53 protein-coding genes and 1 pseudogene are annotated in these 51986 nt (G+C 33.0%); 28 read left to right on the forward strand and 26 right to left on the reverse strand.

Annotated elements, in window-relative coordinates:
• Positions 1-551: 551 nt before the first annotated feature.
• The 6 genes from KO464_02805 to KO464_02830 form a co-directional block, all read right to left on the reverse strand.
• Positions 552-749 carry a hypothetical protein gene (locus KO464_02805; protein ID MCC7572299.1) on the reverse strand — a complete coding sequence of 66 codons (198 nt, stop codon included), beginning with the start codon at positions 747-749 and terminating at the stop codon, positions 552-554.
• A gap of 270 nt (positions 750-1019) precedes the next feature.
• On the reverse strand, positions 1020-1271 hold the full coding sequence (locus KO464_02810) for a hypothetical protein (protein MCC7572300.1): 252 nt from the start codon (positions 1269-1271) through the stop codon (positions 1020-1022).
• A 513-nt stretch (positions 1272-1784) separates the two neighbouring features.
• A complete protein-coding gene (locus tag KO464_02815) occupies positions 1785-2204 on the reverse strand; it encodes a cupredoxin domain-containing protein (GenBank protein MCC7572301.1) in 420 nt (139 codons plus the stop codon).
• A 163-nt stretch (positions 2205-2367) separates the two neighbouring features.
• Positions 2368-3801, reverse strand: a complete 1434-nt coding sequence (locus KO464_02820; GenBank protein ID MCC7572302.1) for a radical SAM protein — start codon at positions 3799-3801, stop codon at positions 2368-2370.
• A gap of 57 nt (positions 3802-3858) precedes the next feature.
• Complete coding sequence (locus KO464_02825; protein MCC7572303.1) at positions 3859-5121, reverse strand: hypothetical protein; 1263 nt, start codon at positions 5119-5121, stop codon at positions 3859-3861.
• Between the two features lie 69 nt (positions 5122-5190).
• On the reverse strand, positions 5191-6177 hold the full coding sequence (locus KO464_02830; protein ID MCC7572304.1) for a hypothetical protein: 987 nt from the start codon (positions 6175-6177) through the stop codon (positions 5191-5193).
• Positions 6178-6513: 336 nt separating this feature from the next.
• On the opposite strand from KO464_02830, the gene KO464_02835 reads away from it, so the two are divergent.
• Both KO464_02835 and KO464_02840 read left to right on the forward strand, forming a co-directional pair.
• Entirely contained in the window at positions 6514-7422 is a 909-nt protein-coding gene (locus KO464_02835; GenBank protein ID MCC7572305.1) for an ATP-binding cassette domain-containing protein, read from the forward strand.
• Positions 7423-7426: 4 nt separating this feature from the next.
• Positions 7427-8191 carry an ABC transporter permease gene (locus KO464_02840; GenBank protein MCC7572306.1) on the forward strand — a complete coding sequence of 255 codons (765 nt, stop codon included), beginning with the start codon at positions 7427-7429 and terminating at the stop codon, positions 8189-8191.
• On the opposite strand, the gene KO464_02845 is transcribed toward KO464_02840, so the two are convergent.
• Positions 8180-10378: a bifunctional alpha,alpha-trehalose-phosphate synthase (UDP-forming)/trehalose-phosphatase gene (locus tag KO464_02845; GenBank protein MCC7572307.1), complete on the reverse strand. Its 2199-nt coding sequence runs from the start codon at positions 10376-10378 to the stop codon at positions 8180-8182. The genes KO464_02840 and KO464_02845 overlap by 12 nt on opposite strands.
• 132 nt (positions 10379-10510) lie before the next feature.
• Here KO464_02845 and KO464_02850 point away from each other — a divergent pair, with 132 nt between their 5' ends.
• The 4 genes from KO464_02850 to KO464_02865 all read left to right on the forward strand — a co-directional run bounded on the left by KO464_02850 (position 10511) and on the right by KO464_02865 (position 14943).
• Entirely contained in the window at positions 10511-11587 is a 1077-nt protein-coding gene (locus KO464_02850; protein MCC7572308.1) for a glucokinase, read from the forward strand.
• A 155-nt stretch (positions 11588-11742) separates the two neighbouring features.
• The gene (locus tag KO464_02855) at positions 11743-12633 is read left to right on the forward strand and encodes a fructose-bisphosphate aldolase (protein ID MCC7572309.1); all 891 of its coding nucleotides are present in this window, start codon (positions 11743-11745) and stop codon (positions 12631-12633) included.
• Positions 12634-12637: 4 nt separating this feature from the next.
• Complete coding sequence (locus tag KO464_02860; protein MCC7572310.1) at positions 12638-13606, forward strand: carbohydrate kinase family protein; 969 nt, start codon at positions 12638-12640, stop codon at positions 13604-13606.
• Positions 13607-13614: 8 nt separating this feature from the next.
• Entirely contained in the window at positions 13615-14943 is a 1329-nt protein-coding gene (locus KO464_02865; protein MCC7572311.1) for a hypothetical protein, read from the forward strand.
• A 424-nt stretch (positions 14944-15367) separates the two neighbouring features.
• On the opposite strand, the gene KO464_02870 is transcribed toward KO464_02865, so the two are convergent.
• Positions 15368-16360 carry an NDP-sugar synthase gene (locus KO464_02870; GenBank protein MCC7572312.1) on the reverse strand — a complete coding sequence of 331 codons (993 nt, stop codon included), beginning with the start codon at positions 16358-16360 and terminating at the stop codon, positions 15368-15370.
• Between the two features lie 145 nt (positions 16361-16505).
• On the opposite strand from KO464_02870, the gene KO464_02875 reads away from it, so the two are divergent.
• Together KO464_02875 and KO464_02880 are read left to right on the forward strand one after the other, a co-directional pair.
• Positions 16506-16769: a hypothetical protein gene (locus KO464_02875; GenBank protein ID MCC7572313.1), complete on the forward strand. Its 264-nt coding sequence runs from the start codon at positions 16506-16508 to the stop codon at positions 16767-16769.
• Complete coding sequence (locus tag KO464_02880; GenBank protein ID MCC7572314.1) at positions 16766-17800, forward strand: mechanosensitive ion channel family protein; 1035 nt, start codon at positions 16766-16768, stop codon at positions 17798-17800. The genes KO464_02875 and KO464_02880 overlap by 4 nt, the downstream gene beginning before the upstream one ends.
• A 30-nt stretch (positions 17801-17830) precedes the next feature.
• On the opposite strand, the gene KO464_02885 is transcribed toward KO464_02880, so the two are convergent.
• The 4 genes from KO464_02885 to KO464_02900 all read right to left on the reverse strand — a co-directional run bounded on the left by KO464_02885 (position 17831) and on the right by KO464_02900 (position 22694).
• Complete coding sequence (locus KO464_02885; protein ID MCC7572315.1) at positions 17831-19153, reverse strand: glycosyltransferase; 1323 nt, start codon at positions 19151-19153, stop codon at positions 17831-17833.
• A gap of 15 nt (positions 19154-19168) precedes the next feature.
• A complete protein-coding gene (locus KO464_02890; protein ID MCC7572316.1) occupies positions 19169-20458 on the reverse strand; it encodes a phosphomannomutase/phosphoglucomutase in 1290 nt (429 codons plus the stop codon).
• Between the two features lie 31 nt (positions 20459-20489).
• Positions 20490-22013, reverse strand: coding sequence for an MFS transporter (locus tag KO464_02895; protein ID MCC7572317.1), 1524 nt, complete (start codon positions 22011-22013; stop codon positions 20490-20492).
• 135 nt (positions 22014-22148) lie between these two features.
• Entirely contained in the window at positions 22149-22694 is a 546-nt protein-coding gene (locus KO464_02900) for a hypothetical protein (GenBank protein MCC7572318.1), read from the reverse strand.
• 106 nt (positions 22695-22800) lie between these two features.
• Here KO464_02900 and KO464_02905 point away from each other — a divergent pair, with 106 nt between their 5' ends.
• Positions 22801-23226, forward strand: coding sequence for a flavodoxin domain-containing protein (locus KO464_02905; GenBank protein MCC7572319.1), 426 nt, complete (start codon positions 22801-22803; stop codon positions 23224-23226).
• 5 nt (positions 23227-23231) lie between these two features.
• On the forward strand, positions 23232-23990 hold the full coding sequence (locus KO464_02910) for a rhodanese-like domain-containing protein (protein MCC7572320.1): 759 nt from the start codon (positions 23232-23234) through the stop codon (positions 23988-23990).
• Between the two features lie 22 nt (positions 23991-24012).
• On the opposite strand, the gene KO464_02915 is transcribed toward KO464_02910, so the two are convergent.
• The gene (locus KO464_02915) at positions 24013-24414 is read right to left on the reverse strand and encodes an SRPBCC domain-containing protein (protein ID MCC7572321.1); all 402 of its coding nucleotides are present in this window, start codon (positions 24412-24414) and stop codon (positions 24013-24015) included.
• Positions 24415-24424: 10 nt separating this feature from the next.
• Entirely contained in the window at positions 24425-24817 is a 393-nt protein-coding gene (gene msrB / locus KO464_02920) for a peptide-methionine (R)-S-oxide reductase MsrB (protein MCC7572322.1), read from the reverse strand.
• A 103-nt stretch (positions 24818-24920) separates the two neighbouring features.
• Between msrB and KO464_02925 the strand changes: the two are divergent.
• Positions 24921-25260 (forward strand): annotated as a pseudogene (locus KO464_02925) (hypothetical protein).
• A gap of 1 nt (position 25261) precedes the next feature.
• Here KO464_02925 and KO464_02930 read toward each other — a convergent pair.
• The 3 genes from KO464_02930 to KO464_02940 all read right to left on the reverse strand — a co-directional run bounded on the left by KO464_02930 (position 25262) and on the right by KO464_02940 (position 30635).
• Positions 25262-27055 (reverse strand): AMP-binding protein, encoded by a 1794-nt coding sequence (locus KO464_02930; protein MCC7572323.1) that lies wholly within the window; start codon positions 27053-27055, stop codon positions 25262-25264.
• Entirely contained in the window at positions 27052-27936 is an 885-nt protein-coding gene (locus KO464_02935; protein ID MCC7572324.1) for a 2-oxo acid dehydrogenase subunit E2, read from the reverse strand. Before KO464_02935 ends, KO464_02930 begins: the two co-directional genes overlap by 4 nt.
• A 149-nt stretch (positions 27937-28085) precedes the next feature.
• Entirely contained in the window at positions 28086-30635 is a 2550-nt protein-coding gene (locus tag KO464_02940) for a cation-translocating P-type ATPase (protein ID MCC7572325.1), read from the reverse strand.
• 83 nt (positions 30636-30718) lie between these two features.
• Between KO464_02940 and KO464_02945 the strand changes: the two genes are divergently transcribed.
• From KO464_02945 to KO464_02955, 3 genes are all read left to right on the forward strand, one after another.
• Positions 30719-31069, forward strand: a complete 351-nt coding sequence (locus tag KO464_02945) for a hypothetical protein (GenBank protein ID MCC7572326.1) — start codon at positions 30719-30721, stop codon at positions 31067-31069.
• 134 nt (positions 31070-31203) lie between these two features.
• Positions 31204-31464 carry a hypothetical protein gene (locus KO464_02950; protein ID MCC7572327.1) on the forward strand — a complete coding sequence of 87 codons (261 nt, stop codon included), beginning with the start codon at positions 31204-31206 and terminating at the stop codon, positions 31462-31464.
• 56 nt (positions 31465-31520) lie between these two features.
• A complete protein-coding gene (locus KO464_02955; GenBank protein MCC7572328.1) occupies positions 31521-32423 on the forward strand; it encodes a UbiA family prenyltransferase in 903 nt (300 codons plus the stop codon).
• On the opposite strand, the gene KO464_02960 is transcribed toward KO464_02955, so the two are convergent.
• Positions 32408-33061 (reverse strand): PHP domain-containing protein, encoded by a 654-nt coding sequence (locus KO464_02960; GenBank protein ID MCC7572329.1) that lies wholly within the window; start codon positions 33059-33061, stop codon positions 32408-32410. The genes KO464_02955 and KO464_02960 overlap by 16 nt on opposite strands.
• Before the next feature lie 96 nt (positions 33062-33157).
• Here KO464_02960 and KO464_02965 point away from each other — a divergent pair, with 96 nt between their 5' ends.
• From KO464_02965 to KO464_02990, 6 genes are all read left to right on the forward strand, one after another.
• Positions 33158-33532, forward strand: a complete 375-nt coding sequence (locus KO464_02965) for a response regulator (protein ID MCC7572330.1) — start codon at positions 33158-33160, stop codon at positions 33530-33532.
• Positions 33533-33575: 43 nt separating this feature from the next.
• Positions 33576-34136 carry an acetate uptake transporter gene (locus tag KO464_02970; protein ID MCC7572331.1) on the forward strand — a complete coding sequence of 187 codons (561 nt, stop codon included), beginning with the start codon at positions 33576-33578 and terminating at the stop codon, positions 34134-34136.
• Positions 34137-34177: 41 nt separating this feature from the next.
• Positions 34178-34420, forward strand: coding sequence for a hypothetical protein (locus KO464_02975; protein ID MCC7572332.1), 243 nt, complete (start codon positions 34178-34180; stop codon positions 34418-34420).
• Between the two features lie 111 nt (positions 34421-34531).
• Positions 34532-35728: a hypothetical protein gene (locus KO464_02980; protein ID MCC7572333.1), complete on the forward strand. Its 1197-nt coding sequence runs from the start codon at positions 34532-34534 to the stop codon at positions 35726-35728.
• A gap of 24 nt (positions 35729-35752) precedes the next feature.
• Positions 35753-36118 (forward strand): hypothetical protein, encoded by a 366-nt coding sequence (locus KO464_02985; protein MCC7572334.1) that lies wholly within the window; start codon positions 35753-35755, stop codon positions 36116-36118.
• Positions 36119-37168: an mRNA surveillance protein pelota gene (locus tag KO464_02990; GenBank protein MCC7572335.1), complete on the forward strand. Its 1050-nt coding sequence runs from the start codon at positions 36119-36121 to the stop codon at positions 37166-37168.
• On the opposite strand, the gene pssA is transcribed toward KO464_02990, so the two are convergent.
• From pssA to tfe, 5 genes are all read right to left on the reverse strand, one after another.
• A complete protein-coding gene (pssA, locus tag KO464_02995) occupies positions 37155-37805 on the reverse strand; it encodes a CDP-diacylglycerol--serine O-phosphatidyltransferase (GenBank protein ID MCC7572336.1) in 651 nt (216 codons plus the stop codon). The two genes, KO464_02990 and pssA, sit on opposite strands and share 14 nt — an antisense overlap.
• A gap of 10 nt (positions 37806-37815) precedes the next feature.
• Positions 37816-38259: an Lrp/AsnC family transcriptional regulator gene (locus KO464_03000; protein ID MCC7572337.1), complete on the reverse strand. Its 444-nt coding sequence runs from the start codon at positions 38257-38259 to the stop codon at positions 37816-37818.
• Between the two features lie 99 nt (positions 38260-38358).
• The gene (locus tag KO464_03005) at positions 38359-39066 is read right to left on the reverse strand and encodes an SIMPL domain-containing protein (GenBank protein MCC7572338.1); all 708 of its coding nucleotides are present in this window, start codon (positions 39064-39066) and stop codon (positions 38359-38361) included.
• Between the two features lie 89 nt (positions 39067-39155).
• A complete protein-coding gene (locus KO464_03010) occupies positions 39156-39665 on the reverse strand; it encodes an HD domain-containing protein (protein ID MCC7572339.1) in 510 nt (169 codons plus the stop codon).
• A gap of 8 nt (positions 39666-39673) precedes the next feature.
• Positions 39674-40174 carry a transcription factor E gene (tfe, locus tag KO464_03015; protein MCC7572340.1) on the reverse strand — a complete coding sequence of 167 codons (501 nt, stop codon included), beginning with the start codon at positions 40172-40174 and terminating at the stop codon, positions 39674-39676.
• A gap of 248 nt (positions 40175-40422) precedes the next feature.
• Between tfe and KO464_03020 the strand changes: the two genes are divergently transcribed.
• From KO464_03020 to KO464_03040, 5 genes are all read left to right on the forward strand, one after another.
• Positions 40423-41100, forward strand: coding sequence for a DUF554 domain-containing protein (locus tag KO464_03020; protein ID MCC7572341.1), 678 nt, complete (start codon positions 40423-40425; stop codon positions 41098-41100).
• Between the two features lie 54 nt (positions 41101-41154).
• Positions 41155-41829: a triose-phosphate isomerase gene (gene tpiA, locus KO464_03025; protein MCC7572342.1), complete on the forward strand. Its 675-nt coding sequence runs from the start codon at positions 41155-41157 to the stop codon at positions 41827-41829.
• Positions 41830-41916: 87 nt separating this feature from the next.
• Positions 41917-42297, forward strand: coding sequence for a MarR family transcriptional regulator (locus tag KO464_03030; protein MCC7572343.1), 381 nt, complete (start codon positions 41917-41919; stop codon positions 42295-42297).
• A 91-nt stretch (positions 42298-42388) separates the two neighbouring features.
• The gene (locus tag KO464_03035) at positions 42389-43357 is read left to right on the forward strand and encodes an ATP-binding cassette domain-containing protein (GenBank protein ID MCC7572344.1); all 969 of its coding nucleotides are present in this window, start codon (positions 42389-42391) and stop codon (positions 43355-43357) included.
• Position 43358: 1 nt separating this feature from the next.
• Positions 43359-44102, forward strand: coding sequence for an ABC transporter permease (locus KO464_03040; protein ID MCC7572345.1), 744 nt, complete (start codon positions 43359-43361; stop codon positions 44100-44102).
• A 4-nt stretch (positions 44103-44106) separates the two neighbouring features.
• On the opposite strand, the gene KO464_03045 is transcribed toward KO464_03040, so the two are convergent.
• A complete protein-coding gene (locus tag KO464_03045; GenBank protein MCC7572346.1) occupies positions 44107-45144 on the reverse strand; it encodes a M42 family metallopeptidase in 1038 nt (345 codons plus the stop codon).
• 112 nt (positions 45145-45256) lie between these two features.
• Between KO464_03045 and KO464_03050 the strand changes: the two genes are divergently transcribed.
• Positions 45257-46330: a polyprenyl synthetase family protein gene (locus KO464_03050; GenBank protein ID MCC7572347.1), complete on the forward strand. Its 1074-nt coding sequence runs from the start codon at positions 45257-45259 to the stop codon at positions 46328-46330.
• Here the strand turns inward: KO464_03050 and KO464_03055 are convergent, their stop codons facing one another.
• Positions 46331-48574, reverse strand: a complete 2244-nt coding sequence (locus KO464_03055) for a CDC48 family AAA ATPase (GenBank protein ID MCC7572348.1) — start codon at positions 48572-48574, stop codon at positions 46331-46333. It lies immediately after the preceding gene.
• 149 nt (positions 48575-48723) lie between these two features.
• On the opposite strand from KO464_03055, the gene KO464_03060 reads away from it, so the two are divergent.
• Together KO464_03060 and KO464_03065 are read left to right on the forward strand one after the other, a co-directional pair.
• Positions 48724-49884: a methionine adenosyltransferase gene (locus tag KO464_03060; GenBank protein ID MCC7572349.1), complete on the forward strand. Its 1161-nt coding sequence runs from the start codon at positions 48724-48726 to the stop codon at positions 49882-49884.
• Positions 49885-49960: 76 nt separating this feature from the next.
• Positions 49961-51160 (forward strand): VCBS repeat-containing protein, encoded by a 1200-nt coding sequence (locus tag KO464_03065; GenBank protein ID MCC7572350.1) that lies wholly within the window; start codon positions 49961-49963, stop codon positions 51158-51160.
• A 27-nt stretch (positions 51161-51187) separates the two neighbouring features.
• On the opposite strand, the gene KO464_03070 is transcribed toward KO464_03065, so the two are convergent.
• Positions 51188-51742 (reverse strand): hypothetical protein, encoded by a 555-nt coding sequence (locus KO464_03070; GenBank protein MCC7572351.1) that lies wholly within the window; start codon positions 51740-51742, stop codon positions 51188-51190.
• Between the last annotated feature and the right edge of the window lie 244 nt (positions 51743-51986).

Genomic DNA, 51986 nt, shown 5'->3' on the forward strand with positions numbered 1-51986 from the left:
AGACAAAATAATGCTTCTAAGCGCTTTTACAATCTCTTTTTTATCCTCTGGTAAGCTGTTAATATATTCACTTATTTCATTAGAAGCTTCCACCATAGTATCATTATGTTAATTCTTTTAAGACTTTAAAAATATCCCTCTAGAACGCATTTTATACTTTGAGTAAGCTACCCCTATGCCATAAAAAAACCGTTTTTGCAAAATACTAAGATTTTTAAGTTTCTGAGGTATTGTGAAATAGGGGTAAAATAGGGCCTAAATAGTCTATTTATCCTGCTTTTTCCTAGTATTTATACCCTAATTTATTGCGTATAATATACATTATACGTAGCATAGACGATTTTCGCGTAAATTTCGCTAAAAAGGGACAATTTTAGGCCCTTTGGGGGAAAATTAGGATTAAAATAAATGAGATTAGGATAAGACAGATCATACAGTATTTTTACGGCACCATCATTCAGAAAATATCAGATCTCTTACTTTTAACAACTTCTAGAATCCCCTTTTTAGGTTAATTAGTATGGGCTAATCAGATAAAAAGTGATAAGAAATTATTTAAAAAATTTGTAAATTGGCAGTATAGAAACTAGTACAAAAAGCACTATGAAAAGTATAAGGTACTGTCTTACGAAAAGCGGAATGTAAGCTCCAATAATAAGGCCAAATAGCATTGCACTAATTTTAACTAATCCTATATCCCACACGCTTAATTTTTTTGTATTATTATCCATCCATTTTGTAAATCCCATAATCTCACTATACTACCTAGGGTAAATAAGTATTTATAGTTAACTTATCTAAAAGTTGGTAAATGAATTTCGATTCCATTTTCATCTTTTAATAAACGCCTTTACTAGGAAAAAATATGGGATTGGCATTCCATAACTAACTAGATAAATGAATAATATATTGCAATTATTTTATATTATTATATTGTTTAAAATATAGTTTTATATAATTATTGCAATTATCCTTAATTAATCTGTATGCATAGGGCCTAAATACATGATTCTTAGTAATTATTTTAAAAATCTGTAAAGTGGCTTAATTGACAATAGAACAAAAATTATTATTAATGCCCTCAAATGCTTTATTACAAAAGAAGATATGTAACCACCAATTATAATTCCCAAAGTCATTGCAGCATATTGGGCTAAACCTATGTCCGATATGTTCCATCTCTTTATCTGCTCATCGTACCTGATACCTGTAATCTTTTCTGTATAATCTCCTATCAATGCATCCATTTTTAAAATTGCTTCATCTGACAAATGAATAGACCTCCTATAAATCCTTATTAAATAAGTGATTATTATATTTAACTTTAACTAATGGTAAGTTCTGATTAATAAATACCGATCCCATTACCTATATTTCACATAATTTCACTAGGTTATGGTATTCTATTATTAGGTACTAATACCAAAAACGTGAATATCAAATGCAATAATTATTTGATTATATACTATATATAATATATATTTTGAAATAGTGAGTTTTTGATATTTTTAGTTAGCCAATAAAAAATAAATTATATAAATTTTTATAATTCTGAATATTAGTATCTCCTAATATTAGTAAAATTAATTGCAATAATTATTACAACATATATTCTAAATATTATATAAGTTGACATTTTGAGTTTTTTAGTGATTTTAAAAATTGAGTAATGGAGGTTTCTAGAATAGAGTATTTTAGTTGAATATCCCGCCCTAATTGGATAAATAATTTAATAATTAAAGCTATTCAATAAAATAAGGCCATTAAGGCCTCAGAATTTTTTATTAGTAACCTGAACCAGATCCACTAGTTGAACCTGTTGCCCCAGTTTGCACTACAAATTGGCCATTCATTAAAGGGTGCACATCGCATCTAAAGAAATATGTTCCAACTTTTGTTGGGGCATTAAATTCATAAGTGGTAGTTGCCACGCCTATTATAATTGCTCCAACAAATATGGAATCCTTAGCTTCTGATGTTTCATATATTGCAACGTTGTGAGATTCTCCTGCGTCCAGATTGCTAAATATTAACTTTACATGGGCGCCAGGTGGCACAGTTATAGTGCTCTTGTCAAATGCCATATCTTTGGCTGTAAGATTGATGGTGATCTCCTGTGTTGTTGGTTTAGGGCTTGAGCAGCCTGCTAGGACTACTGAAAATACTAATACCCCTATTAACAAGACATAAATATCTTTTTTCATTTTTCCTCCTTTATTATAATAATTTTATTCCTTTATTAAAAGGACATAATTAATATGTTTATATATATTTAAATTTATCCCATATAATAAATAATATTTTTTCAAAGCTTATTAAAAGCGAACGTTATCATAGATTAACCTAGTTTTGAAAAACGACAAAAGACTATTGAAACATATAAGAACATGATGGGTCTTCAGCTAACATACTATTTGATTTAATGTATGCTCTTGCTCGGCATCCGCCACATATTATTTTGTATTTGCAAGCTCCGCACTTGCCTTCCCAGTTATCCCTGTCTCGCATTTGAGTTAATGCAATGTTATCTTTCCATATTAAATCAAGATTTCCATCTAGGACATTGCCCAAATCCATTCTAAGAAAAGGGCAGGGCATGATAGTTCCTTCACTAGATATTGCCAAAAGGAATCTTCCTGCAGAGCAGCCTCCGACATATTCTATGTATTTACCCCACCCAGGTTTATCAAATTTAGTAAATCCAATCTGCATCAGTTCTTTATTATTTTGTTTTTCAAAATGGAGCTGAGAGATTTCTGGCGCTTGAAGTACTACAATTTTCCTAAAATATTGATCATACTCTTTACGCTTATTTAGGATTTCAGTTAGCATCTTTTCTTTGTTTCCGTTGTCTATGGCCAGAGGATCATTTCCACTTCCGGAGGGGACATAATTTAAAAATATGCATGTGTCCGCCCCAGCATTTTTTGCAAGTTCTAAAAAGCTTTGCACCTCGTCTTTCACTAAGCGAGTAAGCGTCAGAGATAAACCTACAGTAAGGTTTTGTTCTTTACAGAATTTAATGGCGTTGATAGATTTCTTAAAAGAATCCTTTTTCCTGTGGGCATCGTTTATTTCTTCTATAGAACTAAATACACTTATTTCTACATAGCTTATTCCGGATTCTTTGATATTCTTAGCAATCTCCCTATCTAATTGCGTTCCATTTGTTGCAAGAGATGTTGCAAATCCCAGTTTATTGGCATACTCTGCAATTGTAAAAAAGTCATCTCTGAGCAACGGCTCACCTCCTGAAAAGACAAGGGATAAAACGCCTGCCTCTTTGAGATTATCGAGTATTTTGACCCATTTTTCTGTAGGCAGATCGGATTGATTTTCTTTTTTATTTGAATTAATATTAAATGTGTTAACATAACAATAGCTACAGTTTAGATTACAGTATCTTGTAAGTTCTAGAATAACAGAAACTGGTGAATTAAAGGTAAGGGGCTTCCTTAAGCCAAATGAGTTTATCCCTTCCAAAACAGAATGCACACCTTTAGTGTAAGAGGAAAGGGAATATCCTTCAGAAAATGTGGGAACTGTCTTTAGAGAGTTTCTGCTAACTGCAAATCCAAAAAGCCTTAAGAGGGGGATCCAGGGCTTATAAAAGTAGAATAAGATAGTGCACCTTTTACACATTATAGGTTCTTCTTCAGTTTCTATACTGTTTATTATTTGTTCCAGAACAGTCTTATTACATTTAATACAATTAGTTGTTATTTCCGTGATGGAATATTTAATTAGGGGATTTATAGTTAGAGAGTACAATCCTATATCCATTAGTTTATTTCTTATCATCTCAATCTATCTAAGAATTTTTAGTATATATGCTTAATTAAAAATTAAAAAATAAATTTATGGAACTACTAGGTCCATAATTATTGTATCAAATATTCCATTTGGAGAATAAGCGATCAGAGATATCTTGTATGTGCCTGAAGGTACATTTGGCCCAACTGTAAAAGTAGTTTCATATGTGCCAATATTGTGTGCTTTAATCTTTTGTAATTCTGGTGTTGTAATGGCTTCCATCCCTTCTGGCAATCCGACAAATTTAATGTAAACGTTGTTCTGGGTAAAGAATCCTCTGTTCTCAACACCTATAGTTGTATTTTGAACTCCCGGAGCAATAGTAAATGAAGATATTATCTTTCCATCTTGTATAATTGCATCTCCGTTATTTAATGTAAAGCTTTCTATGTCAACTTTTGGATAGAGGATAGTTGCAGGAAGTGAAGGTTTTGGATTGCAGTTCCAGCAGCACTCTCTATAAAGAAATACATTTGTAGTGGGTTGACCTTCCCAATCATCATAGGTAATATTGATACTTGAAGGGATTTTGTTATATGCATAGACTCCAGATATATTGAATGGCCCCGAGGTATTATTTGCAAGAAAATCATCAATTAGAGCTTTGTCCCAACCTGAATAGAAATATAACATGTATGTGTAGTAATTACTACTTTCCTCTTCCAGTGGATTTATTTCATTTCCGTTAAATATTAGGCTGGGAGATTCTGAAGTAATGACTAAAACATATCCTTCTTTTAGTTGGCATTTGCTATTGGGTGGAAGGTATTGATCTTTAAAGGAAGTTGGAATACATCCGTCCTCCAAGGGCTCTTCGTCATCCAGCCCCATATTTATATATTCAAAGAGATACAGTATGAACGATGAAAACGGAAAAGAGAATATATTGGTACTAGAATCATTGCTATTAATAGTTTGTAATTCAGGACATTTTCGGGTATCTATACTTAAATCAGTATTATTAAGACGATAATACTGGGAAGGTGAGCATCTATTAATGTTATAAGAAAACGGTAGGGTTACTCTCTCACCTAAAAGCCCCGGTACCCATGCGCCTGCCAATCCCCTAAAAGTTTCTATCTTTGCATCTGCTTCACATTTGCAGGTAGGGCACTCTTGCTGGCATTCAGCGAGGTATCCTTCATATATCTGATTTAGTCCACTTTGCACATCTTCATCCATTAGTACGGGCTCCTGAATACAGCCGTAGAATTCATTATTATTGACAAAAACTTCAGAAGTCGTGCATCCGGATATAAAAGAAACTACAATTAACAAAGAAATTAATATAGCAATTTTTCCTTTCATAATTGACACCATTATTACAAATTAATGATAGTTACCGATATTTAAATCTATCGGATTCTTTCAAATCGACTAGAATCTCTTGAATACCCTGCAAATTGCCAAAGTAATCCACAAATCATTTTCATCCTCTTTTGGAAGCCCATAGTATACTTTCCATGTTCCATCAGACCTTTGGTTTTCAATTAAATAATCTAACCCCCTCTTGGTGTCATAGTCTTCTTTAGTAAATTTTAACTTGGAAAGAGAGTCAAGAGAAGAAACAATATCCGTCCACCAGAAAGGATAAGCTAGCTTTCCCCAGTATTCGGGTGAGCCGTGATCAGTATAGTTGTCTTTCTTAAAAAATTGGGATTTGAGAAAAGCGCCGGCTTTTCTTATTTCATTTGTTTTTCTGTAGTGCCCATGCGCTGCAAAAGCCCTTAACACTATGCCCGTCACTAGATGAGATGATGGCTTAGTTGGATCATTTTTGATTGGCTCAGTTTGCTCATTTTTATAGAACACTTCAGATATCTTGCATTTTGTAGTTCTAAATGGTATGGCCCAGCCTCCATCATTTTGCCTCATTGATAAAAGCCAATTGATACCAAGATCAATTCTATCATCTTTTCCATAACCTGCTTTGATTAACATCTCCATTATGCCCGCAGAATAATTTGGAGTGTATTCATTACCATATATGCCTCTGAAATCTCCTTCTTCAGTTTGAAATGAAAATAGAAATTCACAAGCCTTTGAAATTGCATTATTTGTGTTGTTTAGGCCGTACTTTTCAATTAAAACTCTCATTGTTCGATAGGTCTCAAGTTGATTGTAATTCATCTGAGAGCGAATCTCTTCTTTACCCCCAGAATATTTCCACGACCCATCTTCTTGTTGTCTATTCAATAAAGATACGGCCCCTGGCAGTTCCCATAACGCTTCAATATTTCCAGGATCTTCATCCAATAACTCTAGCCTTGTGAAATAGTTTATCGCTTTATTATTTGAAAGAATTAAAGGAGTAACTGGGTTTAACCGTAGGAGTATTTTCCAATTATTCGAATCTTTTAACATAACATCAATTAGAGTAATTTTACTATACAATCAACAAAGTCTGATGTGAGTTTTTTGAAAGGAAAGATATAGAGTACCACCCATAACACTTCAGTAATTCCAAGTGCATAAAGATATTTGACTTTATGTTTATTTTTTACAAGGGAAGAGTATAAAATCAAGAGCAAGACGAAATTGGCTATTGCGAGATATAAATACAATATAGATGCCATTATTCTCCCAATTACATTTTACTCTTTGTACTATTTAAATTAATCGTTTAAAATCCAAATTTAATAGTATAAAATCAAGTAAAGACTTTTATAATACGAAATAATTTTCTAGAAAGGTGTTTCATTGTCCATTGTCCTTGAAGCTAAAAATCTAGAAAAGAAATTTAGTGATGTTATAGCCGTCAATAAGATTAATTTCAAGGTAAAGGAAGGAGAAGTTTTTGGATTTTTGGGACCTAACGGCGCAGGTAAAACTACAACTATGAAGATGATTCAATGCGTATCGCCAAAAACTTCGGGAGAGCTAAAAGTATTTAATCTTGATGTTGATAAAAATCCCAGGAAAATCAAGAAACTCATGGGCGTTGTTCCTCAGATTGATAATCTTGATCCGGATTTCACTGTTATTGGGAATCTTTTGCAGTATTCGAGATATTTTGATATTCCTAAACAAGAGGCAATAAAGAGGGCAAAGGAGCTAATTGAATATATACAGATCACAGAAAAAAAGGACAGTTCAATTGAAAAGCTGTCCGGGGGGATGAAAAGAAGATTGGTCTTGGCAAGGGCTATGATTAATAATCCTAAACTTTTGATATTAGACGAACCTACTACAGGGCTTGACCCTCAAGCAAGGCATCTAATCTGGGAGAAACTTAAAGACCTATCCTCAAAAGGAATTACTGTGATCATCACGACTCATTATATGGAAGAAGCTGCAAGGCTTTGCGATAGATTGGTAATAATGGACAATGGGCAAATACTTGTTGAAGGGGCCCCAAACGAACTCATTAAGAGATATGTTGGAGATCATATTGTAGAAGCTGAGAATACTGCAGAGATAAAATCCTGTTTAGATAAAAACGATATAAAATATGATATTGGAAACGATAATGTTGAGATCTATACAGAAAATATCCAGAAAGTAACTAATCTCCTGTTAAATCAATGCACCCATAGTGGGGTCACAGCAAGACCTGCCACGCTTGAAGATGTGTTTTTGAAGCTTACTGGGAGAAAACTAAGGGATTGATATTATGGATCTAAGTTATCGGATAACTAAGGGTTGGCGAAGGAATTTTGTTACGTTTTTTAAAACATGGCGACTAAATGTAATACCTCCATTTCTGGAGCCTTTGTTATACCTTCTAGCGTTGGGATTTGGTCTAGGGAGCTTTATAGATAATATTGAGGGTATATCTTATGTTAAATTTATCGCTCCTGCTTTAGTTTCAATATCTGTAATGAATGCTTCTTTCTTTGAATGCACATACACGTCTTTTGTTAGAATGTACTATCTCAAAACATTTGATGCGATGATAGCAACACCTGTATCTATAGAAGAAGTAATAGCTGGAGAACTATTATGGGGTGCTACAAGAAGTACAGTATATGCTACTTTTATGTTACCTGTTCTTTTGCTTTTTGGGGTGGTTGAGTTACCTTCGTCATTATTAATTATTCCATTCGCATTTTTGAGTGGGTTATTATTTGCATCTATCGCTATGTGTTTTACTGCTATCACCCCTAACATAGATACTCTTAACTATCCAATGTTTCTATTTATCACGCCAATGTTCCTGTTCAGTGGCACCTTCTTTCCCTTAACTTTATTGCCCGCCACAGTGCAATATGTGGCATTAGGAATCTTACCATTGGCACATGTGGTAATAGTAAATCGTGCAATAACATTGTCTGCAATTAATGTGGCGACTTTCCTTAGTATAATATGGATTTTAGTTGCAACTTCGGTATTTTTCTTTGTTTCAATAAAACTGATGAAAAGAAGATTAATCGTTTGAAATTGGGGAATTTAGTTCCTTTAGTAGAATTCTAACTTCTTTAGGAGATTTAACATTGTACTTAGCTTGAGAAGGCTCTATACCTACCTTTATAGAATATGCATTTTCTGGTACTACTTTAAAAATATCTTCATCTGTGAAATCATCACCAATAGCAAATATAAAATCCCATTTTTTCTTATTAAGCCAGTTGGAAGTTGCTTGCCCTTTATCTATGTTAATATTCTTAATTTCAATAATTTTATTACCTTCAAAAACTCCCACATTTAGATTAGATGTTAGGTGCATTAAAGCTGCTTTTAGTTCTCTGGATCTTATAGCTGCTAACTCGGGATCTACTTTTCTATAGTGCCAAACAAGGGAAAGTTCCTTATTTTCGATTAATGATCCGGGAGTTCTATCGACATACAATTCCAATAGGGGTAAGATTTTTTCTTTCCAATCCTCTCCTTCTGGTTCAGTCAAAATCCAATTACTTCCTTTTTCTTTAATTTGTCCGCCGTGTTCGGCTATCAGACTTAGATTAATATCTTTAAACCAACTCTCAAGAGTATTTTTATCGCGCCCACTTATTATGACAACATTGTTTTTAGAATCATTTGAAAGATTTTTTAGAATAGAAATTAATTCATTATCGGGCGATGCCTTATGAGGTGCGTTTGAAAAAGGGACTAAAGTTCCATCATAATCGAGCAAGAACAAACGATTTTCACTGTTTTTGTATCTATCTATCATGCTCTGTTTAGTTGAAGTTAGAATAAGTTTTACTTCAAGCGTTCTCTGTTCATTTTTTACTTCTTCAAGTTTTATCATAAAATCTTCTGCCCATCTTGTTACATTATATTTTTTTAATCTTTTTTGCATGATTCTATTTCTTTCAATCTGTTCATCAAGTGGCATTTCCAATGCTTTTCTAATCGCATCTGCAATTTCTTCTATATTATTTGGATTAACTATCAATGCTTCTCCAAGTTCAACTGAAGCACCGGCCATTTCGCTAAGAATAAGTACACCTTTTCCATCACTTTTCGAAGCGATGAACTCCTTAGCAATTAAATTCATTCCATCTCTTATGGGGGTTACTAATCCCACATCAGAAAGATTGTACAATGAAAGAAGAGAATAATACGAGATATACCGATATAGATATATAATTGGTGTCCAGTTTACTCTACCATATTTTCCGTTTATTTTTCCAACTCTTTCATCAATCTTGTTTTTAAGTTTTTCATAATGTTCAACTTTAGTCCTTGATGGAACTGTTACAAGTATTAATTCAACCTTCCCCCTATACATAGGATATTTATCAAGAAAATAGTCATACGCCTCTAGTCTTTGAAGAATTCCTTTTGTATAATCAAGTCTATCAATTGAGAAAATAATTTTATATTCTCCAATTTTTTCACGTATTTCATTTATTTTTTTCTGAACATTTGCATCTTTTACCATATTTGAGAATTTATCATACTCTATTCCCATAGGAAATGCATCTGCTTCAAAAAAACTTTTTCCTGTGAAGACCTTACCTGCAACATTTTCAAACCCTAATACCCTTAATACTCCAGATAAGAAATGTCTTGAATAATCAGATATATGAAACCCAATCAAATCAGCTTCAAGAAGTCCCTCAAGAATCTCTCTTCTCCAAGGTAACAGCCTATATATCTCAAAAGATGGGAATGGAATATGTAAGAAGAATCCTATTGAAGTTTGAGGCAATTTTTCTCTAATTAGTTTTGGAAGTAACATTAGGTGGTAGTCATGAAACCAAATTGTATCTTCAGTCTTTGCAATTTCACATACGGCTTCACAGAATTTCTCGTTTACGCTTTTATAAGCCTCCCAATTCTTTTTTACATATTCTGTATACTGTGTGAATCCATGAAAAAGTGGCCATAAAGTACTATTACAAAATCCGTTATAATATTGTTCAATGTCTTTCTTTGATAAGAAAACAGGGTAATTTTGATATTCTTCTAATAATTTTGACTTAATATATTTCTTTTCATCGATGTTTATTTTATCTGAAGAAAGGCCACACCAACCTATCCAAGCGCTATCATAGTTTGTATAGAAAGATGCAAGTCCTGTAGCAAGACCACCCACGCTGTGCTTAAAATTTAGATCTCCATTATTTTTTTCTATAGTTATAGGCAGTCTGTTTGAAACTATTAATAATCTTTTCATTTTACCAAATCTATATAATATAGTTTTTCTAGTTTAAATTATTAATTGAGATAAATTATATAAACATCAAAAATCAATATATTCTGATTGGAATTTTTAGGGATTATTGGGACGACATCTTGAGGTGAAATCTTGAAAAATAAATTTGGAATAGAGTATCTTGTCAATAATAATAAAGCCTATTCACGTTATGTTCTTGCTGCAGATGTTGGGGGGACTAATACTACAATAGGAGTTTGTGGGATATGTGGACAAATTCCTTCTTTAGTGTTTTATAAACGTTATAAGAGTCAAAATATAAACTCCATAGTACCACCTCTTAGGGAGATCTTAGAATATACTAAAAATAACCACAATATAGATTTACAAGTTGCATGTTTTGGTTGTGCCGGAGTGCAACTTAAGAAAGACATTGTAAAGCTTACTAATTTGAAATGGGGTATTGACCTAAATGAAGTTATTCAGAAAACAGAAATTTCTAAAGCATTTATAATTAATGATTTTCAAGCAATTGGTTATGGGATTAATTTTCTCAAAGATGAGGATTCTAAGGATATTTTTATTGTAAGATCTACTAAGCATGACCAAAACAAAGCTAAAACTAAGGTCATTATTGGTGCAGGAACAGGCCTCGGAAAGGCAATTTTAGCTCATGACAATTATAATGAAGTATACACACCTTTGCCTAGTGAAGGGGGCCATACAGATTTTCCCATACATAATGAATTTGAGTTTAGATTAGTTAGGTATATCAAAGAAAAAAAGAATCTTAAAAGTTCAGTAAGATACGAGGATATATTATCCGGTACTGGTATAGAGTTGATTTATTTATTCTTGAAAGCATCTGGAGAATATTCAAAAACACATTATGACAAAATAATAGAAAAATCCAAAGATAAAGCTTCGTTGATATCTAAATACAAGGATATTGATGAAAAATCTAAAGAAGCGTTTAGATTATTTACTAGATTTTATGGAAGATGTGCAAAAAACTTTGCCTTAGACACTCTCTCATTGGGAGGATTATATATTGCCGGAGGAATTGCGAGTAAAAATAAAGAGATTTTTAAAACTGAAGATTTTTTAAAAGAATTTGAAAAATGTTCCACGCAAAAAAAAGTTCTTGAGTCAATTCCAATATATGTAATACTTAACTATGATGTAAGTTTATACGGGGCAGCGTACTATGCAATGATAAATTCCATATGAATTTAATAAAAACATTTAAAAAATAAATCGAAAGCTTTATAAAAAATAAAATGGAAATAGCTAATTGAAAATAATTTTTAGCATTAATATTTTCTATTATACTAATACTCTCACGAAGTCATTTTTGTTGTAATTTTAAAAATGGAGGGTAGAATATGGATATTTTAAATAATTTGGACTTGGCACTTGGTAAAAGGATTAGGTTGTATAGATTGATGTACACATATGGATTGAGAAATGGAAAATTAAATCTATTGCCCATTGATCATGGTTTAGAGCATGGTCCACGTGACTTCTTTTCAAATCCAGATAGCTTAGATCCAGAATACATTCTAAATTTAGCAATAAGTCTTGGAGTATCTGGCATTGTCATGCATATAGGGCTTGCAGAAAAATATATGAAAAAATACGCGGGGAATATCCCTCTTGTCCTAAAATTAAATGGGAAAACTTCAATACCTGAAGATGATGCCCCAATCTCACCATTGACGGCAAGTGTAGAGGATGCAGTTAGGCTAGGTGCAGATGCTGTTGGATATACTTTATATGTTGGAACTCCCAATCAAAAAGAAGATATTGATCAATTTAGAATAGTAAAAAAAGAAGCAGATAGATATGGAATGCCAATAATAGTCTGGTCCTATCCTAGAGGAAAGGCTATAGAAGAAAAAGGTGGAAAAGAATCTTTATTTGCTGTTGATTATGCTGCAAGAGTCGGATGTGAATTGGGTGCCGATATAATAAAAATTAACTTTCCAGTTATTGATGAATCAAAGATGGATTTGTATCCAGAGCCATATAATAAATTGTATTTGTCGCAAGGAGAGTGTATAAAAAAAGTAGTTAAATCCGCCGGGAATACAATGGTTCTTGTATCGGGGGGGTCGAAGATTGGCGATCAAGATATTTTAAACAAAGTCAAATATTCAATGGAAGCTGGCGCTACAGGTATAATATTTGGAAGAAATCTTTGGCAAAGAAGTAGAGAGGATTCTTGGAAAATAAATGAAAAAATTAAGAATATAATGAAGGAGTACCCGGGGTGATATTATGTATGATGTCATTACTATGGGTAGTTGTACTATAGATCTATTTGTAGACACAGGAACTGATCTATTTAGACTAACAAAAGATGGACAATTATATGTGCCATATGGGAGCAAGATTCTTGTTAAATCAATGAATTTTGAAATTGGAGGAGGCGGTACAAATACTGCTGGAGCATTTGCAACATTTGGATTGAAAGTTGCATTATTGGGGAAAATAGGGGATGATCATAATGCCGATAAAATATTGAAATATCTAAATTCCATTCAATGCGATACGTCTTTATTGATAAAAGAAGAAGGTTCTTCAGATTATTCTGTAATTCTGGATGCAAAAGGTAGGGATCGAACTATTCTTACTCTAAAAGATAAAAATGATAAGCTTAGATTTAATGAAATCAACTTATCAAGACTAAAAACCAAATGGTTTTATCTTTGTACAATGCTTGAAGAATCCCTAGACACCCAAATAAAAATATCGAAATATGCAAATGAAAATAATATTGGAATAATGTATAATCCAAGTTCTTATTTAATTAGGAAAGGAATACAAAAGTTTGAAGAAATACTTAATAATTCTACCATAATTTGTGTAAATTTTGAAGAAGCTAAGATGATTACTGGCCATACTGATCCAAGACTTATGTCAGATAATTTACTTAGTTATGGGCCCGAAATAGTAATAATAACTGATGGCAATCATGGAGCTTATGCTTTCACAAAAAAAGAAGGATATATGATCATACCAAACGAGGTAAATGTAAAAGAAACTACTGGGGCGGGAGATAGTTTTGGCGCAGGATTTCTTACAGGTTTTATGAAAACTAAAAATATCAAAATTGCCTTAGAATATGGGGCCACTGAATCTGAATCAGTGATTCAATATTTGGGTGCAAAAAATAAATTTTTGAATATTGAAGAGATTGACTCCAAAATTAGTGAATACCCTCATAAAATTATTAAAATAAAATAAGTGTTAAAATGAATGAATTGAAATTTGATTTTAAAGATAGTTTGGTATTACCAATAGATATAAATCTGGTAGAAAAAAATCTGACAAATGAGATAGATATTTTAAACAATGTAGTTAAAAACAAAAATTATGAAGATTATAGATCTTTCATAAATCTTCCTTATGACGAAGAATCCCTTAAGATTATAAAAAAAATGGTATATGAGAAAAAAAAATTAAATCCCAAATATTTAGTTGTTATAGGAATTGGAGGAAGTAATCTTGGAACAATCGCCATTCAAGAAGCTATACTTGGAAAACTATACAATGAATTAAATCCAGATGTTAAGATATTATATGCAGATACAGTTGATTCAGATATTTTGAGTAGTATTATACAAGTTATAGAGACAGTATTACAAAATGGAGAAAACATAATTATTAATGTAATCAGTAAATCCGGTAGTACTACAGAAACTATTGCAAATTCTGAGATAATTATAAATATTCTTAAAAAATATAAAAAAAATTACTATGACTATGTAGTTGTTACTTCTGACAAAGATTCTAAGTTATGGGAATTAGCTTTAGAAGAAAATTTTACCTTATTAGAAATACCAAGAAAAGTTGTAGGTAGATATTCAGTTTTTTCTGCTGTAGGATTATTTCCTCTTGGATTAATAGGGGTTAATATAGATCTATTGCTTAACGGGGCAAAGGATATAATTCAAAAAAGTATAAACAAGAATTTAGAATTAAATCCTGTGGCAAAAAGCGCTTCTTTGATTTATATCCACTATAAAAGAGGAAGAAACATACATAACCTGTTTTTATTTAGTCCGGGAATGGAATCAATAGGTATGTGGTACAAACAATTAATGGCAGAAAGCCTTGGGAAGGAATATAATCTCAAAAGAGAGCATGTTTTTACAGGTATAACCCCAATAGTATCTATAGGATCAACAGACCTACATTCAATGACACAATTGTATTTAGGGGGGCCAGATGATAAATTTACTACTTTTGTTAAAATAAAGCATAATAGAACTATTTTGAGAATCCCAAAAGAAAGAATTTATTCTAAATTAGTTAAAGGAATACAAGAAAAAAAGTTACAGACTTTGATGAATGCGGTATATAAAGGTGTTATCAAAACATTCAGAAATCGCAAAAGACCATTCATGGAAGTTCGAATAAATAACAAATCTGAATATGCAATTGGACAATTTCTCCAATATAAGATGATTGAAATGGTATATTTAGGATATTTAATGAATGTTAATCCATTCAATCAGCCAAACGTTGAGGAATACAAAGCTGAAACTAGAAAGATTTTGGAAAGAAAAAAGGAGGATTGATAGATTCAAACAGTTACAAATCAAAGATATCGAGAAATCAAAAACCTGAAATGTATTGGGTGTAGTCTTTGCATGTTTGCATGTGCTAGAACGAATTTGAGATAGACTCGTCAGCTATTTTTAACTATAAGCTTAAGCGCATTCGAGAGGGGCGCCACGATTATTTTTTTGTAGAGCGTGTAAAAATCTGCCTTGCACTGAGGTATGCCCCACAGCATTTATAAATATAGCATCTTTAAGAAACCCATACTAAAATGCAGATTATTTCTTTAAATTTGAGGATATCCCACGATTATGAATTGATATACCCTCCAGGTTCTATTTTAGGAATCTCTCAGCTGAAGGAATTTTAAACCTGATTCACAAAATTGAATCTTATGCCATAGATCATTATTCAAAAATAACAAATTTTTAATATTTTATTTTACGATATAATCTTTGAGTACGCCCCAACTGCTGAATTATTTATTTTTACATTAGACAATTTACACTTTGAATCAACAATACTTTTGTTAATAACTGATTTTTCTATACTAGTATTATCAAATATAACTGAATTCGTAATAGAAGATTCATCTATTTCGCATCCATTTCCGATATATGTAAAAGGCCCTATCACTGATTTGCTTTTAATTATAGATTTATCCCCTATTACTACTGGCTCAATAATCTTGCAACTATGTGATATTTCACAATCTCCTATATATGTTTTCATGTATGTTTTAATTGAATCTAAGTAAGAATCCGGAGACCCGATATCGTGCCACGAACCCGCTGAGAAAGAATATCCGAAAACATTAGTTTTCCCCGACAAAAAACTTACAAAATCGCCTAAATTATCCACTTTTTTATTTTCTTTTACATAGTTTAATAGAATTCTGACTGAATCCTTAGGCAAGATGTACATCGCTATCCCCGCCATTGTAGTGGGTGGATTTGGAGGTTTTTCATGAAATCTTATTATTCTATCGCCTTCTAACTCCGCGATGCCATATCTTCTTGCAAGGTCCATACTTTTAATATCATATAGGGCGGTAATAGGTGCATTGATATTATTATAATACTTTAAGAAATCTGTTAGTTCAAAAGTGAACAAATTATCTCCGGCAATGATAAAAAGTTCATCGTCTATCTCTTCAGCTAACTGTGCTAAGGCCTTAACAGCCCCTAATTTTTCCTCTTCTTTAGTTGTCTTTTCTATTGCTAATTCAACGTCCTTATCTTTTATCCATTCTTTGAAATCTTCTTCAAAAAATTCGTTTGTTGAAATGATAATAGGAATGTTCAACTTTTTCACTTTTTCGTAGACAAAATCTAATATGTTTTGTTTTCCTATTGGAAGAAATACTTTTGACCTTTTCCTCGTAATTGGCCAAAGCCTTGTTGCATACCCTCCTGCTAATATTACAATTTTCATGAATAATATAGAATTTTAGAATAAATAAAATTAATGTTTTAAATTCTATAATACGAATAATTTTTACTCATTTTGTCAATTATAACTCATTTTAGTTTCAAATTCGGCAAAAAAGCTTTTATATATCCTTTACAAATATTATTAGATGGAAAATCTTAGAGAGGTAGTTCCCACATTTCCCAACTTAGCATTTAGGCACCTAGTCTTATTTCATATTTTGTTAGTTTTAGGATATTTATTATTTAAGAATATTAACAATATCCGTATTTTTGAATCTATATCAACGCCTCTAAATCTTGTAGCCGAAATATTATTAATTATTTGGTTTACTTTAGTTATAATAACAGTTATTAGATTAATTGTATTTTTATGGGGAAAATTAATTCCAAATATTAATCAATCAAAATGATCTTGGATAATCATTGGATATTAGAAATATTTATATTAGCAATAAGCATTATTTTTAGTATCTTAATAATTAATATTTTCTTTTATATTTTAAAAAAAGTTGATAGAGATGAAAAATTCTTTAATTTCTTTAAATTAAAAAATCCTTTAATATTTATTTCTTTTTTAGCCTTGTTTATAACAATAACTAATATTTTTGAGAGTGAAATTATTAGAATTAATACTGTAACTTCAATTATTAAAATCATTGTTATTTTTAATTTTACTTGGCTTTCTATCTCTTTTGTAAACGTCTTAAATGATTATCTTTACCAAATATTTAATTTATCAAAGAAGGACAATATAAAGGAAAGAAAAATCGTCACACAAATTCAATATATAAAATCTGTATTAATATTCTTAATTATAATAATTAGTTGCTCATTGATATTAATAAGTTTTGATAGTCTTAAAAATATAGGTGTAGGATTAATTACCTCAGTTGGAGTCTTAGGAATAGTCATTGGGTTTGCAGCTCAAAAATCTTTTTCTAACCTATTGGCTGGATTTCAAATTGCATTTACACAGCCAATTAGAATAGATGATGTAGTTGTAGTCGAAAAGGAGTGGGGTAGGGTAGAAGAAATAACATTGACATATGTGGTAGTATGCATATGGGACCAAAGAAGATTAATCTTACCCATATCATATTTCATAGATACCCCATTTCAGAACTGGACAAGATCTTCGGCAGATATTTTGGGGACTGTATTTTTTTATGTTGATTATAAAATACCCATCTTAGAAATAAAACAAGAATTTCGAAAAATACTTGAATCTTCAGAACTATGGGATGAAAAGGTTGGTATTTTACAAGTTACAGATACAACAGAAAAGACGATGGAACTTAGAGGAATAGTTAGTGCTAAAGATTCGCCCCAGTTATGGGATTTAAGGTGTTATGTTAGGGAAAAAATGATTGAATATATCCAAAAACGGTACCCAGATAACCTCCCAAAGACACGATTAGAATTTTCAAATAAATTAAACTAATATATTTTTGAAAATGTGCAAATCCTTACATTAGAGTTCATACCAAGGATGAAAACTGACAATACTCTCATTCGGAATATGTGGCATGGTCTTAATTGTAAGAATTGAATCATACACCCTGCCAGGCATCATAAATCTTTTCATTACAAATTCTTTTGCATTTTTTCCGATAATCTCCGCCTTGTCAGGATTTCGTAATAGCCAAACTATCTTATCTGCACGTTTTTTGGCACCGTGAATTAGAAATCCGTTTTTATCAGGGATTATTTGAAGTGTCAATCCTCCAACTGGCCTAGCGACCACAGGTTTACCTTTCCATAATGCTTCAGTTACAGTGAGCCCAAATCCTTCTTTTATTGAATTTTGCACAACTACTGTTGCTGCTCTTTGCATTGCGTTTACTTCAACATCTGAGAGATTTAATAATATATATACGTCCTTAATGCTTTTTATTTCTTCCTTAACATCTTCTAGAATAGTAACTCCTTCTGGGTCATCACTTGCCATGCTCCCCACTAAGACTAACTGACAGTCTTCTTTCTGCTTTACTGATTTATAAATTGATATAAGGCCCACAGGATCTTTCCACTTGTCAAATCTACTTACCTGTAATATTATTGGCTTGTTTTTATCAATATGATATTTATCAAGGATTTCTGAGATTAACTCTTCTTTCAATTCTTTATTTTTATCAGATAGGGGATCAATATAAGGGGGTATTATAAACTTTGGTAGATCCCAAGAATATACAATATACTGAACCTTAGAAAAAATAGCCGCATCATAATAGCTTGCTAGATCAGTGATTAATTTTCGTAAATTTTTATTGTCCGCAAAAACATCTACATCCAAATCAATATGACATCTCCACAACCATTTCTGATTATCCTTTTTCAGGTACTTTGCCAAGCCAAGAGGTTGAGGATCGTGGATAGTAATTATATCATATTCTTCGTCGATTATATTACCATCTACATTTTCTTCAGTGCAAGAAGTATAGATATCTTCCATATTTTTCGTGAAATCATGTTTTTTTCCTTGAAGTAAATTATGGATTGACTTAGTAACGTTAAAAAAATCATCGTTTCCTTTCATAACCTTCCAGTCATCCTCTATTCCAAATTGATTTAAGAAAGGAACAGAAGATTTCAACATCTCGGCTACTCCGCCCCCATATGAAGTAGAATTTAGTTCTAGTAACTTAACTCCCTCAAATGATTCTGCCAATTCCTTTAATTTTTCAATAGGTTCCTTCCCAACTACTTTTTCATATTCTTTAAGTTTAGGAACTTTTAATGAGTTAATTTTTTTTCTTTCACTGTAAATATTTCCATTATTTAGATTTTCAGACATTTTTATGCACCTGTGTCAACTATCCATAATTTTTTTAATATAGTTTATTTTTTCCATTAGAGTGACTTCATTATTTGATTCTATATTGACTCTTAGAACTGGTTCAGTATTCGAAGGTCTTACATTAATCCACCAGTCCATATAATAAATAGAAATACCGTCAATTTCTTCTACCTGGCCTTCATCAAATAGATCTAAAATTGATTGCATTTTGTCTTCTTTGTTCTCAACTTTAAAATTTAATTCACCACTTTGGTAATATTTGGCATATTTTTTTGCAATTTCACTCAAAGTATTATTCTCAATACTTTTTAGAATGTATAGAAGGGCCAAAAGAGGTGCTTCAAATCCTCCTGCTTCTTTGAAATAAAAATGATTAGACAGTTCTCCTGCAAATATCACATCTTTTTCCTTCATTAATTTTTTAATAAAGTAATGTCCCACTCTAGATTTAATAGGTAATCCACCATTAGCTATAATTGTTTCAGGAACAATTTTGCTACAACGCAAATCATAAATTATATTTCCCTTTAATTCCGAGAGTAATTGCTCCGAAATTATAGCTGTTAAGATATCTCCTTTTATTGGTTGACCCTTTTCATCAATTATTCCTATCCTATCCCCATCTCCATCAAAGATTATTCCAATATCTGCTTTTTCTTCTAATACTCTATGGATTATATTCTCCAGACAATCAAGAGTCATTGTATTGGGCATATGATCTGGAAAATTACCATCAGGGGTATAAGAAAGATAAGTTTTATTTTTAAAAATGGCATCAAGTATTTTTCTTTCAACAACCGTTGCACCATTTGAAAAATCCACGACAATTTTTGGAGTTTTGATATTTTCAAACTTATTTAAATAATAATCTATATAGTTGTTTTCAAGATTTATTTTATAATCTTCTGCTTTTTCTAATATTTTGGGGAGTTCATATTCTTTAAACATAGGTTTAATCTGATTAATTGGTGAAAGCGGTAATCCTTCGATATCACATGCTTTAAAACCGCCATATTCTTTTGGATTGTGTGAGGCCGTTGCAAGGACGCCAACATCAAAATTATTCTTAGTGATAAAATACATAAAAGGTGTTGATATCATTCCAGCATAACTAATCTTTGTACCTTCATCGACAACTCCCGTTATAAAAGGGTCTTTAAATTTTTCAGAGCTTATTCTAGAATCGATTCCAAAGAGAATTTTTTTGTAGGATTTCCCAAAGGTTCTACCAAGACTATATGCAAATTTCTCATCGATTTCTTTTGGATAAATCCCTCTTATATCATATAATTTGAAAATCATTATATCTTATTATATTGGAATTATGAATTTATTAGTTTTTTGATTGTTTTTTATATCTATAAATATTCTTCGACCTAATTCTTCTCATGAGTCGTCTTCTCAAAAAATCAGGTTTTTTAACTAATAATAATGTTGAAAAAGGAAATTGGATCATATATCTCAAGCCCCCACCAATGTTGGAAAATCCCCTAACGCCATGTCTGGCCTCAAGAAATAATTCATTGAAAATAATCTTTCTTTGTATTTCTTCACCTTCGTGTATATTCGCCAATCTGTGAAGTGAATATAATCCTATTAAAAAGGCAAGGAAAAAAAAGAAATCCCAAGACTTTAAGTTAAATGTTTCAAATAAGAGTTTGTTTTCAGGAGATATCCATTCTAGAGTCAAGGCCAACTCTCTTTTTTCAAAGAAGTCGGCGAATATCCCTCCAATTATAGGGGCTATGCCAGCAGTTATAGAATTAATGATACTAGAAAATGCGAGATATGCTGTAGAATTACCTTCGGGTGCCAGTTTCAATGTTATGTTTCCAGAGGCTAAAGATACTCCGGCTGCAGATATGCCCATTGTTGCGTGAATTATTATGAGCAAGGGTATGGTGAGAATATATTTTTCTGGCAAAGTAGTAAAAGTCCATCCAAGTATACTTAAAATAAAAAGAGGGCCGCAAATCTGTAATACAGATTTATTGCTGAATTTATCAGATATTCTACCCCAAAAATGTAAAAAGATAAAGGTCATCAATTGCCCTAGGATCATAAGAAGAACAATACTCGACATGCTTAGATCTAATCTCTTTAACATATATACGGTAAAAAAGGGTGCAGCCAAGTTGACTGCAAAATTCCAAGACCCTAAAAACTTAAGTAAATTTCTGTAATTTATATCCTTCATAGGCTGAGAAAAAAGTCTTAGAATATTACTTTCTGCCTTTAATAACATTCCAGGTTCAGGTATTTTCGAAATATAATAGACGCCAATTAACCCAGAAAGGTATCCGAAAAAAAATATAATTGAATAACTAAATACCATTAAGTTTGGATACGAGCTACTCCAATAATCAATAAAATATCCTGCTAGAAGCGCCATCGGAATACTTGATAATGTTGCAAATCTCATCCTTCTCGAAAAGAATGATCCTAACATATGTATTGGAATCAAGTCTCTCATCCAAGAGTTCCAGCTACACCCACTTATAGCAGAGAATGCCGATTGTAATATTAAAAACAATATAAAAAATATTATGCCAAGTTTGTAATTAACTAAACAAGGCAATAAAGCTATTAAAAGAATAAAAGATCTACTAATAGCAGATGAAAACATAGAAATCTTTCTTCTATCCCTATACCTCTCAACGATATAAACTGCAGGTATTTGTATAAGATTGGCTATTGCCGGAATTGAAGCCATGATACCTATCAATAAATTAGAAGCTCCGAGACTCAATGCAAATGCCGTTAGAAATGTTCCACTAGTCAAAGTTATCATTATCTGGCTTGCTACCCCGTCACGAAGTATATATTTAAGGCCAATATTTTGATCGTGAGAGTTCATTATGCATCCCGTCTAATTAGATAATTTAAGACTATAAGAATGAAATTCCAATTATGCTATTTATCTAATTAATTAAATTTGAAACTAACTTTAAATAACTACCTATATTCAGAAAAATAACATTTTAATGTTAGACTAATCTTCAGGAACGTATTTCAAAATAATTTTCATTCTTGGATCATCCTCAAATTGATCGGGAAAACAGAAGTTCGGGGTAACTTCATATCCATATCCTTGATTTAATAATCCATACGCAATAAGCTCACAACAAACAACATTTTTGTCGATGTCAATCCTAAGGTATTTCCTTAAATCCTTCTTAATCAGTCTTTTTATTAAAAATAGATTTCCTGTCCTGAGAAACTGAATGTAACTATAGTCCAATCCAAGATACATCATGCAGTCCTTAACAAGTTTATCTTTGTCAATGTAATCTGGTGGTCTCACGATCATTAAGTCATCTGTATCAAGATAATCCTTTACTTCTTTTACCTGGACCCCACCAACAGTCGATTCAACACTCTTTTCATAGCCTATATACAATCTACAGTGTGGCCATCTGGCATCTGGAACAGCCTTGCATATGATAGATTCAATTGGACTTTTTTCATTTCTGCTTAGTATTATGTCTCCCTTTTCGAGTGATGAAATGAATTTTTCTTTAGAAGAAGTGATTTCCATTATATCCTTTGAAAATTAATAGTAATAATATATAAATTTTTTTGATTTATCAAATATATCTAATTTTTACCAAAGTTTTTTATAGATTGAAGTTAATATTAATGGCATGAGGTCTATAATGAAAGTATGTATTCTTTATGATTCAAAATATGGAAATGGAAAAACTTGCATGGAATATCTAGGTTCAATTATAAAAGATCGGAAGCATGAAGTTGATATTTATTCGGTTAAAAAAATTAAGCCTACTTCGATTCCAGAATCTGAGCTTTATATTTTTAGCGCGCCTACCCACTTTGGAGATGTAAGCGAAAAAATGAAAAGATTTATTAAAAAAATAGACGGCAAAGAGGGCAAAAAATACTCGGCCATAAATACGTGCCTTGCACCTGAAAAGACAAAGGAGAACAGAGCGATTGACACAATAGAAATGATGTTAGAGGAGAAGGGTATGAAAAGAGCTACTAAAAATTTAGGAATAAAGGTAAAAGATTTGAAAGGTCTAGCAGAAGAAATAATGAAGGAGCTTGGATGATCATCATGAAAAAAATATTAGCGTTGTTTATCTTATTATTTTTGGTCGTTTCTTCAGTCACAGTTGTATCATCTCAAAAAAATGTTGCGCTTGTTGCAAATTCTATAGACTACAATCTAAACAGTAACATTATCTCTATTCTTCAGAGTCGCGGCATGAACATAGTTTATTTTGGCAGGACCGATACGGGCTATAACTCTTATCCATATATCATAATACTTGGTGGGCCAGATGCACCAGATCATACAGGATTTTTAGCAACACAAATTCTGCTTCCAAATGAAAGAAATAATCTAAGGAATATGCCCGGATATCAAGTCTTCTATGAAAAACGTGACCAATGGCTGGCCAGACAAAAAGTATTCGTAATAGCGGGCAGCGATAGAGAAAATACCAGGTTCGCAGTTCAGAGTAATCTCGTTACTTTGATAGACCGAATAGTAGAAGATACAGGTAGCCCAGCAGTACCCTATTATCCAATTAATTCATCTCAATTGAAACAACTGATTGCTAGCGGGGAACCACTCTTTATCATAGATGTCAGAAGCCCGGATGAATATCGTGCTGGGCATATACCTGGAGCTGTGAATATAACTGGAATTGAACTAGGTTCTGTACTTTCGAGTATACCTCGAGATAGGAAAATAATTGTGTACTGTACTACTGCACAGGCCGCAATAACAAATGCACAATTCCTTGCAAACAAAGGATTTGCAAACGTTTATGCCTTAACAGATCCATATATAATCTATATTAATAGTTAAGATTTTATTTATATTTTTATTTTTATTTTTTGAAATATTCTTTAAGAGGTTTCCAGTAAAAATCTTCCCAACCACTTTCATAATCATCTGCTTGTTCTTCTGGAACTTTTGAATGAGTCATTTCTATTTCAGTTCCGCCAGTGACTTTGTTAAATTTTAATTCAAATATGGAAGGGGGATACCCTTCAGGACATTCAGTTGTTGCCCATTCTTGAACTATCTTTTCCCCTTTTTCAAGTTCAATATATTTACCAAAAATATATCCATCCCACGCTGTGAACTTTCCTCCAACTTTTGGGTCTGAAGTTGCTTTACTACCTGTAAATTCGGAATGCCTTTTCCCTTCGATAATAGCATTATATACATCTTCCGGCGTAGCTGGGATAACTACCTTTTGTTTTAATGTTCTAAACTTAAATTTCAAAATTTCACCTCTATTCTTCAAACTTCAGAGATTTAGAATTCATGCAGTATCTTTTACCAGTTGGTTTTGGGCCATCATCAAATACATGCCCCAAATGTCCACCGCACTTGCTGCATAAGACCTCAGTCCTGACCATCCCATAATCTAAATCTTCGTGTTCTTCCACACTGTCTTTATTAGATGGCCTGGTAAAACTTGGCCAGCCGGTCCCAGAATCGAATTTATCCTCAGAATCAAATAGTTCATTCCCGCATCCTGTGCAAAAATATTTTCCTTTCTTTTTGTTGTCTAGTAACTTGCCACTAAATGGTCTTTCTGTTCCCTTTTCTCGTAAGATATGATACTCTTCAGGAGTAAGTTTCTTCTTCCATTCCTTTTCTGGGAGTTTTATCTTTTCTTTCATAATAATCCTAGGATTGTTTAAATATTAAAATTTAAATAGTTATTTACTATTAATTGTTTGGATATTAAAAAAACTACTATAGTCTATATGGGATATGATAAAAATGTTGAATAAAATAAGGTTATTTATGGCCATTATTACTGGAGCTATATTGGGAATATTCTGTATTATTGGAGTTGGAAGCAGAATTGGGATGACAATCATATTTTTTTATAGCGATGTGGTATAACAGGGTAGTTATGGGACTAATAATTGGCCTTTATGGGGAAATAAGATTAACTAAGGGCCCTAGCAATACTTTGATTAGAGGTTTTATTTTGGGGACAATAGTATCAAGCACCATATCCCTCGCAACTGAATTTAGGGATGTTCCAAGTTTTTTCGCGGGTATAGTCTATGGAATTATTATAGATTATGTTGCAACTAGATATGGAAATAGATAGTCTAAGGGTTATCTGGCGTTCCTAAACTTGAGGAACAAGATATATCTATTGTAGTTTCTGGGAAACTATCTGACTTGGATAATTTATCCATTTCCTGATTCTTTCTTTTTTCTAATTCTTCTTTCTCTAAGACCCCATATGCAACTTTCCCGATTAATGTCAGCGGCAGTTCTTTTCTGAATTCAATTTCCTCAGGGCAACTCCATTTTATGAGATGCTCTTGGCAGTAATTCATTAGTTCTTTAGCCAGATCATTACTAGCTTGTGAAGGATCTTTTAAGGATACAAAAGCCTTGACACTTTTCATTTTATGCGAATGTGGAATTCCAATAGCACATGATAAAGCAACTGCTGGGTGGCTATCTAGTACGTCTTCAATTTGCGAAGGATATACATTCATTCCAGAAGATATAATTATCCTTTTGAGCCTCTGTTTGAAATAAAAGAATCCATCAGGATCCATATATCCAGCATCCCCTGTGTGTAACCACCTTCTTCCGTCAGGATGAATTTTAATAGTTTTTTCAGTTTCTTCTGGGTGGTCGAGGTATCCCATCATTACTGTGGGGCCACTGACACATATCTCTCCTTCAGTACCTGGCGGCGCTTCTTCAAATGTATCGTATTTAACTATTTTTAGAATCATGTCCGATAGAGGAATTCCGATACTGCCTTCTCTGTAAGTTTTTTTAGGCATTATAGTAACGCCTGTTACTGATTCAGTTAGCCCATAACCTTCTCTTAGAACTAGATTGACACCATTTACATTAACAGCATTCTCAAATTCCATCTTAATTTCATGAGGTAAATGATCTCCACCGCAAAAAGCACCCTTTATACAGCCAAAATCAACTTTTGATATTTTTGGATTTCTTGCAAGGGCAGCGTAAAGCGTTGGAACTCCTGCGATGTACATAGGTTTCTTCCGTTTAATTAAATCCAATACTGCTTTGGGGCTGAATTTTGGAACAAGAATGCATTTCCCTGAACCTACCAGGAATGTATGGACGCATACACCTAGTCCAAATCCATGAAATATTGGTAGGATTGATAGTACAGAATCTTGGTCACTGATGGGGCCTTGTGCCAATGCCTGATATGCAAGAGAATTGAAGTTCATATTGGAAAGTTCTATTCCTTTAGGCATTCCTGTTGTGCCACCACTATATAATATTAGTGCAATTTCATCAGGATTATTTGATATCGTATCAATATTTGGGTAATCTTTTTCCATTGAATCATTTAACCAAACAACTTTTGGATCAAAAGGAACTTTCTTTATTTGTCTGCCTGCTGTTAATTTAAATCCAATTTTTTTGGTTAAGGTAAGGTAATCACTTATTTTTGACAGTATTATTTTTTCAACTGAAGTTGAATCAATTATATCGCTAAAGTTTTTATAAAACGCATCTAAAGTTATTGCATATTTGCTTTTACTAAGATTAAGGTAAAACTTAACTTCCTTCGGCGGGGAAAGAGGATGGATCATGCTCGAAACTGCTCCAATTTTATTAATTGCATAAAGGCAAATGAGTGCTTGAGGGCAGTTTGGCAAAGAAATTGTGACCCGGTCACTTTTTCTAAGTCCAAGTGAATACAAGGTATCTGCACATTTGTCTATATCTGATAAGAATTTAGAGTAAGTGGAAGTATTTTCTAAAAAATCATATGCAATTTTATAAGGATTTTTAATCGCTGCATCACGAATAGCCCCATATAAAGTGTTTCTTGGATAGTCAATACTTTCTGGAACATAATCGTAATATCTTAGCCATGGTTTTTTTTCATACATCATTTTCCCTCCGTCGCCTCTAAGTATTGCCTGATATCTTCTTCAGAAGGTGGGGTTTCGAGCATTTCAGGATCCTGCATAAATTTTTTAAAAAGCTCAATTGCTTTAACAAAATATATTCCCTCACTTATACGATCATCTAAAGTGTAGCCTATTCTAACCACATCCTTTACTTTTAATTCACCATTTTCATCAACTACAGGAGCTTTGTGAATCTTTCCAAGGGCCAAGAAGTTTGAAGCATTTCCGTATTCAAACAAGTGGTGGTAAACTGAGTTTAGCCCCAGACTACCAAGATTAGTTACATAAACACTTGTATACATAGGGTCATCTTTAACTATTGAAGCCGGCAAAATGCCGTAGTAATCAAGCCCCTTCCAGGCCCAAACTATAAATTTTAAAATAAAGTCTGGGAATTTAATAAGAATGTCTATTTCCTTTTCTTCATGCTTTTTTTCGTCTCCCCTTCCATACTCTAAAGATTTGGCCATTTTTTGTATTACACCATCCAAAGTATCTCTAGGGTCAAAAGTAATTTTAATATTAGAATAATCTGACTCTTCATCTAATTTTTTCTTTACAATCATAGTTATTTGGATATTATTCCTTTGAAAGATTCTTCGGCCCATAACAAATCTGTTCAATTGGGGCCTCATTGCCACAGTCCTGACTAATGAAGCAACGAATATGTGGAAAAACTTGACTTTTTTTTCACTTAGTCCTGAATTGACTTTTTCCATATAATCTAAAGTGTTTTCGACTTCAAGTTCAAAATCTGCATAAATTGCTGATTCTGTCCTCGTTTTCATTACAAATGGGTATATTTTTCTATAATTAGAGAGTGTTCTTATCTGCTTACCGTCGCATCTATCGCCGAAGGCCATAAATTATCACCAAATGTTGATACAATATTAGACATCTGACGTTTTTTATTTATAATGTTTTCCGTTTTAAATTCCTGGGTAAAAAGAAGGCTTACTTATTATTCAAAAAAACAGGAACATATGGAAACATAGAATGCCCAAATTTTCTATTAATTTGAATTTAATTTTAATTTAATTAATTTTAGCATCTCAAACCACATTATGCTAATAATTCCCAAAACAAGACATATCAAAAGATCATTTATGTGGAGTACTGATAAAAGAAATAACTCTCTAAGAAATGGAATGTAGAGCACCATTCCTAAAAATAGTAATGCCCCAAAAGTAACATACCAAAGGGCGGAATTTGGAGATTTCAAAGTCTTTAACATAGTTCTTGTCCAAGATCTATTGGTGAAGATTAATGCTAAGTTCGCAACTATTAGGGTTGTAAATGTAAATGCTCGAGCTTCCATTTCACCTTGACCTCTGCTCATTACTATAATATATGTAACTAACGCTATAATTAAAACGCTAAAACCCTGCAAGAAACTCAGCAAAGCTGTTGATTTGCTAAAAATATTCTCTTTTGTACTTCTTGGAGGTCTATTCATCACATTTGCCTCTTCAGGTTCAGCTTCAAAGACAACTGAGCAAGCAGGGTCTATTATTAATTCAAGGAATACTATATGGACCGGCAATAGAACTAGCGGCATTTTAAGAAGAACTGGTATAAGTGACATTCCAGCTATAGGAACATGTATGGCCAAAATATATGCCATAGCTTTCTTTAAATTATCGAAAATTCTTCTACCCATTCTAACTGACTTAACTATTGAAGAGAAGTCATCATCGAGCAACACAAGATCTGCAGATTCTCTAGCAACATCTGTTCCTCTTCCTCCCATTGCTATTCCAATATTTGAAGATTTAAGAGCAGGCGCATCGTTAACTCCATCTCCCGTCATGGCCACAACTTCGCCGTTAAATTTCAGTGCGTTGACTATCCTAAGTTTTTGTTCTGGAACTGCCCTAGCAAAAATAGTAACATCTTTAATTATTTTCTGTAACTCTTCATCAGTCATTGTATCAAGTTCTTGTCCCGTGATAATCTTTTCAGGATTCTTTAGTCCAATCTGTTTTCCAATATTCTGGGCCGTACTGGGATAATCCCCAGTTATCATTATGATCTTAATACCTGCATCATAACATTCTTTAACTGCATTGGGGACAGAAAGCCTTATGGGGTCCATTAGCCCTATTAGTCCTAAAAATTCAAATTTGAAATCATGCTGTTTAGTTGGTAAATCAATTTCTTTAAATGCTGATCTTGCAACTCCCAATACCCTTAGTCCATCTTTAGCAAGTTTATCTACATCTGCCAAAATATGTTTCTTTTTGGATTCTTCAAGATGGCACAAATCAATAATTGCTTCTGGAGCTCCTTTGGAGGATATTATGTAATCTTTTCCATCTGGAGATTTCCACACATGTGACATTGCCAACAAATTTTCGGATAATGGGTACTCCCGCATTAATTTCCAATCATTATGAATATGTTCAGTACCCAAAAGGTAGTGATTTCCTAACTCTTTGAACGCCTTCTCCATTGGGTCAAATGGCTCCTTTTGGCTAGCTAGAATGCTAAACTCGACTATTTCATGAAACTCTTCCGGTACAGATTTTTTTGATTCGTAATTTACCTCATATATATTTTCATCAACTAGTATTTTGTTGACAGTCATACGATTTTGAGTTAAAGTGCCTGTCTTGTCTACACACAGTACTGTTGCAGAGCCAAGAGTTTCTACTGCGGGAACTCTTCTTGTGAGAACTCTATTTTGGGATATTCTCCATGCCCCAAGTGCTAGAAATACAGTCAATACTACAGGAAACTCTTCAGGAAGTATGGCCATAGCAAGAGTAATGCCGGCTAGAAATCCTTCTAACCAGTTGCCACGCGATAAACCGTAGAAAACAATAATTATCAAACAAAGTAAAAATCCGGCGGTAGAAAAATATTTTATAATATTTTTTGTTTCTTTTTGTAAACGGGTTCCTTCTTGATCTAACGATTGTAATGCTTTGCCTATCTTTCCCATTTCAGTTTTAATTCCTGTGGACTGTACCTGTGCCACGCCCTGCCCTTTGACAACTAGTGTACCCGAATAAATGAAAGGTAATCCTTCTCCACCCGGAGATATCATTTGAGATATCTCTTTACATTTTGATTTTCTAACCGGTACTGATTCACCAGTTAATAAAGATTCATCAGTAAAGAAATTACTACAATCTAGAAGTATTGCATCTGCAGGAACACGATCCCCTTCAGAAAGGATTAATATATCTTCCCTTACTACCTCTCTACCTGCAATACGTTTTTGTTCCCCACCCCGTATTACTGATGCACGAGGGCTTGACAAGTCTCTCAAAGCTTCTAAAGCTCTTTCAGTCTTTCTTTCCTGATAAAAAGTAATTCCAATTATAACAAAAACAAAGAAAAGAAGCATGATGCCTTCTTGGATATCTCCAAGAATAAAATATATCGTACCACATGCTACAAGAAGTAAAAACATTGGCTCGCGTATTACTTCAAAAGCTATATGCAAACCAGTCTTTTTCTTTTTTGAAGGAAGCTCATTATAACCTTCTTCTTGTATTCTTTTATTTGCTTCCTTTTCTGACAATCCCTTTAATTTTGTAACGTCGAAATCATCCATCTATTATTGATTAGAGTATTCTCTTATAAACTTTACATTAAAATCATTAAACATAATAATTTCAAAAATTAAATTAAATTTGGATGAAAAATAAAGATATGGGCGTCTTAAGAAAATCGATGCTTACTAAAATCAGCGGCGTGTTCTTAATATTTTTAATATTGGCTTTTTTTGATTTCATATCCGTCTTAGTTTCTTATTTAATATTTCACAAACTTATAGGATTTTTAAACAATAATTTTATCGTTCTTACATTTCTTCTTGTAACAATATTAGTTGGGTCGATAATGAAAGACATTAGCCCACGACTAAAATATCTATCCCCATTATTTTATACTTTAGGCGGCTTAACGATATTAATAATTGCAATAAATACTATAGTTGATTTAGAGATTTTATCCATTTATATCGTTAATGTTGAAATTAAGACCTAATATATATTTTTAAGTTAATCAAGACCATATTAGCCCTTTATATATTAAAATAAAGATTCTACTAGAGATTATATATCTATAAATAGCATTTCTGCACAGTCTAGATTTATATTTTGTTTAAAAAAATTTCTGCCATGGCTAATGAATTTGACCAAGCGTATGGATTTATTATTAAGAATTGTAACTATCTAGGTAGTATGAGATCAGTCCAAGGAGAAGTTGAAGTATGGGAAAGAAAGGAAAAAGATAGAATCTTTCTTATAGATAAAAAATCTGAAAGATTTTTATTAAGACGAAAACAAGATGATCCGGAGTGGTACAAAAATTCAAGGGATATGCTCTCTTCCCTTATAGAAAATAATTGCGATCTGCCACCACTTTTATGTTTATGTTAAATCGTATATATATGTTATTGGGAATATTTATAAACAAATTTAAGATGAGTAATACTATGAAATTACGGGCAATTGTTTATAATTCCGCCACTCTTAATGCCCCAAAAAATATCCTTCAGTTACTATTTGGCGTAGTTATATTTGCGAGTATAACGGGTGAATATGACTTACTAAAGATAGTATTTGCAGCTTCAGGCCTTTCTTTAGGGCTGGGCGCAGTATATTTATTTAATGATATTACTGATTACGAAGAAGATAAAAAGAATCAGATGAAAATATCTTGGAAGGTTATAGCTAACGGGAGTATTTCAATCCCCACGACAAAAAACCTTGTTCTAATTTTATCTATTTTAGGAACAACATTTTCTTTTTTGGCAGGGATGAACTTTTTTATCATATTTTCACTAATAATAGGATTAAATCTATTATACTCCTATCCATCTATACGGCTCAAAAGCCACAAGAATTCTTCTTTAATAGTCATAACAATTATACAGATATTAAAATTCTCAAGTGGCTGGTTTCTTCTTACAAATAGTTTCAAAGGCTTTCCTTTCCCTTTTATTATGGCCTTGTCAGTAGGATACACACTTATGTTCATATACTATAAGAACAATACCACAAGCGCTAAAAAAATAATTAAAGAGAATAGGAGAAGGGTTTATCCACTTTCATTATTGTTAATTGGATTCTTATTAATTTCTTTCTTTATGTATGCGTACCCTATTGTGTTTGTATTAATACTCGCAATGGCTGTTCCCACAATCTTATTTTATTCATTATCTAAAGAATACATAGGGACTAAAGTAAACTTTGCTTTCATGTATGCTGGGCTTATTATTATATTATTAGCATTTGTTTTACTTTCAGTGCCAACTGTTACAGCATCAAACGATACTCTTCTGGGATACTCAAACCATCTAAAAGAGATACTTAAGGATGCTTATTTAAATAAGTGAATCATGCTTGTTTTCAAATGGGGTTTTATACCAGTCTCCCTACCATAAATAGATATTTTTCCTTCTTTTATAGTTTTGAATATAGCGTTTGTTGTTTTTTTTGATTCTATCACAAAGTAAGACGATCCCAGTTCCTCAGAAAAGTGAGAATCAGAGCCAGCTACCCCAGGGATGCCATTAATTTTTGCATATGTTTCGGCCAGTTTATTGTGGCTAGATAGAAGAGTTCTGCTATTAAAAATCTCAATTGCATGAATCTTGTCTTTGACACTGTCTATGTCATCGCCAATACCTTTTCGGAATTTATCAAAGGGATGAGGGGCAATAATAAATCCTTTTTCTGCATAAGAGACTGTGTCTTCTAAAGTCATATCACTCGGGATTTCCTCTTCAAGATTTAGTACAATAATTTCTCCTGAAACAGTTTTTACTTCTTGACCTACTAATACTTTTATTGGCAAGTCCTTTTTTTCTGCAAGATCCCTTGTTTCAATACCCCCTCTTATAGAGTTGTGGTCTGTAACTGAAATGACATCAATATCTTTAGCCACGGCCATTTCTAAAATTGTAAGAGAATTCATATTGCCGTCTGGCGAATAATAAGAATGTATATGAAAATCAAGTTTTAGTCTCCCCATAACATAGCCTATTTAATCATATTTAAAAAATTAACTTAGATTTTAGATATTCTTATTAGAAAGAGTTTTAAATAAATAAATTAACTATGTTTTGATATGTTAAAAGTACTTGTTGTTGAAGACGAAGTCGAACTTCTAGAACTATATGATTTGATCTTAAGTAAGGACTATATAGTTTTTACCACAGAGAGTGGTAGAGAAGCTATTAATATTTTTGATAGGGAGAATCCTGAAGTAATAATTGTTGACATAAGACTACCCGATGTATCTGGGGTTGAAGTAACTAGACATGCCAAATCAAAAAATCCTGATGTGGCAGTAATTGGAGTATCGGCATATAGAGAAAGATTTAAAGAAGTTCTTGATGCAGGCGCAGCAACTGTAATCCAAAAACCTTTTCTTGTTAAACAGATCCATAAAGTCATAGAAGATGTTCTTCAAGATATAAAAGATGGAAAAAAATCTGAATAAACAGATACTTTTTTATATCCTATTTTTTTTGTAAAAAATGGTTATTATGGTAGATAAAATAGCGAATCCAGGCCCACTAGGGCTTGCTGCATTTGGATTAACTACTCTTATCTTGAATTTTGTCAATGCAGAGATTATTCCTGCGGAAAGTTTAGGAATGGTTTTACCGATGGGCATATTCTATGGTGGTGCATGTCAAGTGTGCGCTGGCATGTGGGAAATGAAAAAAGGCAACACATTTGGTGCTACGGCATTCACATCATACGGAGCATTCTGGCTTGGTCTGGCATTTATGTTTTTGCTTCAATTTGCAGAAATAATAACGCCAGTTCCAAAAGCGGGGCTTGCAGTATTTCTCGGAGCATGGGGTCTTTTCACAGCATATATGACCATCGCGACCCTGAAAAAACCAAAAGCATTGCAAGTAGTATTTATATCCTTGACAATTCTGTTCTTCCTTTTAGCGATTGGTCAGTTTAATCACACTGTCCATATTTTAGCAGGATATGAAGGTATATTTACAGCATTGGCAGCATTATATCTATCTGCAGCAGAAGTAATAAACGAAACGTATGGTAGAGAAATTCTCCCAATAGGTCAATAAATTTATATATTATTTTTTCTATTTTTTTTATAGTGATTCACATGGGATGTAATGATGAACTTAAATCTAAAATGCTTACTTTAATCTACCAAAGAGGTGAGATATCTCCTGAAAAGATAGCAGATTTGACTAACTCTCCTATTGAAAAAGTTAGAACATGTGGGGGTGAACTGAAATCAGATAAATTAATTGAAGAATGTTGTGGTAAGTATTCCGTCCCTTCTATAGTTGACGCAAAGTCAGAATATAACTCAGGAGATGATGGATGTTCAGGAGCAGGTTGATTTACAAAAAGAAGATCTTTTTTAAAATTTTTGGGCACATTCAAATATAAAAAAGAGACATTAATCCAAAAAACATTTAAGAAAATGACATATTCAATGTATAGTGGATATATGTTTGTTTGTGTGAACGTAAATGGCATTTACCTTGTTGATAATAAAGGTAAGATTAATGATTATGAAGCTTTTTCTAAAGGTACAAAATCTTCAGTTAAATCAATGATTAAACTTGAAAACGGCAAAATTCCGTTTGAGTTAAAAAAAATATTGGAAAGAAATCCCGATCTATCTTTAATTTCTGAATATGAATTTAAGGATAAGGGTACATTCCAATTCATCTTTCCAAATGAAGGCGGGCGCTCATTCAGAGAAAATTACATGGATATCTTGGACAAAGCATCGATAAATGAAGATGAGTACAGAAAAAAACAAAAATCCATTCTTCAAGAGTTGGCCAGAATAAAGGTAACAAGCCTATTGGGCGAGAAAGACAAACTTATAACCCATGCAGTCTATTCGCTCAACGAATTTGATGAAACAATTAATCTATTTCTCGAAAGAATTAGAGAATGGTACTCCATTCATTTTCCTGAAGCAGTCGCTGCTATCCCTGAAAACAAAAATCTCATTGAGTTCATTATCAAGATTGGAGATAAGTCAAAATATCTAGAAAAAAAGAATTTACTATCCTATAACTCAACGCTTACAGATGAAACAATTGAGAGGTCTCTTGGTGTTGTTTTGGCCAGTGAGGATATCTCTCAAATAAAAGAAATTGCAGATCTGATTGATATTTTGTATAAAAAGAAGGAAATTCTGGAAATATATATTACAAATCTAGTAAATCAAGTCGCGCCAAATACTTCTGAAGTGGCAACTCCAATTATCACTGCAAAACTAATCTCTCATGCAGGTGGACTTAAAAATTTATCAGTTAAACCTTCGTCAACTATACAGTTAATGGGCGCAGAAAAGGCACTCTTCAGACATCTAAAAACTGGTGCTGATCCCCCCAAATATGGAATAATACTCCAAAATCCAGAAATTGGCAAAGCTCCTTGGTGGCAGAAAGGAAAAATTGCAAGAACTCTAGCTTCAAAAATAGCTATCGCGGCTAGAGTTGATAACGAAGGGGGAGAATTCATAGGGGATAAACTCAGAAATGATTTATTGAAAAGAATATCAGAAATTGAAAGAAAGTATCCTAATGCACCACCAAAAAAAGAAAAAGAACGACAGATGGCACGGAAATTCGAATACAAGCCAAAAAAGAAATTTGAAAAATCCAAACATAGAAAAGGAAAATTTTAAATCTTCTACATCTAATTACATTCTATGCAAATAAAAATTAAAACTGATAAATTTGAGTTTAAAGCTATATTGGATGAATCTCAAACTGCAAAGGCTATCCACGAATCACTTCCATTCAAAGCCAAAGGATTTAGGTGGGGGGGAGAAATATATTTCTCAATTCCCGTCCATGTTGATTATGAAAATCCAAAAGAAATCGTTAATAAAGGAGATTTGGCATTTTGGCCACAAGGAGACGCATTCTGTATATTCTTTGGAAAAACTCCCGCTTCCTTAGAGAGGGAAATTAGGCCAGCAAGTACAGTTAATGTTTTTGGTAAAATTGATGGCCCATTAGATAACTTAAATCTAGTAAAAGACGGGGAAACTATTATTGTAGAAAGAGATTAAATGAAAATAATCCATAGAGAACTTGACAAAGGGATATTGAAGATAAGGGCGGATAATGCCGACGATCTTTGGCACCTATCTCATATAATAGAAAGTGGAGATTTACTTTTCGGTAAAACTTATCGAAAGGAAATGAAAAAAGGTGACAAGATAAGAAGTGAGAAACTTGAACGGATTCCTGTAAAACTAGAGATTATGGTAGAAAAAATAGAGTTCTCTAAAGATGTCATGAGACTCAGGGTAACTGGGATCATAACCCAAGGGGAAGAGTCTGGAAGTCACCATACTTTCAACATAGAAGAAGGCTCTACACTGACTCTGACTAAAAAATGGAAATCCTATCAACTAGAAAGAATTGATAGGGCAATAAAGGATACACTAACCCCAAAAATTTTGATAGTGTGCATTGAAGAAGGAGACGCTGACTTTGGCATAATTGCTCAATATGGTGTAGATTTTCCAGTTTCTGTTTCAAGAAGTATAGCTGGAAAACATGAAATATCCTCTAGAGACAAAGATAAACGAGAATTTTTTGCAGAAACTTCTTCTAAGATTTTAGAAATGATTCAAAAATATAATCTAAAGACCGTCATTGTTGCAGGACCCGGGTTCTACAAAGAGGAATTCATGAATTTTGTCAAAGAATACAAATCCGAGATAATAAACAATATTGTAACTGAAAATGTGTCAACTGGTGGCAGGGCAGGGGTTTACGAATGTATAAAAAGAGGCATATTGGAAAAAGCCCAAAAAGATCTTAGAATATCCCTTGAAACTAATGCGGTGGAAAGGTTATTTGAAGCTATAATTAAAAATGATGGAGTATATGGGATTAAAGCTATTGAAAGCGCATTGGAATATGGGGCCGTTAATGAGCTCCTTATAGTTGATCATTTTCTTAGAATAGCAGAGTTTGAAATAATAACTGAAAAATCCAGAGAACAAAAAGCCATAATACATGTAATTTCAAGTGAACATGATGCTGGTAAAAAACTTGAAGGTATTGGGGGAATTGGAGCAATTTTAAGATTTAAAATTAGCGACATTTAATTACATATGCTGTAAAAATACAGGGCAATAAAATTAGTAATGCTCTTGAAACTATTATTATCTCTGGTGTGGGTATTAGAGAGACAAGGACAAATATTAAGCTAAATGCTACTAATGATTTTCCATTCTTTGAGGGTCTAGCAATACTAAAATTTGAAATGAAAAGGACTGATGTCAGAATTAATAAAATAGAAAATAAATAAAAAGGAATTTTTGAGAGAAAAAGTAAAATAACAAAGATCGCCCCAAGAGTTATAGGGAGGCCAAAATATTCTTCTGAATCTAAGGCATTGAATCTTGAAAGTCTCAATAACCCAAATATAACATAGATCGCACCTAAAAATAAACTTAAAATACTATTATTTCCAGAGCTAATAAAAATATAAGCCGGAACTATCCCAAAAGAGATTATATCCGACAATGAATCTAGTGACTTGCCAAACTCGTCACAATTATTCTTTTTCCTAGCCAAAAATCCATCAAAACTATCAAAAAATATACAAAAGAAGACTATCTTAGAAGCAATAAATAGATCCCCAACAATTATAAAATATATGGCCGAAAAGCCTAAGATTCCATTTATAATTGTAAAAATATCGGGCAAAGAAACAAAAGCTGTTATCCCTAGTTTGTTCATGATATCATTTTTAATCAAATTTCACTCGAATATCTTCTTTAATCGTGTTTAATACGAGTGAAGTGTTGGTTTTATCTACATTCTCAAATGTTTGCAGCTCTTTTACGAAATTATTGAGCTGCCCTCTATTCCTAAATCGGGCAATGATAACTGCATCATAGTTTCCCGTTACGTTATAGATAGAAACTATGTTATTGAATTTATCAAGAAGGGATGCAACATCCTGTAGTTTGCCTCTCTTTATCGTAACATTAATCACTGCAACAAAATCGTAACCAGCCTTTGATGGTTCAACAACTGGAATATAACCTTTAATAATACCTTCATCTTCCATCTTTTTAATTCTGTGAGAAATAGTTCCTACTGCAATGTTAAGATTCTTTGATAATTCTCTAAAAGAAAGCCGTGAGTCTTTATTGAGTTCTGATATTATCTTTTTATCTAGTTCATCCATAATCCTCACCAAATTTATTACTAGGAATTACTATAAAAGCTTTTACTAAAAATGAGGATTTATAATAAGGATTATTAAAAATATTAAATAAAATTAAAATTAAATTTTATAGGTTATAGACACTGTAGCACTTATCTCTACATCTTCTGGTGGGACAGATGTAGCTTCGTCCTTGACTGCTGAAAAGACTCTATTGTATGGAACTATGTTGTATGAAGACTCGTTCATATAAGTAATCTTTCCAAGTTTAAAGTTGCCTGCTTCTGCCATAGCGTTTGCTTTAACTTGAGCTACTTTGACTGCTTCTTTAATAATTTTTATTTTGACTTCTTGCATTTTTGCGTCGCTTAGGCCGAATTCAATGTTGTTTATTCTGTTAGCACCTGCTTTAATAGATGCGTCAACTACATTTCCAACTTTACTTGTGTCGGTAGTTATTACTTTTAAACCGTAAACTGCCCTATAACCTAACAAAGTTGGTTCGCTATCCCTTGGGTAATAATATTCAGGGTATATGCTGAATGTATCTGTTTGGATTTTGTCGGAAGGTATGCCCTCCTTTTCTAAAGCCTGTATCACTTGGCCTAATATTCTTGAAGCTTCTTGCTGCGACAGCAAAGCTGTATCGTTTCTTGTTTCAATATATACATATATTATAGCTTGATCTGGCGCTTCTTTAATTAATGCAGTTCCAGTTACTTGTAACTGGCTATATTGCCCTTGTGTTGCGGGCTTTAATACTGCAACTGTCACCAAACCTAGTGCTAAGATAATTGCTACGATACCATAGATTATTTCCTTTTCCATGTATATCGCCTCCAATAATACAGGTATAGAAAAACTATATAAGGATTATGATAAGGTTTAATATACTTTGAAGCTATATATAAAAGAGATTAAAGATACTTTTGAAGATCTTTCTGAAGTGCCAACAATCTTTGGATTGAAGAATGACCCTCCCCCAATTCTATTATAAATCTTTGAAATACTTTTTCAAAGTTAACTTGTACACCATTAATAAAAAAATTATCTGCGTGGCACACTATTCTCTCTTCTATGGTTTCAGGTATGTAATTGTTATTTGGTAAACCGAATTTATCTGCATCTCTTTTGTCGATTCCAGACCCAATATGCCTTTCGCATATCAAAGCAATCTTCTCATCTATACCTTTATTCCTGATAATTTCTGCGCCAATTACTCCATGATATATGCCATTTATTTTTGATCTCCCTATATCGTGCAAAAGTCCACCTATTTCAATTAGATTTATATCTAGTTCAAAATCTTTAGAAGCTTTTTCACCTATCTCTTTAGCATACTTAGAAACATTTATACAGTGGCTTATAATTTTTTCAGAACAACCTTCAGTTCTTAGTAGTGATATTGCTTCTTCTTTAGATATCATGACGATCTTTAGTTGGCTTCAACTTTTTTGAATTTTTCCAAAGCTTCTTCTAGTTCTTTTATCATTTCAGAGTTGTCAAAGAAATCTAGTTTTTCTCCACAGATATTACATTTAAAACTAAGTTGCTCTGCGACATCAAATGGGACCTTAGAACAGTTATTTTTGCACGCAAAAAACATATTATCTTGTTCATATTCTAGTAATTCTTCAAGATGTTCGGAATAGTCTTTCTCTCTCTTTTCGATTACTTCTGGTGCTTTTGAAAGGTCCATTTTCCAATAATAAATATACCAACCAGTTTCTTTATCTTTTATCCTTCTATATGTAGCAAGCCTATTGTCATAGAGCTTATATAGTGCTCTCCTTACGTTATTAATCCTTAAATGAGTAACTTTAGAGATTTCTTCATCAGTTGCTTCTTTTTCATAGATAATGTTTGCAACCTCAACACCTTCTTCGCCCAATAACTCTTCAAGAAAATCAAATAGTAATCTTTGATCTAATTCCATGATATCCCTTCAATTAAAAATTCAAAGCAATAGTTTATTATGTCGTTTTTTTATATAAATGTTTGCTTCTACGTGACTTTTAATTATGAGAAAGAGAGATATATTTAAACTTTTCGGCAACGATTAAAATACGCGTATCGACAATATTTTGCATATAAATAACATCTATTTATCAGTTGTTTTTATTTAAATAGGGAATGTAAAAAGAAATTAGATAGATTTTTAAGTGAATTTTTTAATTTTTTTTCATGCTAGGAACAATAGTAAACGTCGTTGCAATTATTCTGGGTAGCATACTGGGTATTTTGATTAAATCACGATTTCCAAAAAAGATAAATAAGATTATATTTCAAGTTATAGGATTATTTACAATTACATTGGGAATTACAATGGCAATAAAGACAAATAATATACTAGTAGTTGCGTTTAGCCTTATTATTGGTTCTGTAATTGGAGAAAGTATAGATATAGAAAAATATCTTGAGAGATTCAGTGAAAAGTTGAGAAATAAGCTTAAGAATTCAAGTGATAAATTTTCTGAAGGTTTTATTACTGCTACATTGATATACTGTATTGGCCCAATGGCTATACTTGGATCTATAGAAGAAGGCCTTGGCAATCCCCCAAGCTTATTGTTTGCAAAGTCCGTATTAGATGGAGTTGCATCTATTGCATTGGCTTCTGCTTTGGGAATAGGGGTGATGTTCTCAGCTATTCCCCTCTTTATATATCAAGGCGGAATTACATTATTCGCTAGTTATGTTAGTAATTACCTAAGCGATGCCCTTGTCGTTGAACTCAGTGCAGTTGGAGGAATACTACTTTTAGGGCTTGGAATGAATATTGCCGAAATTAAGAAATTCAAAGTGGTAAATATGCTACCAAGTCTTGTTGTAATAGTTGTCTTAAGTTATTTTTTTATATAGATGTCTCATGCAAAAGAATAAAAACAGACTCTTAACTTAATTAATTGTGATAAAATGAAAACACCAATAATTCTTGTTAATTTTAAGATTTATAATGAAATATCAGGGTCTAGAGGACTTGAACTAGCAAGGATATGTGAAACAATATCTAAAAAAACAGGAGTTAATATATCAATCGCTCCTCAAATTGTCGATTTGTCATATATATCTGAAAAAGTTGATATACCCGTATTTTCACAGCATGCAGACAATATCAAACCAGGAAGCGGAACTGGGAAAACAACCTTGGAAGGTATCAAAGCATCAAAGGCTGTTGGCACCCTTATTAATCATTCTGAAAATAGATTAAAAATAGCAGATATAGATTCAATAGTGAATAGATGTAAGGAGTTAGAACTAATATCAGTAGTTTGTACTAATAATATAGCAGTAAGTAAAGCTGTGGCGATGTTTGACCCCACATTTATTGCTGTTGAGCCACCCGAGTTAATCGGAGGCGATATATCTGTTACTGATGCCGATCCAGGAATTGTTAAAAATACTGTTAAAATTATTAGAGATATTGCACCTAATGTGAAAGTTCTATGTGGAGCGGGCGTAAAAAATGGAAAAGATGTTAATAAGGCACTTGAACTAGGGGCCGAAGGAGTTCTGCTGGCATCGGGAGTTACAAAAGCAAAAAATCCTCTTTCGATTTTAGAGGATCTTGCTAAAGGCGCCATAAGATAATTATTATCTCATATAGGGGGATTAAGCGCGAAAAAAAATAACATAGGGAAAAAATTTTCAGAAATTATGAGGTATTCCCACCTATACATGAAAGAAGAACTAAAAGATACCGAGATATGTAGGGGGCCATTCCATTTTTTGATGTGTATCCATGAAAATGAGGGTATATGCCAAGAGGATCTCTCTAGAGAATTAAGGCTGGATAAAACAACCACAACTAGAACCCTTCAAAAACTATTAACGGGTGGATATATCTCAAAAGAAAAAAATGTTGAAGACAAAAGAATGTATCGTGTTTATATTACTTTAAAGGGAAAAGAATTAATCAATAATCGCAAAGCTATTTTCTCATCATTAGACAAGATTATGCTTGGGGGGCTAACAAACGAAGAAAAAGATATGCTTGAAAAGCTTCTAACAAGAATAGCTCAGAATCTTATTAAAGAAGTCAAAGGCGACAAGAAATGAGAAATTTAGACCCCTAAAATACTATAAAGAATACAACGATACTTTTATAAATTAGTTGTAAATACAACTTTCGTTGAATGGGGTGTGTTGGATGAGTATTATTGAAATTAAAGATCTTACAAGGAAATTTGGTGATAAAACCGCAGTCGATAATATCTCCTTTGAAGTAGTTGAAGGGGAGATATTTGGCTTTTTAGGACCAAACGGTGCGGGTAAGACCACTACAATAAGTATCCTTTGCACCCTTCTTGAACCTACATCAGGATACGCAAAAATATCAGGGTATAATGTTGCAAATGAAAGAGACAATGTCAGACATTCCATAGGAATTGTATTCCAAGATCCGTCTCTAGATGGGGATTTAACAGGCGAAGAAAATCTTAGATTTCATGGAATGGTGTACAATGTACCCAAGGATAAAAGAGAAAAGAGGATGATGGACTTACTTGAAATGGTTGATCTTTACGAAAAAAAAGATGAACTTACAAAAAATTATTCTGGAGGCATGAAAAGAAGGCTTGAAATAGCAAGAGGCTTACTTCATCACCCTAAAGTCCTTTTCCTCGATGAGCCCACTATCGGGCTTGATCCCCAAACTAGAAATAAGATATGGGAACATATTAGAGAATTACAAGAAAAGAAAGGTATAACAATTTTTTTGACAACGCATTATATGGAAGAGGCTGAAAACTGTAACAGAATTGCTATTATTGATCATGGTAAAATAATCGCATTGGATACTCCAGACAATTTAAAAAAAAGTCTTAAAGGTGACTTGATAACACTAAAAACATCAGATAATGAAGGTTCAAAGGAAGTTATACAGACATGTTTTTCTATTCTTCCAGACATTAAAGATGATACTATTTACCTTTACGCAGAAAATGGAGAAAACTTTGTTCCAAAATTATTTAGAGCTTTGAGAAATTATGAGATTACATCAATTAATGTTAGAAAACCCACCCTAAATGATGTTTTTTTGAAATTAACTGGGCGCCAGATAAGAGAAGAAACTGTAGATGGAATAAGTAGAATGAGAAATTCACACGGAAGAAGATAACATGTTAAATGCAATTTATATCATATGGCTTAGAGAAATTAAAAAATTTGGTCGAGATAGATCAAGATTAATTTCTTCAATAGTTCAGCCGTTGATTTGGCTTTTACTTTTTGGAACAGGATTAGGTGCAGCATTCGGAAAAGTTGGAGATCTTCAGTATATTCAGTTTATGTTTCCAGGAATATTAGTAATGACTATTCTATTTTCATCAATGTTTTCGGCTATATCTATCATATGGGATAGACAGTTTGGATTTCTAAAAGAAATGCTTGTAGCACCCATAAGCAGAACCTCAATTGCTATTGGAAAGTCAATTGGTGGTGCATCAAAAAGCACTATCCAAGGCATGATAATTCTTATTTTCTCACCTCTTCTTGGGATTAATTTAACATTAACAAAATTTATTATGGTTGTCCCGCTAATGTTTTTTATAGCCTTCACTATATCCGGTATTGGCATAATAATAGCTGCTAGAATGGAATCTTTTGAAGGATTTAATCTAATAATTAACTTCATAATTATGCCAATGTTTCTATTAAGTGGTGCAATTTTTCCCATTTCTAATCTACCATCTTGGTTATCTGTTGTGGTAAATATTAATCCACTCTCTTATGGTGTAGATATTATGAGGTGGGTTATGACAGGAGTTTCTGAGAGGGGCCCGGCTTTAGACTTGACAATTCTTTCTATGGTATGCATTATAACTACTTCCGTATCAGTATATTTGTTCTCAAAAGGAAAATAAAATATTATTTATAATTTTTTTTTGCTATTTCCAACACTTTCATTGCTAATTTTAAGGTATAATCAAGATCGTTTAAATCTAATATTTCTACTGTAGAATGTATGTATTTTGAAGGTATTGATATTACGGCAGTTGGAATGCCCTCTTTTATTATATGAACGGCCGCACCATCCGTACTTCCCCCAGAGATGTGATTTTGGTAAGGTATTTTAGCTTCTATTGTAGATTGCAATATGATATCTTTGACTTTTTCACTCAAAATGAATCCTCTGTCCATTAAATTAATTGATGGCCCTTTGCCAATGTTAATTGTAACTTTGTCTGTTTCTGTTTTTGGTATTGGCCCTGCTGTTGTAGAGTCTATAATCAATGCAAAATCAATATCGATGCCATAAGCTGCAGTTTTTGCACCCCTTAAACCAACTTCCTCTTGGGTGGTAAATACGCCATAAAAAGTATAATCAGGATTTTTTATTTTTTTAATTAATTCAATCAATATTGCACATCCAGCTCTGTTGTCAAAGGATTTACAACTTACGATGTTCTCTTTACCCAATTCAGAAAAGGAAATATCTCTTGTTATCGAATCGCCAGGTTTAATTCCAAGTGATTCAACTTCTTCTTTTGAATTTACTCCAACGTCTATCCTCAGATCTTCGATCTTTAACGCTTTATCTCGTTCTTCCTGCGAAGTTATATGGGGGGGTTTTAGCCCTATAACCCCTAATATGTCAGCTTTTGAAGAATGAATTTTAACTCTCTGAGAACCTAAACTCCTTGGATCAAACCCTCCTATTGTCTCAAAAGAAATAAATCCCTTATCGTCAATATATTTAACCATGAATCCAATTTCGTCCATGTGCGCAGAGATCATTACGCCAAATTTATCTGAACCTTTCTTTATGGCAATTATATTGCCCATAGAATCTTCTCTTATTTCATCAACATGATTTTTTATTTCTTCAATAATTAGTTTTTTTATTCTTTTTTCATGACCAGAAACTCCGGGCGCTTCAGATAGTTTCTTTAATAACTCCTTCAATGCATCACTTCCATGGTAAGGTATTATGCAAATCTAAATATAAGAATATCCTTAATCGCTTAATATTCTATTCTAACATTAAAGATATAAAACATATGTGACTATTTTTTTTATGTCTGATGTTGATATAATAAAATTCATTGAAGATAAGAAAGGCTTTATAGAAAATACTATCGAAAGATATGTTCCTAAAGATATAAACAATGAAAACTTCAAATCAAAATCAAGATACAAAGTTGATTATAAAGCTCTAAATTATGGTATATCTAAACCATTGTGGGATTTTCTTGGATACGGCGGAAAAAGATGGAGGCCTGTTCTTTTTCTCTTGATATCTGAGGCACTAGGAGCAAACATGAAAAAAATAAGTGATTTTTTAGTTATACCTGAAATCGCACACAATGGAACCATTATTATTGATGACATAGAAGATAATGCAGATCTTAGGCGAGGTAAACCTGCTCTTCACAAAGTATATGGCGTAGATATAGCAATAAACTGTGGGAACGCGATGTATTTCTTACCCTTACAAGTTGTAGAAGAAAATAAAGACAATATCTCAATTGAGACTCTCTATCGCATTTATTCAATATATCTAGAGGAAATGAGAAATCTTCACTATGGCCAGGCTTTAGATATAACGTGGCATAAAGGAATACTAAAAAAGGAACCAAGTGTTGATGAATATCTACAAATGACTGCTTTCAAGACTGGAACTCTAGCTAGAATGGCTGCAAGGATGGCAGTTGCCCTCTCAGGAAAAGACGAAGAAATAGAAATTAAATTTGGAAGATTTGCTGAGAGCATTGGGATAGCATTTCAAATTCAGGATGATTTATTAGATTTGGCAACAACTGAAAAAGAAAGAGAGGCTTTTGGAAAATCATACGGGAATGATATAAGTGAAGGCAAAAGAAGCCTTGCAGTGATTTATTCGTTTTTATATTTAGAAAAAGCAAAAAAAGATAGATTGATAAAAATTTTAAACTCGCATACTAAAGAGAAGAAACTAATTGAAGAGGCTATCAATCTTATCAAAGAAACTGGAGCCATTGAATTATCTAGAAAAACTGCAAATAAACTGGTACTCGAATCTTGGGATGAAATAGATAATGAGCTAAAAGAAAGTGAAGCAAAATTATATCTACAGGCTTTTTCTGATTTCTTAATAAAAAGAAAGATTTAATTAGCCATATATGTGGCCCAATTTTTCATATTTTCTTTTATCGTATTCTCTTCTTACTTCTTCAGGTAAACTTGGCGATATCTGTTTTAAGGCATTCATGAATTGTTCTATTGTTACTATTTTAGAATTAATATCCTCCCTTAATGCAGTCATAGCAGCTTCCCTGCAAATAGCTTCTATGTCTGCCCCTGAATAATCTTCTGTAAGTTTAGCAAGTTCATCAAGATTTACATCTTTCTCTAGCGGCATATTCTTTGTATGTATCTCAAAGATTTTCTTTCGGGCTTTTAAATCTGGTGCGTGAATTAATATTATTTTATCAAATCTACCGGGTCTTAATAAACCGGGATCTACCATATCCGGCCTATTTGTCGCGCCTATTACAACTACTTGACTCAATTCTTCCAATCCGTCCAATTCTGTTAGAAGTTGATTTACAAGTCTTTCAGAAACTCTTGTACCTTCCTCGCCACCTCTTCTAGGAGCTATAGCATCAATTTCATCAAAAAATATTACTGTGGGAGCAGCTTGTCTCGCTTTTCTAAATATTTCCCTCATGGCTTTTTCACTTTCACCAATCCATTTGCTTAAGATTTCAGGACCTTTTATAGAAATAAAGTTAGCCTCCGATTCGCCTGCAACAGCCTTTGCTAAAAGTGTCTTCCCGCACCCAGGAGGGCCATAAAGAAAAATTCCTTTTGGAGGTCTTATTCCCATCCCGGTGAAAGCTTCTGGCTGTTTTATTGGCCATTCAATAGCTTCCATCAACTCCCTTTTTATCTCGTCTAGGCCGCCTACATTGTCCCATTTAACATTGGGAGTAACTACCATTACTTCTCTCATTGCAGAGGGCTCTATCTTCTTCAGGGCATTATCAAAATCTTCTTTTGTTACCTTTATCTTTTCTAATAGTTCTTCGGAAACTCTATTTTCACTCAGATTTAGCTCGGGTAATAATCTCCGAAGAGACGCCATAGCGGCTTCTTTACATAAAGCTTCTAGGTCTGCTCCAACAAACCCATGTGTTTTAGAAGCAAGCTCATTTAAATCTACATCATCTGTTAATGGCATAGCTCTTGTATGAATTTGAAGAACTTCTTTTCTTCCACCTTTATCCGGAACTCCTATTTCAATCTCTCGATCAAATCTACCTGGTCTTCTAAGAGCTTCATCAATTGCATTTATCCTATTTGTTGCAGCAATAACAATAATTTTTTCTCTTGATTTTAACCCGTCCATTAAAGCAAGTAATTGAGCAACTACTCTCCTCTCTACTTCTCCAGTTACTTCACTTCTTTTGGGGGCAATTGCATCAATCTCATCGATGAAAATAATCGCCGGGGCATTTGCCTCAGCATCTTTAAACATATTTCTTAGATTTTCTTCAGATTGACCGTAGAACTTACTCATTATCTCTGGACCATTTATAGATTTAAAATGTGCATGTGACTCGGAAGATACCGCTTTTGCGATTAACGTTTTTCCAGTACCGGGGGGGCCATAAAGCAAGACTCCTTTTGGAGGGTTTATACCTAATCTATCGAATATCTCTGGATGTTTAAGTGGGAGCTCAATTATTTCTCTAACAATCTGAATTTTGTCTTTAAGACCTCCAACATCTTCATAAGTTATACCTGCTATTTCAGTTTCTTCAGCTTCACTGTACTGGGTTCTAACTTCAATCTCTGTTCCACTTGACACTCTAACAATTCCCTGTGGGCTAGTTGAAACAACAATAAATCTCATTTCTCCTAAAGAGAATGGCGTCATCTCCAGAAGATTACCAATCATTTTATCAAAAAGAGGGTCCCCAGTTTCTTTCATTCTTGATTGACTATTTACACTTATTATATCTCCTTTTATTAAAGCCCTCCCTAAGATATTTCTTTGAAGAATATTCCCCGGAATAACTATTTGAGCTCCTTTTTGTGTTGGAGCTAGTACCACTCTTCCAGCTTCTTTAACATCAACTTTGTTGACTTCAACGTACTCGCCCATACTTGCTTTTGAATTCCTTCTGATTAAACCATCCATTCGTATAATGGCAAGGTCTTTATCATCGGGATATGAATCAACTACTATGGCGGCAGTCTTCCTTTTTCCAAAAATTTCAACGATGTCTCCTCGTTTAATACCAATCATATCCTGGTATCTTTTATCTATCCTGACTATTCCTCTGCCCACATCTTGTTGACTTGCACTAGCAACTTTAAGTTTGACTATCTCTGACTCTCCCAGTTCCATATAATCCCTCTTTTTAGATTATATTAATACTATTAAAAATGTATTGGTATTAAGTTAAAAATATTATTCTATAACTCTTTTACGTTAGAACCCGATAGTTTTATAAATTTACCGAAAGTTGAAATTTTACAAATGTTATAGTGGTTATTATGAAAAACATATACATTTCTCCGAAAGTTATCAGACAAGGCGAATTTGAACTTGTAGAAAGAAAAGGTGTTGGACACCCTGATTCTGTTGCAGATGGAATAGCTCAAAAAGTAAGCAATGAACTCTCAAAGTATTATATCAAAAAATTTGGAACTATAATGCACCATAATACGGATCAGGTAGAGGTCGTTGGTGGACAGGCAGTTTCAAAATTTTCTGGGGGGGAAATAATAGAAGACCCATTAATAATACTTTCTGGCAGGGCAACTCAGAGAGTAGGTGGCGAAATAGTTCCGATTCATGAGATTGCAAAGGAAGCTACTGAGAAATTCATTAAAGAATTATTCAGAGGAGAAATGAGAGTAGGAATTGAATCTTTCATGGGAGAGGGATCCTCTGATCTAAAAGATGTTTTTGGTAGGAAAAACTCTATCCCTTCATCGAATGATACTTCTTTTGGTGTTTCTTTTTATCCGTTCACTAAAGTTGAGCAATTAGTTTTTGATGTAGAAAATTATCTTAACTCTGACAAAATGAACAAACAATATCCTGCAATTGGCAGAGATATAAAAGTTATGGGTGCAAGAATAAGAGACAATACTAAGATTACTATTGCTTTGGCAACAGTAGACAAATACGTTGAAAATATTGAAGAATACACAACATTCAAAGAACAAATAAAAGAGGTTCTTAAGGATAAGTTTGGAAGTTGTGATGTTGAGTATTATATTAATACTGCTGATGATGTCGAGAGGGGAAGTGCATTTCTTACTGTTACAGGATCATCCATGGAAAATGGTGATGATGGTTCAGTAGGAAGAGGTAATAGAGCAAATGGACTTATCACCCCTTACAAGCCAATGTCAATGGAAGCTGCAGCAGGGAAGAATCCTGTTAATCACGTTGGTAAATTGTATAATGTCTTATCTTTATACATTGCACGAGATATATATAATAACACAAACGTTGGTGAAACTCAAGTTAGAATACTGAGCCAAATTGGAAAACCGATAAATGATCCTCTTGCATGTGACGTCTCAACAGAGAATGAAGTTTCAAATGAAGACCACAAGGAAATTCAGAGAATTGCATCAGATTGGTTAGATAACATTCGACAGGTAACTGAAGACATTATCAATGAAAAAGTAAATCTTTTCTAAATTTATTATTTTAACTTTCTTTAATTCTAGATACTTTTATATATTTAATACCTCTATAAGTAATGGAGGTTTGCGGATGAAAAAAATAATATCAGTATTACTTGCATCCTTACTAGTTTTATCATCAGGATTAATCTTTGCTGAAGAGTATACAAATTCTCCATTTGCTTTGGTAGATAATCCAACGTCTTTGTTTGTATACGACTTAAATAAAGATGGAAAAGATGAAATATTGGTTAGTTCGACTGACGGTAGGCTTCGTGCATTTGATTTATCAGGATTTGAAAAATGGTCCTATGTTGCAGATGGAGTGCTGTACTCTATTTATGTTGAGGACATTGACGGAGATGGACTTGCAGACGTTATTATAGGAACTGGAGAAATAAATCAGCAAACATTTAGATTTTCCTCTGGTAAAGTGATTGTTCTTAATCATTTTGGAAGAATAAAATGGGACTATGAAACAACAAGCGCAGTCAAAAGCATATATGTTACGGACTTTGATAAAGACGGAAAACTTGATGTCTTAGCTTCTTCCGACGATGGCGTTTTATATGCCTTAACTAATATGGGCACTTTAAAATGGGATGAATTTACAGGATCCAAGTCCCCTGCTTTTGCTGCTAATGTATTAGGCAGTGCGGATATCATAATAGTTCATGGGCAAGCAATTTTGAATGCAAATGGTAAAATAGTAAAAACAGCGCCTGATTTCTTCGAATGGAAAAAATACATACTTGACGACTTAAATAAAGATGGAAAGACTGAATTCATTATGATTTCCCATTATCCTTTTGTATCAGTATTTAATCTTGAAAATGCTGATCTTAAAGCAATTTGGCAGCATCAGTGCGATGGGGATGCTATGGATGCATTAGTTAATGACTTAGACGGTGATGGGAAATTAGAAGTAGTAGTTTCCTCAGCTAAATGGTTGGATTCTTCTAATACTTATGGCGAAGGTAAGATCTACATACTTAACGGTAACGATGGCTCAATTAAAAAGAGCATCACTTTATCTTCTCCTGCATTCTATTTAGGGATTTCAGATATTAACAGTGATGGTAAAAAAGATATAATCTACACATCAGACAAAGGTGTCAATTTTTTATTATATGGCCCTCCTGAAAAGATAGAAGAGACGAAGGAACAACTTCTTCCAAAAGAAGAGTCAAATCCCATAGAAACACAGCCAAAAAATACGCCAGGATTTGAAATTGGTGCACTTAGTGCGGCTATAGTTCTAGTAGGATACTACTTAAAAAGAAGAAAATAAATTATTTATTTTTTAATTTTTTTGATATCATTTGCCAGTTTGTCCTGTCGGTCGCCCTTGTGGTGTCGTTCCTGTTCCACCAGGTTGGAAGTTTCCTCCATCGGGATTACAATCTGTTGTGTAACATCCAGGATCTGGATAGCATCCATTGGGCCCACAACAGTAGCCTTGATAACACTGAGTACATCCGGGTCTGTCACAGTACCAGTCATTACAACCACTTCTTGCGGCAGTAACAGCGACTAATCCGCCACACGGACCATTCCCATCATCATATTTGCCACAACTTCTTTCATTGTATGAATAAAGACATTTGCATTCTGTATCTGCATATATTTTTGCAGTTTCAGTTGCTACGATAGATGATTGAGCATAAAAAAATGAATTTTTATAGTCGCCTTTGTTAAAATAATTCCATGAATATTGCAAATTTAATCGTGCTTCATGATTGAATCTTTTCGAACAAGGCCATATACTATCTTTTCCAGACTCGTAATTCATAAGAGCAGTTGAGGCTTCATTAATTTTAGCAATTGCGTCGTTCTGATTTTGTGCAATTACAAAAGCCCCGTTGCCAGCCACTAATATTACTATGAAATATAAAGTGAGGAAATATTTATTCGTATTATCACCCTATGTATAATGGAGATTCAATTATTTAAGTCTTTTTATTTATAATATCTTATGTGTTATCTGGTAATTATTTCGCTTCATAGTTTTCTACCTCCTTTTCTAAAAGTTCCATGAAGTTTCCAAGTAACACTGGCTCGAGCTTTCGCCAGAAAGCTTGCTCTGGTGTTTTGAGATTGTCCCAGTCGAGGCTCAT

Source organism: Methanofastidiosum sp. (assembly GCA_020854815.1).
Lineage (GTDB): Archaea > Methanobacteriota_B > Thermococci > Methanofastidiosales > Methanofastidiosaceae > Methanofastidiosum.

What these genes read in the sequence shown, in the direction of transcription:
- KO464_02805 (MCC7572299.1), bottom strand. Translation starts at nt 749, where the DNA reads ATGGGATTTACAAAATGGATGGATAATAATACAAAAAAATTAAGCGTG.
- KO464_02815 (MCC7572301.1), bottom strand. Translation starts at nt 2,204, where the DNA reads ATGAAAAAAGATATTTATGTCTTGTTAATAGGGGTATTAGTATTTTCA.
- KO464_02820 (MCC7572302.1), bottom strand. Translation starts at nt 3,801, where the DNA reads ATGATAAGAAATAAACTAATGGATATAGGATTGTACTCTCTAACTATA.
- KO464_02825 (MCC7572303.1), bottom strand. Translation starts at nt 5,121, where the DNA reads ATGAAAGGAAAAATTGCTATATTAATTTCTTTGTTAATTGTAGTTTCT.
- KO464_02830 (MCC7572304.1), bottom strand. Translation starts at nt 6,177, where the DNA reads ATGTTAAAAGATTCGAATAATTGGAAAATACTCCTACGGTTAAACCCA.
- KO464_02840 (MCC7572306.1), top strand. Translation starts at nt 7,427, where the DNA reads ATGGATCTAAGTTATCGGATAACTAAGGGTTGGCGAAGGAATTTTGTT.
- KO464_02845 (MCC7572307.1), bottom strand. Translation starts at nt 10,378, where the DNA reads ATGAAAAGATTATTAATAGTTTCAAACAGACTGCCTATAACTATAGAA.
- KO464_02855 (MCC7572309.1), top strand. Translation starts at nt 11,743, where the DNA reads ATGGATATTTTAAATAATTTGGACTTGGCACTTGGTAAAAGGATTAGG.
- KO464_02860 (MCC7572310.1), top strand. Translation starts at nt 12,638, where the DNA reads ATGTATGATGTCATTACTATGGGTAGTTGTACTATAGATCTATTTGTA.
- KO464_02865 (MCC7572311.1), top strand. Translation starts at nt 13,615, where the DNA reads ATGAATGAATTGAAATTTGATTTTAAAGATAGTTTGGTATTACCAATA.
- KO464_02870 (MCC7572312.1), bottom strand. Translation starts at nt 16,360, where the DNA reads ATGAAAATTGTAATATTAGCAGGAGGGTATGCAACAAGGCTTTGGCCA.
- KO464_02875 (MCC7572313.1), top strand. Translation starts at nt 16,506, where the DNA reads ATGGAAAATCTTAGAGAGGTAGTTCCCACATTTCCCAACTTAGCATTT.
- KO464_02880 (MCC7572314.1), top strand. Translation starts at nt 16,766, where the DNA reads ATGATCTTGGATAATCATTGGATATTAGAAATATTTATATTAGCAATA.
- KO464_02885 (MCC7572315.1), bottom strand. Translation starts at nt 19,153, where the DNA reads ATGTCTGAAAATCTAAATAATGGAAATATTTACAGTGAAAGAAAAAAA.
- KO464_02890 (MCC7572316.1), bottom strand. Translation starts at nt 20,458, where the DNA reads ATGATTTTCAAATTATATGATATAAGAGGGATTTATCCAAAAGAAATC.
- KO464_02895 (MCC7572317.1), bottom strand. Translation starts at nt 22,013, where the DNA reads ATGAACTCTCACGATCAAAATATTGGCCTTAAATATATACTTCGTGAC.
- KO464_02900 (MCC7572318.1), bottom strand. Translation starts at nt 22,694, where the DNA reads ATGGAAATCACTTCTTCTAAAGAAAAATTCATTTCATCACTCGAAAAG.
- KO464_02905 (MCC7572319.1), top strand. Translation starts at nt 22,801, where the DNA reads ATGAGGTCTATAATGAAAGTATGTATTCTTTATGATTCAAAATATGGA.
- KO464_02910 (MCC7572320.1), top strand. Translation starts at nt 23,232, where the DNA reads ATGAAAAAAATATTAGCGTTGTTTATCTTATTATTTTTGGTCGTTTCT.
- msrB (MCC7572322.1), bottom strand. Translation starts at nt 24,817, where the DNA reads ATGAAAGAAAAGATAAAACTCCCAGAAAAGGAATGGAAGAAGAAACTT.
- KO464_02930 (MCC7572323.1), bottom strand. Translation starts at nt 27,055, where the DNA reads ATGATGTATGAAAAAAAACCATGGCTAAGATATTACGATTATGTTCCA.
- KO464_02935 (MCC7572324.1), bottom strand. Translation starts at nt 27,936, where the DNA reads ATGGCCTTCGGCGATAGATGCGACGGTAAGCAGATAAGAACACTCTCT.
- KO464_02940 (MCC7572325.1), bottom strand. Translation starts at nt 30,635, where the DNA reads ATGGATGATTTCGACGTTACAAAATTAAAGGGATTGTCAGAAAAGGAA.
- KO464_02945 (MCC7572326.1), top strand. Translation starts at nt 30,719, where the DNA reads ATGAAAAATAAAGATATGGGCGTCTTAAGAAAATCGATGCTTACTAAA.
- KO464_02950 (MCC7572327.1), top strand. Translation starts at nt 31,204, where the DNA reads ATGGCTAATGAATTTGACCAAGCGTATGGATTTATTATTAAGAATTGT.
- KO464_02955 (MCC7572328.1), top strand. Translation starts at nt 31,521, where the DNA reads ATGAAATTACGGGCAATTGTTTATAATTCCGCCACTCTTAATGCCCCA.
- KO464_02960 (MCC7572329.1), bottom strand. Translation starts at nt 33,061, where the DNA reads ATGGGGAGACTAAAACTTGATTTTCATATACATTCTTATTATTCGCCA.
- KO464_02965 (MCC7572330.1), top strand. Translation starts at nt 33,158, where the DNA reads ATGTTAAAAGTACTTGTTGTTGAAGACGAAGTCGAACTTCTAGAACTA.
- KO464_02975 (MCC7572332.1), top strand. Translation starts at nt 34,178, where the DNA reads ATGGGATGTAATGATGAACTTAAATCTAAAATGCTTACTTTAATCTAC.
- KO464_02980 (MCC7572333.1), top strand. Translation starts at nt 34,532, where the DNA reads ATGTTTGTTTGTGTGAACGTAAATGGCATTTACCTTGTTGATAATAAA.
- KO464_02985 (MCC7572334.1), top strand. Translation starts at nt 35,753, where the DNA reads ATGCAAATAAAAATTAAAACTGATAAATTTGAGTTTAAAGCTATATTG.
- KO464_02990 (MCC7572335.1), top strand. Translation starts at nt 36,119, where the DNA reads ATGAAAATAATCCATAGAGAACTTGACAAAGGGATATTGAAGATAAGG.
- pssA (MCC7572336.1), bottom strand. Translation starts at nt 37,805, where the DNA reads ATGAACAAACTAGGGATAACAGCTTTTGTTTCTTTGCCCGATATTTTT.
- KO464_03000 (MCC7572337.1), bottom strand. Translation starts at nt 38,259, where the DNA reads ATGGATGAACTAGATAAAAAGATAATATCAGAACTCAATAAAGACTCA.
- KO464_03005 (MCC7572338.1), bottom strand. Translation starts at nt 39,066, where the DNA reads ATGGAAAAGGAAATAATCTATGGTATCGTAGCAATTATCTTAGCACTA.
- KO464_03010 (MCC7572339.1), bottom strand. Translation starts at nt 39,665, where the DNA reads ATGATATCTAAAGAAGAAGCAATATCACTACTAAGAACTGAAGGTTGT.
- tfe (MCC7572340.1), bottom strand. Translation starts at nt 40,174, where the DNA reads ATGGAATTAGATCAAAGATTACTATTTGATTTTCTTGAAGAGTTATTG.
- KO464_03020 (MCC7572341.1), top strand. Translation starts at nt 40,423, where the DNA reads ATGCTAGGAACAATAGTAAACGTCGTTGCAATTATTCTGGGTAGCATA.
- tpiA (MCC7572342.1), top strand. Translation starts at nt 41,155, where the DNA reads ATGAAAACACCAATAATTCTTGTTAATTTTAAGATTTATAATGAAATA.
- KO464_03030 (MCC7572343.1), top strand. Translation starts at nt 41,917, where the DNA reads ATGAAAGAAGAACTAAAAGATACCGAGATATGTAGGGGGCCATTCCAT.
- KO464_03035 (MCC7572344.1), top strand. Translation starts at nt 42,389, where the DNA reads ATGAGTATTATTGAAATTAAAGATCTTACAAGGAAATTTGGTGATAAA.
- KO464_03040 (MCC7572345.1), top strand. Translation starts at nt 43,359, where the DNA reads ATGTTAAATGCAATTTATATCATATGGCTTAGAGAAATTAAAAAATTT.
- KO464_03050 (MCC7572347.1), top strand. Translation starts at nt 45,257, where the DNA reads ATGTCTGATGTTGATATAATAAAATTCATTGAAGATAAGAAAGGCTTT.
- KO464_03055 (MCC7572348.1), bottom strand. Translation starts at nt 48,574, where the DNA reads ATGGAACTGGGAGAGTCAGAGATAGTCAAACTTAAAGTTGCTAGTGCA.
- KO464_03060 (MCC7572349.1), top strand. Translation starts at nt 48,724, where the DNA reads ATGAAAAACATATACATTTCTCCGAAAGTTATCAGACAAGGCGAATTT.
- KO464_03065 (MCC7572350.1), top strand. Translation starts at nt 49,961, where the DNA reads ATGAAAAAAATAATATCAGTATTACTTGCATCCTTACTAGTTTTATCA.